This is a genomic window from Mycobacterium sp. IDUB_5, from assembly GCF_055419565.1.
In genome coordinates this window covers 262,010-317,589 of sequence record NZ_JBVAXX010000006.1, presented here as the reverse complement: position 1 = coordinate 317,589, position 55,580 = coordinate 262,010, and the positions used below count along the sequence as shown (strand labels likewise).

The 55,580-nt window shown below is 68.1% G+C and carries 57 protein-coding genes (2 of these 57 running past the window's edge); 16 read left to right on the top strand and 41 right to left on the bottom strand.

Annotated elements, in window-relative coordinates; all coding sequences use genetic code 11:
- Positions 1-1,675, top strand: the 3' portion of a protein-coding gene (gene ngg / locus ACZY1G_RS21505; RefSeq protein WP_463823657.1) for an N-acetylglutaminylglutamine synthetase. It extends 38 nt beyond the left edge of the window; the window shows 1,675 of its 1,713 coding nt (coding positions 39-1,713); the start codon falls outside the window, past its left edge; its stop codon occupies positions 1,673-1,675.
- A 46-nt stretch (positions 1,676-1,721) separates the two neighbouring features.
- Here ngg and ACZY1G_RS21500 read toward each other — a convergent pair whose 3' ends face one another.
- From ACZY1G_RS21500 to sigI, 11 genes are all read right to left on the bottom strand, one after another.
- The gene (locus ACZY1G_RS21500) at positions 1,722-2,285 is read right to left on the bottom strand and encodes an alpha/beta fold hydrolase (RefSeq protein ID WP_463823557.1); all 564 of its coding nucleotides are present in this window, start codon (positions 2,283-2,285) and stop codon (positions 1,722-1,724) included.
- Positions 2,286-2,347: 62 nt separating this feature from the next.
- A complete protein-coding gene (locus tag ACZY1G_RS21495; protein WP_463816854.1) occupies positions 2,348-3,007 on the bottom strand; it encodes a hypothetical protein in 660 nt (219 codons plus the stop codon).
- A gap of 20 nt (positions 3,008-3,027) precedes the next feature.
- Complete coding sequence (gene map, locus ACZY1G_RS21490; RefSeq protein WP_463816855.1) at positions 3,028-3,885, bottom strand: type I methionyl aminopeptidase; 858 nt, start codon at positions 3,883-3,885, stop codon at positions 3,028-3,030.
- 43 nt (positions 3,886-3,928) lie between these two features.
- Entirely contained in the window at positions 3,929-4,507 is a 579-nt protein-coding gene (locus tag ACZY1G_RS21485) for a DUF1707 SHOCT-like domain-containing protein (protein ID WP_221362673.1), read from the bottom strand.
- 31 nt (positions 4,508-4,538) lie between these two features.
- Entirely contained in the window at positions 4,539-6,362 is a 1,824-nt protein-coding gene (locus tag ACZY1G_RS21480) for a penicillin-binding transpeptidase domain-containing protein (RefSeq protein WP_463823556.1), read from the bottom strand.
- A 128-nt stretch (positions 6,363-6,490) separates the two neighbouring features.
- A complete protein-coding gene (locus tag ACZY1G_RS21475; RefSeq protein ID WP_463816857.1) occupies positions 6,491-7,153 on the bottom strand; it encodes a GNAT family N-acetyltransferase in 663 nt (220 codons plus the stop codon).
- Complete coding sequence (locus ACZY1G_RS21470; protein WP_463816858.1) at positions 7,153-8,016, bottom strand: GNAT family N-acetyltransferase; 864 nt, start codon at positions 8,014-8,016, stop codon at positions 7,153-7,155. The genes ACZY1G_RS21475 and ACZY1G_RS21470 overlap by 1 nt, the downstream gene beginning before the upstream one ends.
- 50 nt (positions 8,017-8,066) lie before the next feature.
- Positions 8,067-9,233, bottom strand: a complete 1,167-nt coding sequence (gene ispG, locus ACZY1G_RS21465; RefSeq protein ID WP_463816859.1) for a flavodoxin-dependent (E)-4-hydroxy-3-methylbut-2-enyl-diphosphate synthase — start codon at positions 9,231-9,233, stop codon at positions 8,067-8,069.
- A gap of 43 nt (positions 9,234-9,276) precedes the next feature.
- The gene (locus ACZY1G_RS21460; RefSeq protein ID WP_463816860.1) at positions 9,277-10,524 is read right to left on the bottom strand and encodes a M50 family metallopeptidase; all 1,248 of its coding nucleotides are present in this window, start codon (positions 10,522-10,524) and stop codon (positions 9,277-9,279) included.
- A gap of 29 nt (positions 10,525-10,553) precedes the next feature.
- On the bottom strand, positions 10,554-11,708 hold the full coding sequence (gene dxr, locus ACZY1G_RS21455; protein WP_463816861.1) for a 1-deoxy-D-xylulose-5-phosphate reductoisomerase: 1,155 nt from the start codon (positions 11,706-11,708) through the stop codon (positions 10,554-10,556).
- Between the two features lie 4 nt (positions 11,709-11,712).
- Complete coding sequence (sigI, locus tag ACZY1G_RS21450; protein WP_463823555.1) at positions 11,713-12,576, bottom strand: RNA polymerase sigma factor SigI; 864 nt, start codon at positions 12,574-12,576, stop codon at positions 11,713-11,715.
- Positions 12,577-12,680: 104 nt separating this feature from the next.
- Here sigI and ACZY1G_RS21445 point away from each other — a divergent pair, with 104 nt between their 5' ends.
- From ACZY1G_RS21445 to ACZY1G_RS21425, 5 genes are all read left to right on the top strand, one after another.
- Entirely contained in the window at positions 12,681-13,514 is an 834-nt protein-coding gene (locus tag ACZY1G_RS21445) for an NAD(P)H-binding protein (protein ID WP_463816863.1), read from the top strand.
- A gap of 35 nt (positions 13,515-13,549) precedes the next feature.
- Complete coding sequence (locus ACZY1G_RS21440) at positions 13,550-13,960, top strand: nitroreductase family deazaflavin-dependent oxidoreductase (RefSeq protein ID WP_463817188.1); 411 nt, start codon at positions 13,550-13,552, stop codon at positions 13,958-13,960.
- Between the two features lie 131 nt (positions 13,961-14,091).
- Positions 14,092-14,775 carry a fasciclin domain-containing protein gene (locus ACZY1G_RS21435; protein WP_463816864.1) on the top strand — a complete coding sequence of 228 codons (684 nt, stop codon included), beginning with the start codon at positions 14,092-14,094 and terminating at the stop codon, positions 14,773-14,775.
- Between the two features lie 38 nt (positions 14,776-14,813).
- Positions 14,814-15,395 carry a fasciclin domain-containing protein gene (locus ACZY1G_RS21430; protein ID WP_463816865.1) on the top strand — a complete coding sequence of 194 codons (582 nt, stop codon included), beginning with the start codon at positions 14,814-14,816 and terminating at the stop codon, positions 15,393-15,395.
- A 134-nt stretch (positions 15,396-15,529) separates the two neighbouring features.
- Complete coding sequence (locus tag ACZY1G_RS21425; RefSeq protein WP_463816866.1) at positions 15,530-16,864, top strand: cryptochrome/photolyase family protein; 1,335 nt, start codon at positions 15,530-15,532, stop codon at positions 16,862-16,864.
- Between the two features lie 7 nt (positions 16,865-16,871).
- Here the strand turns inward: ACZY1G_RS21425 and ACZY1G_RS21420 are convergent, their stop codons facing one another.
- Positions 16,872-17,732, bottom strand: a complete 861-nt coding sequence (locus tag ACZY1G_RS21420; protein WP_463823554.1) for a mycofactocin-coupled SDR family oxidoreductase — start codon at positions 17,730-17,732, stop codon at positions 16,872-16,874.
- 62 nt (positions 17,733-17,794) lie between these two features.
- Between ACZY1G_RS21420 and ACZY1G_RS21415 the strand changes: the two genes are divergently transcribed.
- Entirely contained in the window at positions 17,795-18,049 is a 255-nt protein-coding gene (locus ACZY1G_RS21415; protein ID WP_463816868.1) for a DUF2631 domain-containing protein, read from the top strand.
- A 3-nt stretch (positions 18,050-18,052) separates the two neighbouring features.
- Here ACZY1G_RS21415 and ACZY1G_RS21410 read toward each other — a convergent pair whose 3' ends face one another.
- Positions 18,053-19,477 (bottom strand): WS/DGAT/MGAT family O-acyltransferase, encoded by a 1,425-nt coding sequence (locus tag ACZY1G_RS21410; protein ID WP_463817189.1) that lies wholly within the window; start codon positions 19,475-19,477, stop codon positions 18,053-18,055.
- 109 nt (positions 19,478-19,586) lie between these two features.
- Between ACZY1G_RS21410 and ACZY1G_RS21405 the strand changes: the two genes are divergently transcribed.
- Entirely contained in the window at positions 19,587-20,384 is a 798-nt protein-coding gene (locus tag ACZY1G_RS21405) for an acyl-CoA thioesterase (RefSeq protein WP_463823553.1), read from the top strand.
- 46 nt (positions 20,385-20,430) lie between these two features.
- A complete protein-coding gene (locus ACZY1G_RS21400; protein ID WP_463823552.1) occupies positions 20,431-21,441 on the top strand; it encodes an NADP-dependent oxidoreductase in 1,011 nt (336 codons plus the stop codon).
- A gap of 15 nt (positions 21,442-21,456) precedes the next feature.
- On the opposite strand, the gene rlmN is transcribed toward ACZY1G_RS21400, so the two are convergent.
- From rlmN to ACZY1G_RS21375, 5 genes are all read right to left on the bottom strand, one after another.
- Positions 21,457-22,566: a dual-specificity RNA methyltransferase RlmN gene (gene rlmN, locus ACZY1G_RS21395; protein WP_463816871.1), complete on the bottom strand. Its 1,110-nt coding sequence runs from the start codon at positions 22,564-22,566 to the stop codon at positions 21,457-21,459.
- Between the two features lie 16 nt (positions 22,567-22,582).
- Positions 22,583-23,464 (bottom strand): phosphatidate cytidylyltransferase, encoded by an 882-nt coding sequence (locus ACZY1G_RS21390; RefSeq protein ID WP_463823551.1) that lies wholly within the window; start codon positions 23,462-23,464, stop codon positions 22,583-22,585.
- A gap of 1 nt (position 23,465) precedes the next feature.
- Positions 23,466-24,023, bottom strand: a complete 558-nt coding sequence (frr, locus tag ACZY1G_RS21385; RefSeq protein WP_463816873.1) for a ribosome recycling factor — start codon at positions 24,021-24,023, stop codon at positions 23,466-23,468.
- A gap of 43 nt (positions 24,024-24,066) precedes the next feature.
- Positions 24,067-24,819, bottom strand: coding sequence for a UMP kinase (gene pyrH / locus ACZY1G_RS21380; RefSeq protein ID WP_463816874.1), 753 nt, complete (start codon positions 24,817-24,819; stop codon positions 24,067-24,069).
- A 107-nt stretch (positions 24,820-24,926) separates the two neighbouring features.
- A complete protein-coding gene (locus tag ACZY1G_RS21375; RefSeq protein ID WP_463823550.1) occupies positions 24,927-25,613 on the bottom strand; it encodes a class I SAM-dependent methyltransferase in 687 nt (228 codons plus the stop codon).
- Positions 25,614-25,650: 37 nt separating this feature from the next.
- Here ACZY1G_RS21375 and ACZY1G_RS21370 point away from each other — a divergent pair, with 37 nt between their 5' ends.
- Positions 25,651-26,076 (top strand): MarR family winged helix-turn-helix transcriptional regulator, encoded by a 426-nt coding sequence (locus ACZY1G_RS21370; protein WP_463823549.1) that lies wholly within the window; start codon positions 25,651-25,653, stop codon positions 26,074-26,076.
- Between the two features lie 51 nt (positions 26,077-26,127).
- Here the strand turns inward: ACZY1G_RS21370 and ACZY1G_RS21365 are convergent, their stop codons facing one another.
- The 9 genes from ACZY1G_RS21365 to rpsB form a co-directional block, all read right to left on the bottom strand.
- Positions 26,128-28,140: a primary-amine oxidase gene (locus ACZY1G_RS21365; protein ID WP_463823548.1), complete on the bottom strand. Its 2,013-nt coding sequence runs from the start codon at positions 28,138-28,140 to the stop codon at positions 26,128-26,130.
- Complete coding sequence (locus ACZY1G_RS21360; protein ID WP_463816879.1) at positions 28,140-29,678, bottom strand: APC family permease; 1,539 nt, start codon at positions 29,676-29,678, stop codon at positions 28,140-28,142. The genes ACZY1G_RS21365 and ACZY1G_RS21360 overlap by 1 nt, the downstream gene beginning before the upstream one ends.
- Positions 29,679-29,693: 15 nt before the next feature.
- Entirely contained in the window at positions 29,694-30,377 is a 684-nt protein-coding gene (locus tag ACZY1G_RS21355) for an ABC transporter ATP-binding protein (RefSeq protein ID WP_335333334.1), read from the bottom strand.
- A 1-nt stretch (position 30,378) separates the two neighbouring features.
- On the bottom strand, positions 30,379-30,945 hold the full coding sequence (locus tag ACZY1G_RS21350; RefSeq protein ID WP_463816880.1) for an FtsX-like permease family protein: 567 nt from the start codon (positions 30,943-30,945) through the stop codon (positions 30,379-30,381).
- Positions 30,942-32,117, bottom strand: coding sequence for an ABC transporter permease (locus ACZY1G_RS21345; protein WP_463816881.1), 1,176 nt, complete (start codon positions 32,115-32,117; stop codon positions 30,942-30,944). The genes ACZY1G_RS21350 and ACZY1G_RS21345 overlap by 4 nt, the downstream gene beginning before the upstream one ends.
- 123 nt (positions 32,118-32,240) lie before the next feature.
- On the bottom strand, positions 32,241-33,647 hold the full coding sequence (locus ACZY1G_RS21340) for an amidase (RefSeq protein ID WP_463823547.1): 1,407 nt from the start codon (positions 33,645-33,647) through the stop codon (positions 32,241-32,243).
- A gap of 51 nt (positions 33,648-33,698) precedes the next feature.
- Complete coding sequence (locus tag ACZY1G_RS21335; RefSeq protein WP_463823546.1) at positions 33,699-35,189, bottom strand: sugar transferase; 1,491 nt, start codon at positions 35,187-35,189, stop codon at positions 33,699-33,701.
- A 431-nt stretch (positions 35,190-35,620) separates the two neighbouring features.
- Entirely contained in the window at positions 35,621-36,436 is an 816-nt protein-coding gene (gene tsf, locus ACZY1G_RS21330) for a translation elongation factor Ts (protein ID WP_463816884.1), read from the bottom strand.
- 10 nt (positions 36,437-36,446) lie between these two features.
- Positions 36,447-37,304, bottom strand: coding sequence for a 30S ribosomal protein S2 (gene rpsB / locus ACZY1G_RS21325; RefSeq protein ID WP_463823545.1), 858 nt, complete (start codon positions 37,302-37,304; stop codon positions 36,447-36,449).
- A gap of 289 nt (positions 37,305-37,593) precedes the next feature.
- Here rpsB and ACZY1G_RS21320 point away from each other — a divergent pair, with 289 nt between their 5' ends.
- Entirely contained in the window at positions 37,594-38,082 is a 489-nt protein-coding gene (locus ACZY1G_RS21320; protein WP_463823544.1) for a M23 family metallopeptidase, read from the top strand.
- 3 nt (positions 38,083-38,085) lie between these two features.
- Here ACZY1G_RS21320 and ACZY1G_RS21315 read toward each other — a convergent pair whose 3' ends face one another.
- From ACZY1G_RS21315 to ACZY1G_RS21305, 3 genes are read right to left on the bottom strand one after another with little or no spacing between them, the layout of a single operon-like run.
- Positions 38,086-38,988, bottom strand: coding sequence for a tyrosine recombinase XerC (locus ACZY1G_RS21315; protein WP_463816887.1), 903 nt, complete (start codon positions 38,986-38,988; stop codon positions 38,086-38,088).
- Between the two features lie 33 nt (positions 38,989-39,021).
- Complete coding sequence (locus ACZY1G_RS21310) at positions 39,022-40,182, bottom strand: lactate 2-monooxygenase (RefSeq protein WP_463823543.1); 1,161 nt, start codon at positions 40,180-40,182, stop codon at positions 39,022-39,024.
- 52 nt (positions 40,183-40,234) lie between these two features.
- Positions 40,235-41,080 (bottom strand): siderophore-interacting protein, encoded by an 846-nt coding sequence (locus ACZY1G_RS21305; protein WP_463823542.1) that lies wholly within the window; start codon positions 41,078-41,080, stop codon positions 40,235-40,237.
- A gap of 117 nt (positions 41,081-41,197) precedes the next feature.
- On the opposite strand from ACZY1G_RS21305, the gene ACZY1G_RS21300 reads away from it, so the two are divergent.
- Together ACZY1G_RS21300 and ACZY1G_RS21295 are read left to right on the top strand one after the other, a co-directional pair.
- Positions 41,198-41,848 (top strand): TetR family transcriptional regulator, encoded by a 651-nt coding sequence (locus ACZY1G_RS21300; protein WP_463823541.1) that lies wholly within the window; start codon positions 41,198-41,200, stop codon positions 41,846-41,848.
- Positions 41,845-42,501, top strand: coding sequence for an enoyl-CoA hydratase/isomerase family protein (locus ACZY1G_RS21295; RefSeq protein WP_463823539.1), 657 nt, complete (start codon positions 41,845-41,847; stop codon positions 42,499-42,501). The genes ACZY1G_RS21300 and ACZY1G_RS21295 overlap by 4 nt, the downstream gene beginning before the upstream one ends.
- Here the strand turns inward: ACZY1G_RS21295 and ACZY1G_RS21290 are convergent.
- Together ACZY1G_RS21290 and ACZY1G_RS21285 are read right to left on the bottom strand one after the other, a co-directional pair.
- A complete protein-coding gene (locus ACZY1G_RS21290) occupies positions 42,492-42,806 on the bottom strand; it encodes an MGMT family protein (protein WP_463816892.1) in 315 nt (104 codons plus the stop codon). The two genes, ACZY1G_RS21295 and ACZY1G_RS21290, sit on opposite strands and share 10 nt — an antisense overlap.
- 39 nt (positions 42,807-42,845) lie before the next feature.
- The gene (locus ACZY1G_RS21285; protein ID WP_463816893.1) at positions 42,846-43,235 is read right to left on the bottom strand and encodes a hypothetical protein; all 390 of its coding nucleotides are present in this window, start codon (positions 43,233-43,235) and stop codon (positions 42,846-42,848) included.
- 663 nt (positions 43,236-43,898) lie between these two features.
- Here ACZY1G_RS21285 and ACZY1G_RS21280 point away from each other — a divergent pair.
- The gene (locus tag ACZY1G_RS21280; protein WP_463816894.1) at positions 43,899-44,435 is read left to right on the top strand and encodes a glycine-rich domain-containing protein; all 537 of its coding nucleotides are present in this window, start codon (positions 43,899-43,901) and stop codon (positions 44,433-44,435) included.
- Positions 44,436-44,460: 25 nt separating this feature from the next.
- Here the strand turns inward: ACZY1G_RS21280 and dprA are convergent, their stop codons facing one another.
- From dprA to ACZY1G_RS21265, 3 genes are read right to left on the bottom strand one after another with little or no spacing between them, the layout of a single operon-like run.
- The gene (gene dprA, locus ACZY1G_RS21275; RefSeq protein WP_463816895.1) at positions 44,461-45,609 is read right to left on the bottom strand and encodes a DNA-processing protein DprA; all 1,149 of its coding nucleotides are present in this window, start codon (positions 45,607-45,609) and stop codon (positions 44,461-44,463) included.
- Complete coding sequence (locus tag ACZY1G_RS21270; RefSeq protein ID WP_463823538.1) at positions 45,606-47,117, bottom strand: YifB family Mg chelatase-like AAA ATPase; 1,512 nt, start codon at positions 47,115-47,117, stop codon at positions 45,606-45,608. Before ACZY1G_RS21270 ends, dprA begins: the two co-directional genes overlap by 4 nt.
- Entirely contained in the window at positions 47,117-47,488 is a 372-nt protein-coding gene (locus ACZY1G_RS21265; protein WP_463816897.1) for a YraN family protein, read from the bottom strand. Before ACZY1G_RS21265 ends, ACZY1G_RS21270 begins: the two co-directional genes overlap by 1 nt.
- 144 nt (positions 47,489-47,632) lie before the next feature.
- Between ACZY1G_RS21265 and ACZY1G_RS21260 the strand changes: the two genes are divergently transcribed.
- Complete coding sequence (locus ACZY1G_RS21260; protein WP_463816898.1) at positions 47,633-48,457, top strand: DUF1206 domain-containing protein; 825 nt, start codon at positions 47,633-47,635, stop codon at positions 48,455-48,457.
- A gap of 21 nt (positions 48,458-48,478) precedes the next feature.
- A complete protein-coding gene (locus tag ACZY1G_RS21255; protein WP_463823537.1) occupies positions 48,479-50,968 on the top strand; it encodes a non-ribosomal peptide synthetase in 2,490 nt (829 codons plus the stop codon).
- Here the strand turns inward: ACZY1G_RS21255 and ACZY1G_RS21250 are convergent.
- The 6 genes in view from ACZY1G_RS21250 to ACZY1G_RS21225 are tightly spaced (at most 54 nt apart) and all read right to left on the bottom strand, a layout consistent with a single transcriptional unit that may run on beyond the window.
- A complete protein-coding gene (locus ACZY1G_RS21250) occupies positions 50,928-51,746 on the bottom strand; it encodes an acyl-CoA thioesterase (RefSeq protein ID WP_463816900.1) in 819 nt (272 codons plus the stop codon). The genes ACZY1G_RS21255 and ACZY1G_RS21250 overlap by 41 nt on opposite strands.
- The gene (locus ACZY1G_RS21245) at positions 51,743-52,942 is read right to left on the bottom strand and encodes a CoA transferase (protein WP_463816901.1); all 1,200 of its coding nucleotides are present in this window, start codon (positions 52,940-52,942) and stop codon (positions 51,743-51,745) included. The genes ACZY1G_RS21250 and ACZY1G_RS21245 overlap by 4 nt, the downstream gene beginning before the upstream one ends.
- Positions 52,943-52,963: 21 nt before the next feature.
- Positions 52,964-53,737: an HAD-IIA family hydrolase gene (locus ACZY1G_RS21240; RefSeq protein WP_463816902.1), complete on the bottom strand. Its 774-nt coding sequence runs from the start codon at positions 53,735-53,737 to the stop codon at positions 52,964-52,966.
- Positions 53,738-53,791: 54 nt separating this feature from the next.
- Positions 53,792-55,066, bottom strand: a complete 1,275-nt coding sequence (locus ACZY1G_RS21235; RefSeq protein WP_463816903.1) for a lipase family protein — start codon at positions 55,064-55,066, stop codon at positions 53,792-53,794.
- Between the two features lie 14 nt (positions 55,067-55,080).
- A complete protein-coding gene (locus tag ACZY1G_RS21230) occupies positions 55,081-55,386 on the bottom strand; it encodes a DUF2469 domain-containing protein (RefSeq protein WP_043407609.1) in 306 nt (101 codons plus the stop codon).
- On the bottom strand, positions 55,383-55,580 hold the 3' portion of the coding sequence (locus tag ACZY1G_RS21225) for a ribonuclease HII (protein WP_463816904.1). 567 nt of this gene lie beyond the right edge of the window; 198 of the gene's 765 nt are visible here — the last part of the coding sequence; the start codon falls outside the window, past its right edge; the stop codon is at positions 55,383-55,385. Before ACZY1G_RS21225 ends, ACZY1G_RS21230 begins: the two co-directional genes overlap by 4 nt.

Here is a 55,580-nt window from a genome sequence, read left to right as displayed (position 1 = left end):
GGGCTGGGGCCGACTGATCTTCGGACAGACGTTCAGCGATCCGGCCCGGTTGGCCGACGTGCTGCGCGCGGAGGCGCAGGGGCGCCGCGACATCTGTATCTACGCTCGCGAGCCGCATGTGCTGGTGTCCAAGGCCCCGGCTGAGCTGTTCATCGATCCCAGCCACACCTACCGGTTGCGCTTCACCGAGGCCGACGACGACGTCCGGCCACCGAGTGGGTTCACGGTGCGTTCACTGGAGCAGCGGGAGGACGCCGACGCGATGAACCGCGTCTACGTCCGGTGCGGCATGGTGCCCGCACCGACCGACGTGCTGTGGGACAACCACCGCAACCAGCCCTCGGTCGACTATCTGGTCGCGGTCGCCGATGACGACGGCAGTGTGATCGGCACGGTCACCGGCGTCGACCACACCACCTTGTTCGCCGATCCGGAGAACGGAACCAGTCTGTGGACGCTGGCCGTCGACCCGGGGGCGACACTGCCCGGCGTCGGCGCAGCCCTGACCCGTGCGTTGGCAACGCTGTACCGCGACCGCGGGCGGTCCTACATGGACCTGTCGGTCACCCACGACAACAACGCCGCGATCGGGCTGTACGAGAAGCTCGGCTTCAGCCGCGTCCCGGTGATGGCGGTCAAGCGCAAGAACGCCATCAACGAGCCGCTTTTCACCCATCCGCCCGAAACGGTCGACGACCTCAACCCGTACGCGCGCATCATCGCCGACGAGGCGATGCGGCGTGGCATCTGGGTCGAGGTGCTCGACGCCGAGGCCGGTGAGATGCGCCTGTCCCACGGCGGACGCAGCGTGGTCACCCGAGAGTCGTTGTCGGAGTACACATCTGCCGTGGCGATGAGCCGGTGCGACGACAAGCGGCTGACCCGCCGCATCGTCTCCGAGGCCGGGATCGCCGTACCGAAGGGGCGGCTCGCGACGTTCGACGACGCCGACCACGAATTTCTGGCCGAGGTCGGCGACGTGGTGGTGAAGCCGACGCGAGGCGAGCAGGGCAAGGGCATCACCGTCGGAGTCGACAGTGACGACGAACTGGATTCCGCACTGGCTCGGGCTCGCGAACAGCACCCCGAAGTGCTGATCGAACAGCGCGCCGAGGGCGACGACCTGCGCCTGGTGGTCATCGACAAGAAGGTCGTCGCCGCGGCCCTGCGACTGCCTGCCGAGGTGACGGGCACCGGCCGTCACACCATCGGTGAGCTGATCGAGGCGCAGAGCAGACGGCGCGCCGCGGCCACCGGCGGTGAGTCCCGTATCCCCATGGACGTCGTCACCGAGAACACCGTTCGCGAGGCCGGCTACTCGTTCGACGACGTGCTCCCCGAAGGTGAGAGGCTGCGTGTGCGGCGCACCGCGAACCTGCACCAGGGCGGCACCATTCACGATGTCACCTCGACCGTCCACCCGGAGTTGTGCCGGGTCGCCGTGGCCTCGGCCGAGGCGATCGGTATCCCTGTGACGGGCATCGATCTGCTGGTGCCCGACGTCACCCGGCCGGATTATGTGTTCATCGAGGCCAACGAGCGACCCGGGCTCGCCAATCACGAACCCCAGCCCACCGCAGCCGCATTCGTCGACTTCCTGTTCCCCGGTCAGCCAGGCATCCCGCAGGCGTGGACCCCTGACGAAGCACCGAGCAGCGCCGACACCGAGGCCTGATTCACCGCGGCCTGAGTCGCCACGGCCTGATTCACCGCGGCCTGATTCACCAGGTGCTGGTGCGCATCACGATTTCGGCGGCGAGCTGCGCCGTCGAATCGGCGGCCTGCCGCCGGCCCAGCAGATCGACGATCCGGTACTCGCCGTAGACAAAGCGCTGGCTCGCCTTGGCCACCGCCCGCGCTGCGGGGGTGCTCACCAGCGCGGTGGTGTTCAGTTCGACCGGCGGGCAACCCTCGTCGCGCACCGCCCCAGCCAGGTCAGGCACCCGAGGGTGACCGCGATCGATGACGACCAGGCCGATGAAGCGATCCAGCCTCGTCGCCGCCAGCTCCCAGGCCAGCTCACCCCCGAGCCTGTCCCCCACCAGCAACGCCCACCGCACGTCGAGCCTGTCCAGGATGTCGATCACCGACTTCGCGGTGATTCGAGGATCCGGACCGATGACCACGGTTCGCAACGATGCAGTGTGCAACCGCTGGCACACGGCTTCGTAGGCGGCGGGCGCCTTCTGGGCGGCGCCGAGCAACACCACGACCGAACCGTTCTCGGGACCGGCGACCTCGACGGGCACCCCTACGCCGTCGACGGTGATCATGGGAGCGGGCATTGCGCCACGCTACCGTCCACAGCTGAGTCAGCGGGCGGATTTGCCTGCGGTTGACGCATGCGTCATGCCGACGCGACGCGCTGGGCCTGCCGGGAAATCGTGTCGAGAAACGTCTGCGGCAATGTGCCCTGCACGGGAATCGAGGGGTCCCGAGTCGGGAAGGCGATGCCGAAAACCGCTGCCGCGCCGATATTCTCGAACGAGAAATAGACCGTGCTGTCGGCGCCGGAGAGATGCATCGTCTGCTCGTAGACAAGGGCGTCGGCGCGGTCGGTCTGCAGGCGCGTGGTCGTCATCGGTATACCGGGATCGCTAGGAGCGAAAAAAGTCTCGAACGTCGCGCAGCGCTCGGCAGTCGCGGCCAACCGGCCGAGATCGAGCGGCCACGTCAGCACGGTGATCACCATGCGCGCGCCGTCGTAGGCCGCCACGTACTCCGCACCGCTACCGGGTCCGCGCTCGGCGGTGGCGGCGATGTCCCGGGTCAGACCGTCGGTGCAGCCCTCGGGTTTCGACAGCATCGGCGGCGGGCCACCCGCCCCGTCCGCGGCGCCGGGCGCCTTGTCGACCCGCTCGTAGTGCACGCCGGGCGGGAAGTCGGCCGCGGTGAGCAGCGCCCTGTCCAGCCGCGCACCCGGCCAGGTCGCCGTCCCGGTCACCGTCGGCGCGCAGGCGCCGACCGTGAGCGCGACAACGGTCGCGAGGACGGCGCGCCAATGCATGGCATCAGGCTACCGACGGCTCAGAGCTGCGTGAGGATCTCCGCGCCGGATTCAGTGACCACCAGCGTGTGCTCGAACTGTGCGGTCCACTTCTTGTCGGTGGTCGCGACGGTCCAATCGTCGTCCCAGATCTCGTAGTCGAGGCTGCCCAGGTTGATCATCGGCTCGATGGTGAACGTCATGCCCGGTTCGATCACGGTCTGCACCGATGGCTGGTCGTAGTGCAACACCACCAGGCCGTTGTGGAAGGTGGTGCCGATGCCGTGGCCGGTGAAATCGCGAACGACATTGTAGCCGAACCGATTCGCGTAGGCCTCGATGACCCGTCCGACCACCGAGAGGGCGCGGCCGGGTTTGACGGCCTTGATCGCGCGCATGGTCGCCTCGTGAGTGCGTTCGACCAGCAGGCGGTGCTCCTCGGAGACGTTGCCGGCCAGGAACGTCGCATTGGTGTCGCCGTGCACCCCGTCGATGTAGGCGGTGACGTCGATGTTGACGATGTCGCCGTCGGAGATCACGGTCGAATCCGGGATGCCGTGGCAGATGATCTCGTTCAGCGACGTGCAGCACGACTTGGGATAGCCCTTGTAGCCCAGCGTCGAGGGATAGGCGCCGTGGTCGATCATGTACTCGTGGGCGATCCGGTCCAGCGCATCGGTGGTCACCCCCGGTGCGACGGCCTCACCCGCGGCAGCCAGCGCGCCGGCGGCGATCCGGCCGGCCACCCGCATCTTCTCGATCACCTCGGGCGTCTGCACCCACGGTTCGCTGCCCTCCTGCGCGGTCGGCTTCCACACGTACTCGGGTCGGGGAATCGACGCGGGCACCGGCAGTGTCGGCGACACGGTGCCGGGTCGCAGGGCGGTCCGAACAGACATGGTCTCGATGCTAGTCGCCGCGCCGGCCTTGGTGGTCAGCCGATCAGTGGCCACGCCGCGGTAGGCCGACCCGCCAGGACTTCTGGGGGCCTCGGATGTCGACCGAACCGCATACCACCTTGCCGGTCAGCACCACATGCGGATTTCCTTCTGCGGGAGCTTCTTTGCGGTGGTCGGTGGCGCTGCCGACGTTGACTTCGACGTCGTCGATGGACGCGCTGGCGCCGTCGGGAAGCCTCAGATCCAAGCCGCCGAACTTCATGTCGAGCTCGATGATGACGATGGGGCCGGCGAACCGAGCTCTTGTGAGGTCGAGCTCCACCGAGCCCATCCGTCGGTAGAGCGCCAGTCGGGTCGGCACCACCCACTCACCCTGGCGCCTCAGCGAACCGAAGACCCCACGCAGTTCCACGCGGTCGGCGGCCGAGGCCACGATCGCCCCTGGGCCGGGCAGGTCACCGACGAGGGCGTCGAGGTCGGATGGCAGCCGCGCCCGCGACACCATCGCCGAGCGCTCCTCGAACTCCGCGATGTCGATCAGGCCGAGCGCGACGGCGTTGTGCAGGCGGCGCAGGGTGCCGTTGCGGTCGGCGTCGGAGATCCGCAGCTCGATATCGGTCATGGCCGTTCCACCGTACCGCCGGGCGCTGCGCTCAGGCCTGGTAGTCGGGCGGCAGTGAATCGAGCATGCCCTTGAGCATGCGCACCGCGTACTCCGAACTCCCGCCGCCGACGATCAGGGCTGAAAAAGCCATGTCACCTCGATAGCCGGTGAACCAGGAGTGCGAGCCGCCGGCGAACTCGGCCTCGCCGGTCTTGCCGCGTACGTCGCCCGCTCCCTGCAGGTCCTTCGCGGTGCCGTTGGTGACGACCAGGCGCATCATCGGCCGCAGGTTGTCGACCACGCTGGCCGGGATGGGCTGCCGGTCGCCGCTGACCTCGGTTTCTCGGCCGGCGATCAGCCGCGGCACCGGGGTCTGACCGGCCGCGACGGTGGCGGCAGCCAGCGCCATGCCGAACGGGCTGACGAGCACCTTGCCCTGACCGAAGCCGTCCTCGGTGCGCTCGGTGAGATTGACCGTCGGCGGCACCGAGCCGCTCACGGTCGACAGCCCCGCGATCTTGTAGTCAGGCCCGATGCCGTACTGCGAGGCGGCCTGGGTGAGCCCGCGCGGAGGCATGCGGCTGGCCAGTTCGGCGAAGGTGGTGTTGCAGGAACTGGCGAATGCCCGCGACATCGGCACCGTGCCCAGGTCGAAGCCGCCGTAGTTGGGCACCGTGCGATGCCCGATGTCGAGGTGGCCGGGGCACCCGAGCAGCGTGTTGGGGGTGGCCATGTCCCGCTCGATCGCCGCACCCGCGGTGACGATCTTGAACGTCGACCCCGGCGGGTAGAGCCCCATCGTGGCCAGCGGGCCCTCCTGGTCGGCGGAGGTGTTCTGGGCCACCGCCAGGATCTCGCCGGTCGACGGCTTGATCACCACGATCATGGCCTGCTTGCCGGTGACGTCGACGGCGTTCTGCGCCGCGTTCTGCACGGCCCGGTCCAGGCTGATGTTGATCGACGGGGCGGGGGTTCCCGGCACCTCGTTGAGCACGTCGACGTCCACGCCGTTCTGGTTGACCGTGACCACGCGCCAGCCCGGTGATCCGTCGAGTTCGTCGGAGACGGTCTTCTTCACCTCGTCGATCAGGGCCGGCGCGAAATGCTCGTCGGTGGGCACCATCTCGGGCTGCGGGGTGATGACGACCCCGGGCAGCGCCCCGATCGCGCCGGCGACGGCGTCGCGGTCGGCCTGGCGCAGGGTGACCAGGTTGAGCGGTCCGGCCGACGAGCTGGCCTGCTCGGCGAGACGCTGCGGATCCAGGGTGTTGTCGAAGCGACGCAACGCGTCGGCGACCGCCCGCGCGGTCGGCATCAACTGCTCGCCCGCGGCCTTCGCGTCGAGGGCGAAGCCGTACCGGAAGCCCGGAACCAGCACGGTGGTGCCACTGCGCTCGTTGACCGATGCCCGCGGCGGCGGATCGGCACGCAGCGCCAGCGTCTGGTTCTCGCCGAGGCGGGGATGCAGGCCGGTCGCGGTCCAGCGCACCTGCCAGCGCCCCTCCTCGCGGATCATGTTGAGCTGGCCGTCGTAGGTCCAGCTCCGGTCTTTGGGCAGATGCCAGGTGTAGCGGTAGGTGATGCTGCCGGTGTCCTCGGCGTACTTGGCGCTCAGTATCTGGGCGTCCAGCGCCTTGGCCTGCAGGCCGGCCCACGCCTCGTTGAGTGCGTCGCGGGCGGCGTCGGGTCGGTCGGACAGTGCGGCTGCGGCGCTGGTGTCACCGGTGGCCAGTGCGGTGAAGAACGCCTCGGCGGTGGGCTCGGGCCCATCGGGCCGCGGCGTGCACGCACCCAACGTCAGGGCGAGAACCACGATGCTGACGACGGCCAACAGTCGCGCGGTCGCTGATGCGGAAGAGACTCTTGTGACCATTGGGACTGATGTTAAGAAGTAACGATCCGATATCGCTGCAGGCGCACCGCGTCACAACCGCCCAAACCGACGTTTGGGCGCAGAAGTACGAGAGAGATCCACCATTTCGTCGATCTCGGCGCGGGAAATTACGCCCCGGCGGCCGGGGCCCGGACCACGAGCGGCGCGGCCGGAAAATAGGCGGCCATCTCCGAGCGCGACGTCCGCAGCGCAGCGGTGCCGTAACCCTGCTTTCGATGGTCAGGGTGAATCCAGATCCGAACGTCGACCTCGCCGCCGCACAACTCACCGAACACCATGCCCACCTTGGCGGTGCCGACCTCGGCCACCAGCCACGCCGCCTCCTCGGCCGCGACCCGGGTCACGGCGTCGCGGATTTCGTCGGCCAGCTCGCGCGGAGGCGCGTCAGTGCCGTCGCCGGCGGCGCGGACGTCGTCGGTGCGCGCGGCGAAGATGTCGTGGTCGACGTCCGCGCGGAAAGGCCTCAGCCGCAGGCGACGCGCTGACCCCGGTGCCTGCTCGACCGGGGCATTCATCGACTGCTGACTGGTCAGGCTGTTCAACTCCGCGGCGATCCGCCGCCGCGACACCCGGGTCAGCCGGTCGAACGACAACCGCAGAACTGCCTCGGCCGCCTCGGCGGTGGTGTCGAGCAGATCGGCGAGCGCTTCGATCGCGGCGTCGTAGTCCTCGGAGGCCACCACCGCGTCCAGCACGTCATGGCGGCACTCCAGCGCACGCATCATCGCGTCGGCGACGATCGTGCGCTGCGTCGCATCCTGGTCGGCCATCAGTCCAGCAGCACCGTGGCGAAGGAGGCGACCTCGGTGAACCCGATCCGCGCATAGGTTGCGCGTGCAACGGTGTTGAAGCTGTTGACGTACAGGCTGGCGATGCGTCCACTCGCGACGACGGCCGCGGCGACGGTCGCGGTTCCGCCGGTACCCATCCCCCGGCCCCGCAGGTCCGGATGTACCCACACGCCCTGGATCTGGCCGACGGCCGGTGATTGCGATCCCACCTCGGCTTTGTACACCACCTGTCCGCGGTCGAAGCGCGCCCACGCCCGGCCGGCGGCGATCAGCCCGGCGACCCGGCGCCGGTAGCCGCGGCCTCCGTCACCCGTGCGCGGATCGATGCCCACCTCGCCGATGAACATGTCGACCGCCGCGACCAGATAGGCGTCCAGCTCGTCCATGCGCACCTGCCGCACCGCGGGATCCGTCGCACAGGACGGAGCGCCACCCAGGGCCATCAACGGCTGGTGGGCGCGCACGTCGCGAGCGGGGCCCCAGACCGGCTCGAGGCGCTGCCACATCGGCAGCACGAGTTCCGCGCGCCCGACCAGCGACGAACACCGGCGCGACGTGCTCATCGCCTTGTCCGCGAACGCATTCAGGTCACTGGCCGCACCCCGCAGCGGGATCAGGTTGGCCCCGGCGTAGCAGAGGGATTCGCTGGCCCGCCGACGCGTCCACAGCTCTCCGCCGATGGCCGCCGGCTCGATGCCGTGTTCGGCAACCCGGGACGCCACCATGCAGGAGGCCACCGGATCGTCGTCGAGAACCTGCCGGACGGCGGTCATGTCACGGATGTCGCGCACCACCGACACCCTTCGCTCGTCAACGAGGCGAAAAAGCGGAGGAGCCGACATCTGGACTCTTTCTGCGACGACCCTTGTGCAGCCCTAATGAGGCCGTGCGCTCAGCTTACGGTCACAATCGGCGAACCGCTGGCATCCCCGGAACCTTGCGCCGTGTCCATGTCGGCCGCCAACCTCATGGCCTCCTCGATGAGCGTCTCGACGATCTGCGCCTCGGGCACCGTCTTGATCACCTCGCCCTTGACGAAGATCTGACCCTTGCCGTTGCCGGACGCCACACCCAGGTCGGCCTCGCGCGCTTCGCCCGGTCCGTTGACCACGCATCCCATCACCGCGACCCGCAGCGGCACGTCCATGCCCTCCAGGCCCGCGGTGACCTCGTTGGCGAGCGTGTAGACGTCCACCTGCGCGCGTCCGCACGACGGGCACGACACGATCTCCAGACCGCGGGGCCGCAGATTCAGCGACTCCAGGATCTGTGTGCCGACCTTGACCTCTTCGGCCGGCGGCGCGGACAGCGACACCCGGATGGTGTCGCCGATGCCGCGCGACAGCAGGGCGCCGAATGCGACGGCGGACTTGATGGTGCCCTGGAAGGCGGGACCTGCCTCGGTGACGCCGAGGTGCAGCGGATAGTCACACTTCGCCGCCAGCTGCTCGTACGCCTCGACCATGATGACCGGATCGTTGTGCTTGACGCTGATCTTGATGTCGCCGAAGCCGTGCTCCTCGAACAACGACGCTTCCCACAGCGCGGATTCGACCAGCGCCTCCGGAGTGGCCTTGCCGTACTTCTCGAGCATCCGCTTGTCCAGCGAGCCGGCGTTGACGCCGATCCGGATCGGGATGCCCGCGGCGCCGGCCGCCTTGGCGACCTCCTTGACCCGGCCGTCGAACTCCTTGATGTTGCCGGGGTTCACCCGGACGGCGGCGCATCCGGCATCGATCGCGGCGAAGATGTACTTGGGCTGGAAGTGAATGTCGGCGATCACCGGGATGTTGGCTTTCTTGGCGATGATCGGCAGCGCGTCGGCGTCCTCCTGGCGTGGGCAGGCGACGCGGACGATGTCACATCCGGATGCGGTCAGCTCGGCGATCTGCTGCAGCGTGGCGTTTATGTCGTGTGTCTTGGTGGTGCACATCGATTGCACCGAGATCGGCGAATCGCTGCCCACGCCGACGTCGCCGACCTTGAGCTGACGGGTCTTGCGGCGCGGGGCCAGGACGGGCGCCGGCGCGGCCGGCATTCCTAAACCGATGGAAGTCATCAGAGCTTTCCTTGTAGAACCGAGTGGCGGGAACCGAGTGGCCCTATTGGAACAACCTGATCGGGTTGACCAGGTCGGCCGTCACGGTCAGCAGCATGTAGCCGACCACCAACACCAGCACCACGTAGGTGGCCGGCATCAGCTTGAGATAGTTGACCGGCGCGGCGGCCACTTTGCCGCGCGCCGTGCGTGCCATGTTGCGCAGCTTCTCGTACAGCGCGATCGCGATGTGGCCGCCGTCAAACGGCAGCAGCGGGACGAGGTTGACCGCGCCGAGCACGAAGTTCAGCTGGGCGAGGAAGAACCAGAACGCCACCCACAGCCCGGCCTCGACGGTGTCACCGCCGATGATGCTGGCGCCCACCACACTGATCGGGGTCTCCGGGTCGCGTTCCCCGCCACCGATGGACTGCACCAGCGCCCCGACCTTGGTGGGGATCTTCGCCAGCGACTTGCCGATCTCGACGGCCAGATCGCCGGTGAAGGCGAAGGTCGCCGGGACCGCGGACAGCGGGTTGTACTGGGTGGGCCCGAAACTGGCCGCGGCCACGCCGATGGTGCCGACCTGCGTCGGCGTCGGTTCAGCACCGTCGGTGGCGCCGTCCTTGGCGACGAACCGCTGGCTCGGCGTGACGTTGACCGTGGTGACGAACTCGCGGGTCTGCCCGTTCTCCTCGCGCTGCACGGTGAGTTCGGTGGGGCCGTTGAGTTTGCGCACGGCGGTGGACATCTCGTCGAAGTTGGCTACCGGGGTGCCCCCGACCGCGACGATGACGTCGCCGGCCTGGATGCCTGCCGCCGCGGCGGGGCTGGCCGCCACGCACTCCCCTAGATTGCCTTGCGTCACTTCGTCTTTGACGCACGAGGTCTGCCCGACCATCGCGTTGGTGGGCTGGTGCAGATTGGGCAGACCCCAGATGATGGCGATCGCGTAGATCAGCACGAGGCCGATGACGAAGTTCATCCCCGGGCCTGCGGCGAGCACCGCGACGCGCTTCCACGTCTTCTGCCGGTACATCGCATACGGGCGATCTTCGGGATCGAGTTCCTCGACAGACGTCATGCCCGCGATGTCGCAGAAGCCGCCCAGCGGGACCGCCTTGACGCCGTATTCGGTGGAGCCCAGCCGGTTGGGCCGGCGGGTCGACCACAGCGTCGGCCCGAAGCCGACGAAGTAGCGACGCACCTTCATGCCCGTCGCGCGGGCCACCCACATGTGGCCGCACTCGTGCAGAGCCACCGACAGCAGGATGGCCAGTGCGAACAGCACGATGCCGATCGTGAACATCATCGTCTGAACATCCCTGTCTGCGCCTACTCCTAGCCAGTACCTGCGAGTTCGTGCTCGACGGCCCGGCGGGCACGGTCTCGGGCCCAGTCCTGGGCGTCGAGCACATCGTCCACGGTAGCTGGTTCGGCGGCCCACTGGTCGGCAGCGCGCAGCACGGCCTCGATGGTGCGCACGATCGCGGGGAATCCGATCCTGCCGTCGAGGAACGCCGCGGCTGCCTCTTCGTTGGCCGCGTTGTAGACCGCGGTCAGGCAGCCACCCCGTTTGCCTGCCTCCCGAGCCAGGCGCACGGCAGGGAACACGTCGTCGTCGAGTGGCTCGAACTCCCAGGTCGAGGCGGTGGTGAAGTCGCACGCGGCTGCGGCCCCGGCGATGCGGGACGGCCATCCCAGCGCGAGGGCGATAGGCAGCTTCATGTCCGGCGGGCTCGCCTGAGCCAGCGTCGAGCCATCGGTGAACGTGACCATCGAATGCACGATCGACTGCGGGTGGACCACCACCTGTATTCGGTCGTAGTCGATGCCGAAGAGCAGATGTGTCTCGATGAGTTCGAGCCCTTTGTTGACCAGCGAGGCAGAGTTCAGCGTGTTCATCGGACCCATGGACCAGGTGGGATGCGCCCCCGCCTGCTCGGGGGTGACTGCCTCGAGCTGCTCGGCCGACCAGCCGCGGAACGGCCCACCCGAGGCGGTGAGCACCAACGCCGCCACTTCATCGGGGGTGCCCCCGCGCAGGCACTGCGCCAGCGCCGAATGCTCGGAGTCCACCGGCACGATCTGATCCGGCGCGGCGGCCTTGACCACCAACGGACCCCCCGCCACGAGAGACTCCTTGTTGGCCAACGCCAACCGTGCACCCGATTCCAGCGCCGCCAGCGTCGGCTGCAGCCCGAGCGCGCCGACGAGCGCGTTGAGCACGACGTCGGCCTCGGTGTCGCGCACGAGACGGGTGACCGCATCCGGTCCGCTGTAGGTGACGTCACCGAGTTTCTCGGCGGCCGCCGGATCGGCGACGGCGACTGCGGTGACGCCGGTGCGCGCCCGCTGCTCGGCGAGCAGATCGACATTGCCGCCACCTGCGGCCAGCCCGACGACCTCGAATTCATCCGGGTTGGCGGCGATCACGTCGAGGGCCTGGGTGCCGATCGATCCAGTGCTGCCGAGGATCAGAACGCGTCGCGTCACCGCTTCATTGTGCCGTGCCAGGAGAAGGATCGGAAAAAGCCGCCGACACATCGACGCTCGCCTCGATCGCGCAGATCAGGCCGTCGCGCACGGTGAGGTGGATCATCGCGAACGCGCGGCGCCGCCGCGACGCGATGAGCACCGGAGGACTGGTCGCGGCGGCGACGAGGGTCGTGCCCGGACCGAGGTAGCGCAGCAGGTTGACCGAGACCTGTGCAGGACCGTGATTGATCTGCGGCGGCGGCGCGTCGGGTCCGATGATCCTGCCGACTCCCCACACCGAGGGGTCGAGGAGCGCGGACAGCGCGTCGAGGTCGCCGTGCGCGCAGGCATCGATGAACGCCTCGGTCAGCCTGTGGTGCTCGCACGAGTCGACCGCGGCGAGCCGGGCCGGGGCATCCGCGAACTTCAGCCGGGCCCGGCGGGCGAGTTGGCGGCAGGTGCCGGCGGGCCGGCCGACCGTCGCCGCGATCTGGTCGAAGGGCAGGCCGAAGACGTCATGCAGAACGAACACCACCCGCTCGCCGGGCGTCAGCCGTCGCAGCACTTCCCACAGTGCTCCGCTGACCTGGTCGTCGAGGGTGATCCTGTCGGCGGGGTCGGGCTCGCGGGAGAGCTGTTCTGCGACCCCGTCAGCGACCACCTGCTCGCGCCGCGCCCGCGCCGACCGCAGCATGTCGAGGCAGAGTCGGCCCGCGACGACGGTCAGCCAGCCCCGGGTGTCCTCGACGTCGCTCGCACGTGACAACCGCACGAAGGACTCCTGGACGACGTCCTCGGCGTCCCCGAGATCACCCAGCATCTGATAGCAGACGTTGACGAGGTAGGCGCGATGCGCGCGCCACTGGGTCGTGAAGTCGGCGGTCATACCTCTAGGACGGGACGCCTGCGCGGAAAGTTACCGGAGTCCCCGATCGCAGGGCGTCACATTCTCGGGCGTCACATTCTCGGGCACAGCCCCGTCGTGATGGCATGCCAACAACCATTCTCGTCACCGGCGCCACCGGCAACGTCGGGCGTCCCCTCGTCGATCAGCTGTCCACCCGAGGCGTTCGGGTTCGTGCGGTGACCCGCACCCCGGCCCCGCCGTTCCCTCCCGGCGTCGAGGTCGTGTCCGACGCCTACGCCGGCCTCGCCGGAGCCGACGCCGTGTTCCTGAACTCCCGCGCGCTGGGCGCCGGACTGGAGCGGGTCGTGGCTGCTGCGCAGGCCGCCGGCGTGCGTCGCCTGGTCGCTCTATCGGCGATCAACGTCGACGACGACGTCACGCATCAACCGTCGAGATTCCGCGGTGACCGCAACCGCGAGACTGAACAGCTGGCCGTCGACTCCGGACTGGAGTGGGTGAGCCTGCGGCCGAGCGTCTTCGTCACCAACTTCTTCGCGATGTGGGCACCTCAGCTCGCCTCCGGGGCCGTCGCCGGCCCGTTCGCCGACGCGTCGATGGCGCCGATCGTCGAGGTCGACATCGCCGCCGTCGCCGTGCGCGCGCTGCTCGATGACGATCTGGTGGGCCGCAGAATTCCCCTGACCGGTCCGCAGGCGCTCACCAACGCCGAGATGGTGTCGATCATCGCCGCCGTCACCGGCTGCCGACTGCGCTACCACGAAATCGCGGCACCCGCGGTACGACAACGGTTCGTCGACCAGGGATTCGCCGCCGAATTCGCCGACGCCTACCTCGCGATGCTCGCCGACGCGGTCAGTACGACCGCGACCGTCACCGACGAGGTCGAGCGCATCACCGGCCGCGCCGCGACGACGTTCGCCGCAGCAGTACGCGCCGCAGGGTTGGGGGCGCGGTGAGTGCCGACCCGCGGCCGCCCCGCTGGCTCAAACCCATGAACCGGATTCTCACTGCAGCAGTAAGGGCTGGACTTCGCCCGGGACCCGCGATGATCCTCACCGTGCCCGGTCGCCGGACGGGTCGGCCCCGCAGCACACCGATGACGCCGTTCCGCCACGAGGGCCACCTCTACGTCGTCGCCGGCTACCCCGGCAGTGACTGGGCGGCCAACGCGCGAGCAGCAGGCACCGGCACCCTCCGGCACGGCCGCCGCTCACAGCAGGTGCGCATCGTGGAACTCGACGTCGAGCAGTCGCGGCCCATCCTGCGCGCCTTTGCGGTGAAAGTCCCTGTCGGAGTGGCATTCTCACGACGCGCCGGCCTGGTGGTCGAGGGCTCGCCCCAGGAATTCGCCGCGCTCGCCGGCCGGCTCGCGGTCTTCCGCTTCGACCCAGCGGGTCGGTGAATCTGGGAACCGACTGTGTGACGCAAGTGTGACAGGAGGCGTCTCGGCCCATCCGAAATGCGAACAGCGATGAATAACCCCCGACAGCCAAGGACGGGCACCGACGCCCGCCCCACCGAAGGGATGAAGTGATGATCACCGTTCACCGCAAGACCGTCACCGCCGCGAGCCTGGCCGCCGTGGCCATCTTCGGAGCAGCAGCCTGCTCCAGCGAGCAAGCCGCCAGCACTGCCTCGTCGGCGACCAGCGCCGCCTCTTCTGCGGTCGAGTCGGCGACCGGCAGCTCGAGCTCCCCGACCAGCGCCGCCGCGGATCCGGCCGCCAACCTCATCGGGTCCGGCTGCGCCGCCTACGCCGAGCAAGTCCCGTCGGGCCCGGGCTCGGTGGCCGGCATGTCGGCCGACCCGGTCACCGTCGCCGCGTCGAACAACCCGATGCTCAAGACGCTGACCCAGGCCCTGTCGGGTCAGCTCAATCCGAACGTCAACCTCGTCGACACCCTCAACGGTGGTGAGTTCACCGTGTTCGCACCGACCGACGACGCGTTCGCCAAGATCGACCCCGCGACCCTCGAGACGCTCAAGACCGACTCGAACCTGCTGACGAGCATCCTGACCTACCACGTGGTGCCCGGCCAGGCCGGCCCAGACGCCGTCGCCGGCGAGCACAAGACCGTGCAGGGCGCGAATCTGACCGTCACCGGAGCCGGAAACGACCTGAAGGTCAACGACGCCGGACTGGTCTGCGGCGGGGTCAAGACCGCCAACGCCACGGTGTACATGATCGACACCGTCCTGATGCCCCCGGCTGCCTGACGCAGCTGAAAACCCTTCGACAACAGGAGAACACCGTCATGACAACAGCACGACACATAGCAACCCTCGGCTTCACCGCCGCCGCCGCTGCCGGCCTGATCCTCGGCACCGCCCCGTCGGCGGCCGCCCAGCCGGCCGGTCCGGGCTGCGCCGCCTATGCCGCCCAGGTGCCTGCCGGACCCGGATCGGTCCAGGGCATGTCGATGAGCCCGGTCGCCGAGGCGGCCGCCAACAACCCCATGCTCACGACGCTGACCGCGGCCGTCTCGGGCAAGCTCAACCCTGCGGTGAACCTCGTCGACACCCTCAACGGTGGTGAGTTCACCGTGTTCGCCCCGACCGACGAGGCATTCGCCAAGGTGGACCCGGCGACGATCGAGAAGCTCAAGACCGATGCACCGCTGCTGACCAGCATCCTCACCTATCACGTGGTGCCGGGCCAGGCCGATCCCGCGCAGGTCGTGGGCACCCACAAGACGGTGCAGGGCGCCGACCTGACCGTCACGGGTACGCCTGACCATCTGATGGTCAACAACGCCTCGGTGGTGTGCGGCGGCGTGAAGACCGCCAACGCGACCGTGTACCTGATCGACACGGTTCTGATGCCGCCGGCTGCCTGACCGTTTCGCGGCCCGGGCCCCTCGCCACTACGGCGGGGGGCCTGTGTCGTCTGTAGCAGGGGCCGGCGCCCTCGTCATCGATCCGTCAACGTCTTTTCCGTTTCCCCCGCCGCCGCACGGGGCAGCATCAAGGCGTGCCCGCCGTTCTCTGGTTCCGCCGCGACCTGCGGCTCGCCGACTCCCCCGCCCTCCTCGCCGCTGCGGGCGACGACGGCGACGTGCTGGCCTGCTACGTGCTGGACCCGCGACTGGAGAGGTCCGCCGGCCCGCGCCGGCTGCGCTACCTCTACGACGCCCTGCGGGATCTGCAGGAAAGCCTCGACGGCCGGCTGCTGGTCACCCGTGGCGCGCCACATTCACGAATTCCCCAGTTGGCCAAGACCGTCGGCGCGAGTGCGGTACACGTCTCCGACGACTTCACCCCGTTCGGCCAGGCCCGAGACGAGAAGGTGCGCGACGCCCTCGGCGACATCGAGCTCGTCGCCACCGGTTCGCCCTACCTGGTGTCGCCCGGTCGCGTCGCCAAAGCCGACGGCAGCCCCTACAAGGTGTTCACCCCGTTCTTCACGGCGTGGCAGAAGCACGGTTGGCGCAAGCCGGCCGACTCCGGCGCGAAGAGCGCCCAATGGATCGACCCCAGCGACGTCAAGGGCGCGAAGACCGTCTCGATCCCGAAGGGTGACGCCGAGATCGACATCCCCGCCGGGGAACGCGCCGCGCTCAGCCAGTGGAAGGACTTCCTCGCCGACGGGCTGTCCGGCTACGCCGACGACCGCAACCGGCCGGATCTGGCGGCCACCAGCAGGATGTCGGCGCACCTCAAATTCGGCGCGATCCATCCCCGCACGATGGCCGCCGACCTCGGCCGAGGCAAGGGGGCCGCGGCGTATCTGCGGGAGCTCGCCTTCCGCGACTTCTACGCGTCGGTGGTGCGGGAGTGGCCGCGCAGCACCTGGTGGAACTTCAACCCCTCCTTCGACGCGATCGAGGTCGACGAGGGCAAGGACGCACAGGCGGCATTCGAGGCGTGGAAGGCGGGCAAGACCGGCTTCCCGATCGTCGACGCCGGCATGCGGCAGCTCGCCGAGAGCGGGTTCATGCACAACAGGGTCCGGATGATCGTCGCGTCGTTCCTGGTCAAGGATCTGCACCTGCCCTGGCAGTGGGGAGCCCGGTGGTTCCTCGAGCAGCTGGTCGACGGCGACATGGCCAACAACCAGCACGGCTGGCAGTGGGCGGCAGGGTGCGGAACCGATGCGGCGCCGTACTTCCGCGTGTTCAATCCGACCACGCAGGGCGCGAAGTTCGACCCCGATGGCGACTACGTCCGGCGCTGGGTTCCCGAACTGGCCGACGTCGACAACGTCCACAAGCTCGAGGGCGACCGGCCGGACGACTATCCGGAGCCGATCGTCGACCACGGCCAGGAGCGCGAGGAAGCGCTGCGCCGCTACAAAAGCCTGGGGTGACCCCTGCCTAGCGCAGCTGCAGACCCGCGTCGACGGGCAGCGCAACGCCGGTGATGTAGCGCCCGGACGGGCCGCACAGGAACATGATGGCGTCGGTCACGCTGCCGGACTCCATCATCGGCAGCGTCATCAACGGCATCTGCGACTCGCCGAAGGCCGGGTTCTCGGTGATGAACCCGGCCATCGCCTCGTTGAGGACCATCGGCGTCGCCACCCCGCCGGGGTGCACCGAGTTGACCCGGATGTTGCGGGCTGCGAGCGACGCGGCGAAGTGCCGCATCAACCCGACCACGCCGTGCTTGGCCGCCGTGTAGCCGGCCGCGCCGTGGGTCATGGTGCCGAGGTCGGTGCTGACCGACTTCAGCCCCGCCGCCGAGCTGGTGATCACGATCGCACCGCCTTCGCTGTTGGCCAGCAGCGCCGGCAGTGCGGCGTCGACGGTGTAGTAGACGCCGTTGAGCATGATGTCGACGGCGTCGACGTAGGCGCCGATGTCGCGGCCCTGCGGCCCTGTCGCGGGCATGATTCCGGCGTTGGCGAGCACGAAATCCAGTCGCCCCAGTTCCTCGACGCCGCGGGCGACGACGGCCGTCAGCCGGTCCCGGTCTCGGACGTCACAGCGTTCCGCGACGATGCGGCGACCCGTCTTCTCGACCAGCGCCACGGTCTCGGCGAGGTCCTCCGGCGTGGCCATCGGATACGCCACGCTGTCGAGTTGCTCGCAGACATCGACCGCGATGACGTCGGCGCCCGCCTCAGCGAAGCGAACCGCGTGTTCGCGGCCCTGCCCGCGGGCGGCGCCGGTGACGAACACCACCGTGTCGACGAAGGTGTCGGCGAACGGCCGCTCGGACTGCTGGCTTGCCATGGACGGGCAGCCTACGGGCTGTGTCAGAATGGCCCCAATACCGATAGACCGGAGGAGCAGCCGTGGCAAGCACCGAGGTGGAACGACACACAGGTGTCGACGTCGAGGACGTGCCGTCCGCCGCGTGGGGCTGGTCCAAGGAGAATCCGCGTCTGCAGCAGATCGGCGGGATCGTCGCGGGACTGTTCCTGCTGGTGATGATGCACGGCAACCACCAGGGCCATGTCGAGGACTACTTCCTCATCGCCGGCGCCGCCCTGCTGTTCGGTTACGTCGCGCGCAGCTTCTACCTGCACCGCAACCGCAACACGCGCTGACAGTCAGACGGCCAGCGGCAACGCATTGGCCACCGGCGTCAACGCCTCTGGCATCCCCGCCGCCGCTCGGATCTCTGCGAATGCAGCCAGCAGCGCATCGGTGGCTTCATGCGGGTCCTCGAGTGTGCGGTCGTCGGTGAGCACCGAGATGGACAACTGGTCGACGTAGCTCCACACCGTGATGTTCATGCCGCTGCCCGCGACGATGGGACCCACCGAATAGATCTCGCTGACCGTCGCACCGTGTATCACGCCGCGCTCGCGGGGACCCGGCACGTTGGAGATCGTCAGGTTCATCACCAGCGACGACTCGAGGCGCCGGGCCTGCTGTCGGAAGATGCGCGGCGTGGTCGCCGGGGGCAGGTACGACAGCCAGGACGGCAGCAGGGTGGGCCCGAGCAACCGATGGTTGTCCTTGGCGATTGCGGTCGCGGTGGCCGTCAGCCGCACCCGTTCCAGCGGATCTGCGACATGAACCGGCAAAGACGGTGTGATGTAGGTGAATTCGTTGCCCATCACCCGCGTGGGCGACGTGTCGACACTGACCGGCACGCCTGCGATGAGCGGCGCCTCGGCGGCCCCGTCGTAGCGCAGCTGCAGCCGACGCAGCGCACCCGCTGCTGTCGCGAGCACGATGTCGTTGAGTGTCACACCGAGGTGACGTGCCGTGTCTTTGACGTCGGCCAGGGCTAGTGGGGCGGTGGCGAACCGCCGCACCGGGGAGACGACGTGGTTCATGAACGTCGGCGGCGGGGCGAAGTTCCGCGCCAGATCGGGGTGGGGTCCGCGCTCGCGGGCGCTGCGCCGCACACGCACGACGCCCGCCGCGGTGTCACGCAGCAGCCCCGGCATTCTGCGCAGCCCACGCGCATGGTCACGGGCCGCGCCGCGCAACAGGTTGAGCGGGGCCGTCGAATCGGGTCGCGCCTGCGCCAACGCGCCGCGCACGTCAGGTTCTTCGGCCCCGAGCACCATCGCCATCTGGTTCGCTGAGGCCATCCCGTCGGCGAGCACGTGATGCACTTTGTGGATCACCGCGATCTTGTTGTCCGGCAACCCTTCTGCGACATACATCTCCCACAGCGGCCGAGTGCGATCCAGTGGGGTGCTGGCGATCTCACCGATCAACTCGTCGAGCTCGCGTCGCCCTCCCGGCGCACGGACGCGGGCCTGCCGAATGTGATAGTCCACATCGATCTCTGCGTTCTGCACCCACATCGGATGGTGCAGCTTGAACGGGATGTCGACGAGCTGGCACCGCAGCGGCGCGAGCGCGTGCAGCCGGGGCAGCGCCAGCCGTCGGAAGAGCTCGAAATCGTAGCCCGGCACCTGCGACACATCGAGCACGCCGATCTTGAGCGTGTGCATGTGGATCTCCGGCGTCTCGCTGTACAGCATCATGGCGTCCACACCGTTGAGCCGCTTCACTGCCCACCTCATCTCCGAACCGCGAAGACCGGCCCTCACCCGTGATCGCGTCGCCCGACCTGGTACCCATTCCACTCGATTTCGGCACCTCACGCTAACGTCACCGTCGATGACACGTGTCGAGAAAAGTTGGATTGCCGAGCTCTTGACCTTCGAGCGCCGCGACGGCGATGTGTTCAGCGTGACGGCGCCGCCCGACGGACCCAACACCACACTGTTCGGCGGCATGATCGCCGCGCAAGCGCTGGCCGCCGCCGGCGCCACCGTGTCGCCCGAGAAACTGCCCCAGTCCCTCCACGTGTACTTCGTGCGCGGCGGACGCTACCGCGAGCCCCTCGACTTCCGCGTCGAACGCACCCGCGACGGCCGGTCGTTCGACACCCGTCGCGTCACCGCCGTCCAGGGGGGCGCGGTGATCCTCGAGATGATCGCCTCGTTCCACGTCGCCGAACCAGGGGCCGACGAGCAGCCCGTCGCGCCGGCGTCGCTCGCCTTCGATGACGCCCAGCCGAAAATCGTGGACCTCGACTTTCTCGACCCGTTCGACATCCGCACCGAGTCCGCCGACGACACGGGGTTCGCGTTGCCGCCGTTCTGGATTCGCTCGCAGAACCCGGTCGAGGACGACCCGCTGGTGCGCGCGTGCACGCTGACCTTCCTTTCCGACATCGGTCCTGTCCCCGTGGCCCGACCGTCGGGTGTCACGCTGGCCCGAGGCACCGGCTACGCCGCGAGCCTCGACCATTCGATGTGGTTCCATCGCCCGTTCGACCCGCACGAGTGGCACCGCTACGACGTGATCCAGCGCAACCACAGCGACTCCCGCGGGCTCGTGATGGGATCGCTGTACGACCGCAACGGGGCACTGGTCGCGTCGACCACACAGGAAGCGCTGTGGCGTCCCTGACGTAACCGGCTCCGGCGGGGCACTGCCTTCGGTAGGTTCTACCGTCGTGCCGACGCTGACGAACCGCCAGATTGTGCTGCGCCGCCGACCACAGGGCCTGGTGGCCGCCGACGACACGGAACTCGTCGAGACCACCGCGCCCACACCCGCCGACGGTGAGGCGCTCGTGCGCACCACCTACGTCGGTATCGATGCCGCGGCGCGCACCTGGCTCGACGACCAGCCGAGCTATCTGCCGCCGGTGGCGCTCGGCGAGGTGATCCGCGCGGCGGGCATCGGTGTCGTCGTCGAATCCCGTTGTCCCGCATACTCTGTCGGCGATATCGTGACCACACTGACCGGCTTCTCGGAGTACACGATCGTGCGCGACGACCTGTTCACCACGCCGGTGCCGGGTCCGGGCGATCAGGTCGACCAGCGCGCGGTGATGTCTCTCTACGGGCCGACGGGCGCCACCGCGTACTTCGGGATGACAGGTATCGGCAGGCCCACACCCGGCGAGACCGTCGTGGTGTCAGCCGCAGGCGGGGCGACCGGTTCGGTGGCGGGCCAGATCGCCCGCATCGCCGGGGCCCGGGTGGTGGGCATCGCCGGCGGACCCGAGAAGTGCCGTGCCGTGGTCGAGGACTTCGGGTTCGACGCCTGCATCGACTACCGCACCGACGATCTGCCCGCGGCGCTGCGCACGCACTGCCCGCGCGGCGTCGACGTGTACTTCGACAACGTCGGCGGCCCCATCCTCGACGCGGTGCTCGGCAGGCTCGCCCACAAGGCGCGCGTGGTCCTGTGCGGGGTCATCTCCAGCTATCTGACCGGTGACCATCCGGGCCCGGCCAACTACGTCAACCTGCTCGCCAAGACGGCACTGATGCAGGGCTTCAACGCCCTCGACGAGTGGGGCCGTTTCGACGAGGCGTTCGCCGCGCTGCGCCGCTGGGACGCCGACGGTCTGCTGGTGCATCGCGAGCACGTCTACGAAGGCATCGAGGCGTGTGTCGAAGCGCTCAACGGGTTGTTCACCGGCGCCAACATCGGCAAGACCCTGGTCCGCATCTGACCACGCTCGCGAGCGTCAGCCTTCCGCCGCCAGTTGACCGCAGGCCGCGGCGATCTCGCGACCCCGCGTATCGCGCACGGTGCACGAGACCCCGCGCTCACGGACGCGGCGCACGAACTCCCGCTCCGCGGGTTTCGGGCTGGCATCCCACTTGCTGCCCGGCGTCGGGTTGAGCGGGATCAGGTTCACGTGCACCAGCGGGCCCAGCGCCCCGTGCAGCTTCTTGCCGAGCAGGTCGGCACGCCACGGCTGGTCGTTGACGTCGCGTATCAGCGCGTACTCGATCGACACCCGGCGTCCGGTCGTGTCGGCGTAGTAACGCGCGGCGTCGAGAGCCTCGCTGACCTTCCACCGGTTGTTCACCGGCACCAGCGTGTCGCGCAGCTCGTCGTCAGGGGCGTGCAGTGACAGCGCCAGTGTGACGTTGAGCTTCTCGTCGGCGAGTTTGCGGATCGCCGGGGCCAGCCCGACGGTCGACACGGTCACCGACCGCGCGGAGATGCCGAAGCCCTGCGGCGGCGGGGCGGTGATCCGCCGGACCGCGGCGACGACACGGTTGTAGTTGGCCAGCGGCTCGCCCATGCCCATGAACACGATGTTGGACAACCGCGAGCCGTCCCGATCTCGCAGCTCGGCGGCTGCGGAACGCACCTGCTCGAGAATTTCGGCGGTCGACAGGTTGCGCTTGAGGCCGCCCTGGCCGGTGGCGCAGAACGGGCACGCCATTCCGCAGCCCGCCTGAGACGAGATGCACACGGTGTTGCGGTCGGGATAGCGCATCAGCACCGACTCGAACGTCGTCTGATCGACCGCCCGCCACAGCACCTTGCGGGTCTCCCCCGCATCGCATTCGATCTCCCGGGCCGCCGCGAACAGCGTCGGGAACAGCGCCTGGCCCACCTGTTCACGCACCGCGGCCGGCAGGTCGGTCATTTCCGTCGGGTCGGCGATCAACCGGCCGTAGTACTGATTGGCCAGCTGTTTTCCGCGAAACGCGGGCAGGCCCAGCTCGGCGGCCGCGGCAGCTCGTCCGTCGTCGTCGAGATCGGCGAAGTGCCGCGGCGGCATCGCGCGGCGAGGGGCATCGAAGACGAGGGGCAGCGGAGCCCCGGCAGAACCAGACATGACTGCAACCAGTATCTCAGGCCAGCAGGGTCAGGACGATCCATCCGGCCACCGCCGACGGCAGCATCGCGTCGATGCGGTCCATCAGACCGCCGTGGCCAGGCAGCAGCGTACCCATGTCCTTGATGCCGAGATCACGCTTGATCTGCGATTCCACCAGGTCACCGAGCACTCCGGTGATCACCAGCATCAACCCCAGCGGGACACCGACCCACGCGGGCTTGCCGAGCAGGAACGTGACCGAGAACACCGCCGCGGCCGTGCCGAACACGAGCGATCCGCCCAGACCCTCCCACGACTTCTTCGGGCTGATCGCGGGTGCCATCAGGTGCTTGCCGAACAGCACACCCGCGACATATCCGCCGATATCGGCGAACACCACCGTGGCGATCACCGTGAAGACGCGCACGCCGCCGTCGTCGGCGAAGATCAGCAGCGCGGTGAACGCTGCGAACATCGGCACCCAGGTGGCCAGCAGCACCGTCGCCGCCATGTCGCGCAGGTAGTTGACCGGTTGACTGTTCAGGCCCTGCCCCAGCAGGCGCCACACCATGGCGACCACGATCGTGCCGGCATAGCCGCCGAGCAGTCCCGCCATGTCGAACGGCCACGTCAGCCAGATCATTGCCTGACCGCCGACCAGCAGCGGCACGGCAGGAAGCACGTACCCGTGCTCACGGAGGCGGCGGATCACCTCGTGGGTCGCGATCGCAATGGCCACGGCCAGCAGCGGGAGCCACCATATCGGCGCGAACAGCAACGTGCCGATCGCCATCGCGCCCAACAGGACGCCCACCGCGATGGCCGCCGGCAGGTTGCGCCCGGCGCGGGACTTGTTCTGGGTCGGCGGCGGATCGACCGGCTTGTCTGCCACGGGAGTCGGTTGCTGATCGGTCACGTCAGACCTCCAGCAACTCACCTTCTTTGTGTTTGACCAGTTCGTCGATCTGACCCGTGTACTGCGCGGTGGTCTTGTCGAGGTCCTTCTCCGCGCGGGTGACGTCGTCCTCGCCGGCGTCGCCGTCCTTCTTGATACGGCTCAGCTCCTCCATCGCCTTGCGACGGATGTTGCGCACCGAGACCTTCGCGTCCTCACCCTTGGCCTTGGCCTGCTTGACCAGGTCGCGGCGGCGCTCCTCGGTCAGCTGGGGAATCGAGACGCGGATGACGTTGCCGTCGTTGGACGGGTTGACGCCCAGGTCGGAGTTTCGGATCGCGTCCTCGATGTTGCGCAGCTGGTTCGCCTCGTAGGGCTTGATGACGACCAGCCGGGGCTCGGGGACGTTGATGCTCGACAGCTGCGTGATCGGGGTGGCGGAGCCGTAGTAGTCGATGCTGATCCGGTTGAACATGCCGGGGTTGGCCCGTCCGGTGCGGATCGACGCCAGGTCGTCCCGTGCCACCGACACGGCCTTCTCCATCTTCTCCTCGGCATCGAAGAGCGTCTCGTCGATCACCTGTCACTTCTCCCGTCGCTTCGCTCGCTGATCACCTCGTTGGTCATGTGGTGGTGACCAGTGTGCCGATCTTCTCACCTGCGACGGCACGGGCGATATTCCCGTCGGTGAGCAGGTTGAACACCATGATCGGCATTCCGTTGTCCATACAGAGGCTGAACGCGGTCGCGTCGGCCACTTTGAGTCCGCGATCGATGACCTCGCGGTGCGTGATCGTCGTCAGCAGCTTGGCATCGGGATCGGTGCGCGGGTCGGCGGTGAACACCCCGTCGACGGCCTTGGCCATCAGCACCACGTCTGCCCTGATCTCCAGCGCACGCTGCGCGGCGGTGGTGTCGGTGGAGAAGTAGGGCAGCCCCATGCCGGCGCCGAAGATCACCACGCGGCCCTTCTCCAGGTGTCGCTGCGCGCGCAGCGGGATGTAGGGCTCGGCAACCTGACCCATGGTGATGGCGGTCTGCACCCGGGTCTGAATGCCTTCCTTCTCCAGGAAGTCCTGCAGCGCAAGGCTGTTCATCACGGTGCCGAGCATGCCCATGTAGTCGGAGCGGGTTCGCTCCATGCCGCGCTGCTGCAATTGGGCGCCGCGGAAGAAGTTCCCGCCGCCGATCACGACCGCGACCTGGACCCCGCTGCGCACCACTTCGGCGATCTGGCGGGCGACGAGGGCGACGACGTCGGGGTCGAGACCGACCTGGCCGCCGCCGAACATCTCACCGCCCAGTTTGAGCAGTACGCGTCTGTAGGCGGGCCTGATCAACGATGTCGGGCCCCCGTTGGCTGTACTGTCCGCCATCCGACTCCTTCTCGCTTGCGCTTGGCCGCCCCCGAGAGTGCCGCAGACGGCTCCCCCATCCTGCCTCATCGCAGGCCGCACGCTTCGTTCAGGGGCGCCCGGGTGTGTCAGCCGACGTGCGCGGTCAGTAGCCAAGCACCCACGGACTTGCGGCCGGGCGCCTCGTCCCGGACATCAGCGCCCGCGAAACCCGTGAACTGCGCGGCGAAGGACTCCGGCACGTTGGCGTGGATGCGAGCTGGGCGGATGTCGTCGATCGTCCAGTACCGTGCCACGACTTCGCGCAGCTCCGGCTCGGTGACTGCGTTGACGGGGCCGCCCTCAGGCATCGCTGCGCGGTCGAAGACGAGCACGACGTAGGTCGCCCCCGGCGCCGCCGCGCGCACGATCGACTGCTGGTAGCCGTCGCGAAGCTCCACCGGCATGGAATGGAACAGCGTCGAGTCGATGATCGTGCCGAATCGGTCGTCGTATCCGGTGAACGCACTGATGTCGGCGACCTGGAAGGTGGCATTGGTCAGCCCACGGCGGGCGGCTTCGGCGCGTGCCAGCTCGACCGCCGTCGGCGACTGGTCGAGCCCGACGACGGCGACACCTCGTTCGGCGAGGTACATCGACACTGCTGCTTCACCGCATCCGGCGTCGAGCACGTCGCCGTGACAGATGCCGGCGTCGATCAGCGCGCGGATCTCCGGTTGCGGCTCACCGATGCTCCAGGGCGGCCGCACGCCCGCCATGTCGTCGGCTTCGCCGCGGTAGGCGGCGTCGAACATCGCGTCACTGGGATTCGTCATGCCATCCTTGGTATCAACGAGATTGATATGCGTCAAGATGGTTGACATGGGCGAGCGCGACGGCACCCCGCTGGGCTATCTGCTGCACCGGTTGGCGTCCGCATTACGCGCCGATGTGACGAGCGCGGTGCTCGAGCCCTTGAATCTGAGCTTCCCGCAGTACATCTGCTTGCGCCTGCTCTCGCGCCGGCCCGGTCAGTCCAACGCCGAGCTCGCCCGCGACGTGATGGTCTCTCCGCAGGCGATGAACATCGTGGTGCGCGGCCTGCAGGAGCGGGGGCTCGTCTCGAGGCCCGCCGCGGTCGCGACGGGACGGTCACTGCCGGCCGAGCTGACCCGTGAGGGGCGCGCGCTGCTCGCGCGCACCGACGACGGGATCAGGGGCGCCGAACAGCGGGTGCTGGGCCCGCTCTCGGAACGTGACCAGCGCGAGCTGCGCCGCATCCTCTCCGCACTGACCTGACCGCCTCCCTCACGAGCGGGCGTGTCTGCACGCCCACTCGCGGGGATGGTGTCAGGACTCCATCGCGCGCTCGGCCACCGGCAGCCCGCTGTGGCTCTGGTGGCACGCCTTCGGCGGTGACGGTGGCAGGTCGAGTGCCGGATTGCCGTCGAAGAATCCGATCGGCTTGAGGTGGAAGCCCGTATACGCGCACGGCATCACCGGCCAGTCCTCGGGCCGGACCACGTGATGTGCGCCCAGGGTGTACCAGAGCACGACGTCGGTGTTCTCCAGAGGCGCGTCATCGGCGACGAACTCCGGCAGGCCCTGCGCGTCCGCCGACTGGTACATGTAGTCACCCGCGGCGAACATCTCCTTGGGGTCATAGCGCGTCACCCACAGGTTGTGCTGCACGAAACGCGCCCGGTCGTAGATGTAGGAGCCTTCCTGCACCATCACCGGCACGATGTCCTTGGGCACCAGCTTGTAGGCCACCGGACTACCGAGTTCGTTGACCTTCTCCGGATTGGTCACCTTCCAGTACCGGCCTGTCGACCAGTTCCAGTCGCGCGCACCGTCGGCCTCCGACTCCACCAGCGTGTCCTGCACGATCCACGCATTGTGGTGCGGATTGAGCTCCGGGTCCGGCTCGGGAATCGAATCCACCTCGTAGACACTGTTGTTCGGGCCGTCGACGCTCATGTCGAGCCGGAAGTTGAAGAAGTGCTGGTGATTCGGACCGTAGATGCCGGGCGCCACCATCTTGCCCCAGCGCGGCGTCTCCCCCTCCGGAACAGCTCCGGTTGTGAGCACGCCCGACAGCTTCACCTCGACCTCGATCGACGCGTCGTTGTACAGGTACCAGAAGAATCCGTACTCGTAGTTGCCCACGGTGCAGATCATCGAGATCACCAATCGGCGGGAGCGCCTGACCTCCACCTCCTCGGTGCGGAAATCGGTGTGCTTCCAGGAGATTCCGTAATCCTCCTCGTGCATGCAGATCGCGTTCGGGATCGTGACCGCGTTGCCCGCCGAATCGTTGACCGTCCCGTCGAAGTAGAAGATCTCGCCCAGGCAGTCACATCCGAGCGTCAGAGGGTTGGCGGAGAATCCCATCCCCACCTCGCCCATGTCGAAGACGTTCTTGTTCCAGTGCGTCGGCGAGGTGTCCCCGTAGGGCACAACCATTTCCGACAGCGATCCGCGGTAGAGAATCGGCCGGGTGACGCCCCGGTCGGTATAGGTCACCTGATGAAGTGTGACGCCCTCACGCGGATTGAACCCGATCCGCAGAGACCACTTCTGCCAGGTGACGTTCCAGCCGTCGACCGTGAAGCTCGGCCCCTCCGGCTGGGTGATCTCGATCGGCTTCACATCGTCACGGAACTGCGTGAACGCCGGCCTGTTGTTCTCGTCGAACATGAACTCCTCGGAGTAGTTGCCCGCCGTCGGAGGCAGTGGCACCACACCGTGGTCCTCGACGTCGAGCACCGTCATGGCGTCGAGGTCGAACGTGACGATCAGCCCCTCGACAGGGCGGGCGTACCCGTGCTCAGAAGGCGCAGCACGCATGAACGTCAACGGTCGGCAGATCAGCGCCGAGTTGTCGTAATGGTCTGCACTGCCGTAGTAGCCGGCCGGCCACGGATCGATCATGGCGAGGCTGAAGTCGGTGATGCCGCGTTTGCGCATCGCCTCCTGCCAGCGCGGGTCTTCGCGGACCTTCTCCTCCACCCCGGTCATGTGCTCGACGAGGTAGGACGGGAACCGCCCCGGCACGGGGGTCCACGACTCGATGAGGCGCGCGTCGAGGTTTACCACCGCCTCGTACACCATCTTGGCCGTCGAATCGTACATCGTGACGAACGCGCATCGCGGCACGTCGGCCTCCGCGAAGGTGAGCGTCTCGGTCTTCGCCGGTTCCGCCAGATAGATCATCACGAACTTCAGTGTCGGCGTGCCGTATTGGCTCGACCGCACGATGTCGGCGGCGGCTTCGATCTCGGCGCCGCTGAGCGGATCGAGGGGATATCGGTCAACCCCGGCAGCGTCCGTCTCCGGCGCGCGGGTGTCTTCCATCGTCATCAGACGGTACCTTCCGTTGTGTCCTTGTCGTTGAGGTCGAAGACGGCCAAGTGCGCCAACGAATCCTCCTTCGAGACCTTGTGCGCCGAACGTCGGCCGAACACGTAGACGGTCAGACCGAGTGCGAACATGCCCAGGCTGATGCCACCGACCCACGTCATCCAGGTCGACGACGGCACGTCGATCCACGGCGTGACGAACGAGTAGTAGACGCCGCCGATGGTGCCCACGGTGCCCACGACCACGGTGATCCACACACCGGCCATGCCGCCCGGAATGCGCCAGAACTGTTCATTGGCATAGCGATCCGCGTACTTGCGGCGCGCGATGATGACCGGGAACAGGAAGAAGAAGCCCGACAGCAACCACACGGTGGACAGGCCGCCCTGCAGATAGATCGTCACATTGGCCATGCTGCTCTGCGAGTACAAGCCGACCAGGATCAGCGACGAGATGACACCCTGGATCAGGATGGCGGTCACCGGATTACGGGTGCGGGGGTTGAGATGGGTGAACAGCCGCGGCAGGTGCCGCTCCAGGCCGGAGACGAAGATCAGCCGCGAGTACGCCACCTGGTAGGTCATCAGAGCGACGATGATGATGAACGCCAGCACGATCGCGCAGACCTCCATCAGGCCGGGGAAGCCGGCCACATCCAGCATGCCGATCACCCCGGTCACCGGATCGATCTCGTCGCCGGGCAGCGCCATCATGGTGCCGAGCGTGGTGAGCAGGTAGATCGCCACCAGAGCCGTCGAGCCCCACAGGATCATCTTCGGCCCGCTCTTGCGCACCGACAGGAACTCCGCACCCATGTTGTAGGGCGTCTCGACCCCGAGCAGGTACAGAAGCACTGTGCCGTAGAGGAATCCGGCGACCGCGAAGTTGGGGATGGTGGCCTCGGCCCAGCTGAACGGCGTGCCTGATCCGTTCTTGACGGCGAAGAGAAGCCCGCAGATGAAGATCGTCAACGTCAGGACGCCGTACACCACGAAGACGATGTTCATGATCTTCTGGTTGGCAGCGAGTTTCGCCAGCGCGAGCCCGATGACCGTCCACAGGATCACCAACTGCAAGATGATGCTGGTGGTCAAGCCGAGTTCGGCATGGAACGCCAGCAACAGGAACTGCAGCACCACTGCCGGCGAGGAGGCCGCGTTGAGGATCACCGGCACCCACGACAGGTATCCGCCGATGAAGCCCCAGGTTTCGCCCATCGTTCGGGTGGCCCAGATGTACACACCACCCTGTCCGGGCCACAGGTTGCCCAGTTCCACGACCGCCATACCGGCCGGGATGAGGAATGTCAGGATGCCCAGCACCCACATCGGTATCGCGGTCCAACCACCCGCGGCCATCACCGACGATCCGGTGACCCAGCAGATGATGAACACGTAGGCAGCGGTCAGACCGAACGTCGTCATGACCTTGGGCAGGATCTGTTCGGGCACCAGCTCGGTGGTCATCAGGGCGTCGCGCTCGGCGTTACCCACCGCCTTGCCGGAGCCCGCCGCAGGTGCGGGTTCGGTTTGCGTCATAGGTTGTCTCCCAACTCAGTTGACGATCTGTCCGTCTCTCATTCGGACGACACGGCTCGCTTCGTCGGCCACCGTGGGGTCATGGGTGCTCGCGACGACGGTCACGCCCATCGTCGAGCAGAGTTCGCGAAGCATCCGCACGACGGTCTCTCCGGTGCGGTGGTCGAGGTTCGCGGTCGGTTCGTCGGCGAGCACCAGGGCCGGGTTGCTGATCAGCGACCGGGCGATCGCGGTGCGCTGCTGTTCGCCGCCCGACATCTTGGTCGGCTGGTGATGGATCCGGTGCCCGAGGCCGACCAGTTCGAGCAGATCGATGGCGCGCTGGCGTAGCGCGTCGCGGTCATAGGGTTCGAACATCAGTGGCAGTTCGACGTTTTCCACCGCCGACAAGAAGGGAATCAGGTTGTAGCTCTGGAAGATGAACCCGACTTTGTCGTGCCGTAGTGCGGCGAACTGACTCTCGGTCAGCGTCGCGGTGTCCTTGCCGGCGACGGTCACGGTTCCCTTGGTCGGCCTGTCGAGCCCGCCGATGATGTTGAGCAGCGTGGATTTTCCGCTTCCGCTGGGACCCATCAGGCACACGAATTCGCCGGGCATGACGGTGAGGTCAGCGGCCATCAGCGCCTTGACGACTTCGTCGCCGAGTTTGTGCAGTTTCCAGACGTCGGAGATCTCGATGACGGGGGCAGGTGCGGTCATGTCAGCTTCCTTCGGTCAGCGATCGAATCGGGGGGCGCGAGGCCGCCTTCCAGGTGGGCACGATGCTGGTCGCCAGGGCGGCCACGATGCTGACGCCGACCGCGATCGCGGCACCGGCCGCCAGTCCCGACATCGACACACCGGTGCCGACCACATCCGCCATTGCCAGGGCCACGCCCGTCAACCCCGCCAACAGCGCACCGGCGAGGGCACCCGCCACCGCGGCGATCGCGGGCTCGACGAGAAGCGCGGCGACGACGGGTGGGCGCGGAACGCCGTTGGCGCCGAGCACGCCGAGTTCGCGGGTACGTTGCGTGACGGTCCTCGTCGTCGCCACCGCCACTTCTGCGACACCGACCAGCAGCACGGTGACCGCGATCAGTGTCACCGCGTGCCCGATCTCGTCGGCGTGCCCCAGAACCGCTGACTGGCTACGGATTCCGTCGCTCATTCCGAACACGAGCACCACCAGGTACGCCCCCGTCGCGGTGGTGACGGCCGGGAGCACCATCTCCCGCGCGCGCCGGCGGGCGGCGAGCCAACCGTAGGTCAACCCCTTGACGATCATCGCGCACTCAGCAGCTCGACGGGGCGGTGCTGGAGCAGGCGGTGCACCGGCACCAGGGCGCCGACGATGGCCATCGCGGGCAGGAACATCGCGGTCATCGCGATGCCCTGCAGCCAGGCCGTCACCGTGGCGATGCCTGGAATCACCAGCGCCACAGCGATACCCGCCGCGGCGATACCCACCACGTAGGCGGCGACGAACACCATCGCGGACTCGACGAGGAAGAAGTACAGCACTTCGTCGGCCAGTCCGATGCTGGACATGATGCCGAATTCGCGACGCCGCTCGGCGACCGAAGCCAAGAACGACGACACCGCGATGACGAAGCCCAGCGCCAGGCCGATCGTGGAGATGAGTCCCAGCGTCGATCCCGTCACCTTGCCGGAGAACAACGCCGAGAACTTCTGCTCGAAGGTCAGCGGACCAGCGCCGCCGACGGTGTCGTAGATGAGTCCCCGACCCTGCGGGTCCGGTTGCACGGACGGATCGGGCGTGGCGGGCAACCCCACCTCGGTCGAGAAGGACTGCGCCAGATCACGCCGCTTCTCCGAACCGGCCGGTGCCGAGACAACCCACCAACCACTCTGCCCGACAACGGATTCCGCTATCGCGGTTGGTACGACGACGGACTCACCGCCTCCACCGATGCGGACCTGCAGACTCTGTCCACCAATCGTGACGCGGTCGCCGTCGGCCACGCCGAGGCGCCCGGCCGCACCCGCGGCGATCTGCGCCTCTCCGGCAGCGATGTCGTCGCGGCCACGCAGAGACACGGCATGACCGGCCACCTCCGTCACCCCGGACAGGGTGCGGGTGGCAGTCCATCCGCCCGGGATGGAGATATCAGGCGCCGGCCCGTTGGCGACGAGCGCCTCGACGTCGGGGTCATAGTGCACGCCGGCTGCGGGCACGACCCACAGAGCGCCGCCGGACAGCACGTCGGTGACCGAATCCTCGCCTGTCATAGCGAAACTCGCCGATACGGTGCGCACCACGGTGACGCACGCGATCGCCAGCGCGATACCGAGCACCGAGAGGACGAAGCGCTCGGGCCTGCGCCGGATGTTGGCCAGAGCGAACCGGATCAGGCACATCACTGTGTTCTGCGAGCCGACGGGAAGCTGCTCGGAGGGCATCACCGCCGACGAATCGCCGACTTGACTCGTCTCCACGAGAGATGATGGTGGGAGCCGCACGTAACACTCAGAGCCACCTGCGGTGACGTCGGTGTTAATACGCCAGGGGCGCAGTTACGGCAGCGTGTCGGGGACGCAACGGATTTCGTTGCCCATCCGTCAGCTCGAGATCGTCGGCCACGGTTGTGCCTGCTCGAGTTCGTAGGCGAGCTCCAGCAGCCGCGCATCCTGGCCGAGCGGCGCGGCGAACATCATGCCGACCGGTAATCCCGACGCCGAGCGCGCCAACGGCAACGAAATCGCCGGCTCCCCCGTCACGTTCTGCAGCGGTGTGAATGCCACCCAGTCGATGAGCCGCTCGATCACCTGCTGGTACTCGGCCGTCGGGTCCAGGTGGCCGATGCGGGGGGTGACGTCGGCCAGCGTCGGGGTCAACAGCAGGTCGTAGGTCTTCTGTAGGCGCGAGGTGATTCTCCGCGTGCGGGCCAGCCTGACCAGCGCGGCGGGCAGTCGCGCGAGATTACGCGCCGCGTGGTGCTCCAACCCCAGCGTGAGGCTGTCCAGCCGGGTGCGGTCGAAGGTCTCACCGAAGGTGCGCCGGCCACCGCGCACCAGTGCGAACGCCAGGAACGACCAGTAGAGAAGGAAGTCGTCGATGAATCGTGGAGGTATCGGATTGTCGACCACGGTGACTCGGTGGCCGAGCTCTTCGAGCAGCGCAGCGGTCTGCAGGGTCAGTTCGGCGATCTCCGGAGCGGAGTCCCGGGCGATCGACCGCGTGCACACCGCGATGTCCAGGCGTTGGGCGCTCGGGCCGCGGACGTCGCCGACAGCGGGCAGCTTGGGGTTGGCGATGATGCGTTCCGTCTCCCGGTAGAAGGCCGCGGTGTCGCGGACCGAGCGGGTGAGGACGCCGTTGTGCACGATCTGCAGCGGCATCTGACGGACATTGCGATCCAGCGGGAGCCTCCCCCGCGAGGGCTTGAGGCCCACCAGGCCGTTGCACGCGGCAGGGATGCGGATCGACCCGCCGCCGTCGTTGGCGTGCGCGATCGGGACCACGCCGGAGGCGACGAACGCCCCCGAGCCAGACGACGAGGCACCCGCGGTGTGGTCGGTGTGCCACGGATTACGCACCGCACCCAGGCGCGGATGCTCAGCCGAGGCGCTGAAGCCGAACTCCGACAGTTGTGTCTTTCCAAGGGGAATCAGCCCCGTGGCCAGGTACGGCTTCGCGAAGTCGCCATCGCTCGACTCGATGCGCGCCTCCCAGGCGTCTGCCCCTTCCCGGGTCGGCATTCCCGCCACGGCCACGTTGTCTTTGATGAACGTGGGCACGCCGTCGAAGAAGCCCCCATAGGGATATGTCAGCCGGGCGCGCGTCCGCGCACGGTCGAACGCTTCGAAGGCCAGGCCGTTGAGAGCCGGATTGACGGACTCGGTGCGCGCGATGGCGGCATCGGTCAGTTCGGCCGCCGAGACCTCACCCGCTCGCAGCGCATTCACTGCGCCGACAGCGTCGAATGTGCCCAGGGCGTCGTCAGCGAAGGCGTCGATGCGGGTCATGGCGCGACGGTACCAGAGCGTACCGGCGGTGTCGGGCAGTCCCCGCGGTCGTCATTCGGCGCGCTGAAGCACCGCTCCCACGGTCATCGCGAGGATCTTCCAGTCCAGCCACAGCGACCAGTTCTCGATGTAGAAGTTGTCCCATTCGGCGCGGTCGGCGATCGAGGTCTGGCCGCGCAGACCGTGCACCTGAGCCCACCCGGTCATACCCGCCTTCACGCGGTGCCGGTCGCCGTACCGCGCGATCTGGGCGTTGAACAGATCGACGTACTCGGGCCGCTCCGGACGGGGACCGACAAGGCTCATCTCCCCGCGGACGACGTTGATGAGCTGTGGCAACTCGTCCAGCGAGGTGGCGCGCATGATCTTGCCGATTCGCGTGCGGCGGTCCTCCCCCTCGACGCCGCCCGGCGCGCTGTCGGCGCGGCGCTCGAATGAGGCGTCGGCGACGCTGGGAGGCCTCATGGACCGGAACTTGAGACAGTCGAAGACGCGGCCGTCGCGGCCGACCCGGGCCTGGCCGAAGAAGATCGGCCCGGGCGAGCTGAGCCGCACCGCCAGCATCAGCGACAGGAACAGCGGGGAGATGAGCACGAGCCCGATCGTTGCGAACAGACGATCCGAGAAATGCTTGACGGCGAACTGCCAGCCGCGCGGGTCCGTGCTGGGCACCGAGATCAGCGGTAGTCCGCCGATGTGGTCGATGGTGGCGTGCACGCCGATGGTGTCGAAGATCCGCGGCACGATCCACACGGCTAATCCGTGCCGGTGCGCCACCTTGACCGCCGCCGTGATGGCCTCGTCCCGGGTACGGGAGAAGGCCACGATCAGACATCGGGCATGGGTCTGGTTGATGGCGTCTTCGAGGGTGTCCAGCTTTCCCAGGTACGGGATGCTGGCCGGCTTGTCACGGTCCACCCCCATGGTCGGCAGGTCGTCGTCGATCAGGCCGATGGGCCGCAACCCGTAGTTCGGGGTGACCTCCAGGCGCTCGACCACTTTCGCGGCGATCCTGCCGTTTCCGACGATCAGCGTCGGAGCGATCATCTTGTTCCGGCGGAGCATGCGGGTCCGGACGGTGAACCAAACGAGACGGCCCAACGGGATCAGTACCGCCGCGCACACCCACACCTGTGCCACGCCGGTGCTGCGCGAGCCCTGGATGGTCGGGTTGAGGACCATGCCGCTCAGCAGCAGCATCGCCGCGACGGCGGTGAGCGCTTCGATTTTCGGCAGCTCGTCGAGGAACGAGCGGTTCAGCGACCGCTTGTAGAGGCCGCGGATGGCGAACAGCCCGACCACCGTCGGCGCGAAGAAGCACATCATCTGCCACGGGGGCAGTTGCTGATGCCTGTAGTTGGCCACAGTCATGCCGATCGCGACCGCCGCCGACCCGGTGGCCAGATCGATCGCCATGACGATCAGAGGCGACCAAGCTTTGCGGCGACGTGCGGGCACCACTTCGGTCAGCATCGGGAGGTCTAGCTGGCGCTCGACGGCATTGGTCTTTGCCGTTGGCGGAGCGTCGATGACACCGGTCATTGCTGACCTCCCCGGATCACGGTGCGCTCCACATGAAGAGGTTAACTCTACGGCAGCTGCGTCGTCGTCATTTGACGCCGACGAGAGCGGTTCGTCATATTTGACAGAGTCGCCTGAAAGTTTGCTGCGTGTCAACGGTCATCAACGGCGGCAAAAGAAGGGCACCCACACTCGCCGTCTCGGGCAACGGCTGGAGCACGCCCTTATTATCGTGACCGCAATTTTCGGTCTCATTTTTGAGATCGTGGCAAAGAACGTGCGCCGTTCGAACGATTGCCGCCGAGGATTCCATCCCACGCGCGCGGGATCCGCCGCAACGCACACGGCCCCCGGAACGCAGTGTTCCGGGGGCCGTGCGGTGGTGCTGGGGTCAGACTTCTGCTCGATTGGCCTGATTCCTCACCGGGCTCGTACCTTGCCCGGCGTCGTCGTCAGGCCTGACCGACCTCGAACCGGACGAACCGTGTCACGGTCACGCCGGCCTCGTCGAGCAGAGCCTTGACGGTCTTCTTGTTGTCGGACACCGAGGGCTGGTCGAGCAGCACGACGTCCTTGTAGTAACCGGTCACGCGACCCTCGACGATCTTGGGCAGCGCCTGCTCGGGCTTGCCCTCGGCCTTCGCGGTCTCCTCGGCGATCCGGCGCTCGTTGGCGACGATGTCCTCGGGCACGTCCTCGCGGGTGAGGTACTTCGCCTTCAGCGCAGCGATCTGGAGTGCGACCGCGTGCGCAGCAGACTTGTCGTCACCGGTGTACTCGACCAGCACGCCGACGGCCGGCGGGAGGTCGGCAGCGCGCTTGTGCAGGTAGGTCTCCACCTGACCGTCGAAGTACGCGACGCGGCGCAGCTCGAGCTTCTCGCCGATCTTCGCCGACAGATCGGCGATGACCTGCTCGACCGTGGTGTCACCGGCTTTGGCGGCCTTGAGCGCGTCGACGTCCGTCGCCTTGGCCGCGGCCGCAGCAGCCACGATCTGGTCGGCGGCGGCCTGGAACTCGGCGTTCTTGGCGACGAAGTCGGTCTCGGAGTTGAGCTCGATCAGCGCACCGTCCTTGGCGGCCACCAGACCTTCGGCGGTCGCACGCTCGGCACGCTTGCCGACGTCCTTGGCGCCCTTGATGCGCAGCAGCTCCACGGCTTTGTCGAAATCGCCCTCGGCGTCGACGAGCGCGTTCTTGCTGTCCATCATTCCGGCGCCGGTCAGCTCCCGAAGGCGCTTGACGTCGGCAGCGGTGTAGTTAGCCATAGATGTGTTCCTAGGGATTCTGTGCAGGGGTGGGTTCGGTCTGGATCTCGGCCTCGGGCGTTCCCGGTGCGGCTCCGGCCGCGGTGGGCGACGCCGTGGCACCGGCGAGCAGCTCCTGCTCCCACTCGGCGAGCGGCTCGGCAGCCACGCCGTCCTGGCCCGCATCGGTCTTGCCGGCACCCGAGCGGGCCTGCAGCCCCTCGGCCACCGCGGCCGCAACGACCTTGGTGAGCAGGGCGGCGGAGCGGATGGCGTCGTCGTTACCCGGGATCGGGTAGTCCACGACGTCGGGATCGCAGTTGGTGTCCAGGATCGCGATGATCGGGATGTTGAGCTTGCGTGCCTCCGCGACGGCGAGGTGCTCCTTGTTGGTGTCGACGACCCAGATCGCCGACGGCACCTTCTGCATGTCCCGGATACCGCCGAGCGAACGCTCGAGCTTGTTCTTCTCGCGGGTCAGCATCAAGATTTCCTTCTTGGTGCGACCCTCGAAGCCACCGGTCTGCTCCATGGCCTCGAGCTCCTTCATCCGCTGAAGGCGCTTGTGCACGGTGGAGAAGTTGGTGAGCATGCCGCCCAACCAGCGCTGGTTCACATACGGCATGCCGACGCGGGTCGCCTCCTCGGCGATGGATTCCTGCGCCTGCTTCTTGGTGCCGACGAACATGATCGACCCGCCGTGGGCGACGGTCTCCTTGACGAACTCGTAGGCCGAGTCGATGTAGGTCAGCGTCTGCTGCAGATCGATGATGTAGATGCCGTTGCGGTCGGTGAAGATGAACCGCTTCATCTTGGGATTCCAGCGTCGGGTCTGATGCCCGAAGTGAGCGCCGCTGTCAAGCAGCTGCTTCATGGTCACAACAGCCATGGGTGTCCGTACCTTTGAGTTGTCGGTTGTCGTCCGGCATCGGGTGAGCCGGACCCTGGCGACTGCTTCGATGCCGGACCCGAGTCATCGGGACCGCCCGGCATACAGGTGACGAACCCGCGAGGGTTCGTGCAGACGCGCGAAGTCAGCCCGCGCAAGCGAGCTGCGCAGAGAAGTTTACACGCTCGGAACGGGTGGTTTGACCACGCTGATCAGGACGCCGAGCGCCTATCCCCAGCCGCTGAACCGGCCCTGGAACAGCAGCTCTTCCTCAGGGTGCACTGCTGCGATGCGCATTCTGGCGGCTGTTCTGCTCTGCGCCGTGGCCTCGGTGGCTCCCGCGGGGGCGGACGGTCCCCGTCTGGAGTGGCCGTTGCGGCCGCGCCCGGCGGTGGTCCGCGCGTTCGACGCCCCCGAACGGAATTGGCAGCGAGGGCATCGCGGCGTCGACGTCGTCGGCGCAGCGGGCCAGGCCGTGTACGCCGCAGGGGCCGGCACCGTGGTCTTCGCCGGGGTGCTCGCCGGCCGGCCCGTGGTGTCGATCGCACACCCGGGTGGGCTGCGCACCAGCTACGAGCCGGTACAGGCCGCGGTGCGCGCGGGGCAGACGGTCGGCGCGGGCTTTGTGATCGGTGCGCTGCAACCGGGTCATGCCGGGTGCGCTGCGGCGGCCTGCCTGCACTGGGGTGCGATGTGGGGTCCGGCGGCTCGCGCGGACTATGTCGACCCGGTCGCGCTGGTGGCGACGACGCCGATCCGGCTCAAGCCGCTGCGCTGAGCGTCATGCCCGGGGATGCGCCTGGTCGTGCACCGCGCGCAGCCGGGCGACGCTGACGTGGGTGTAGAGCTGCGTGGTGGCCAGCGTGGAGTGACCGAGCAGTTCCTGCACGACGCGCAGGTCAGCGCCGCCCTCGAGCAGGTGGGTGGCCGCGCTGTGCCGCAACCCGTGCGGGCCGATGTCCGGGGCGCCGTGGACGGCGGCCACTGTTTGGTGCACGACGGTGCGGGCCTGCCGCGGGTCGAGCCGGCCGCCGCGCGCACCGAGCAGCAGCGCCGGGCCTGATGTGGGGGTGGCCAGCGCAGGGCGCCCGTCGCTCAGCCACGACATCAGCGCCCTGTGCGCCGGATCGCCGTAGGGAACGGTGCGCTGCTTGTTTCCCTTGCCGAGCACCCGCAGCACCCGCCGGGAGGTGTCGATGTCGTCGACGTCGAGGCCGCAGAGCTCGCTGACCCGCATCCCGGTGGCGTAGAGCATCTCGACGATCAGCCGGTCTCGTAGGGCGACTGGATCTCCCTGCTCGGCACCGGAATTCGCGGCGTCCATCGCGTCGACCGCCTGGTCCTGACGCAACACCGACGGCAGCGTCCGACGTGTCTTCGGCGCCTGCAACCGCACCGACGGGTCCTCGTCGAGCAGGCCGCGGCGGGCCGCCCACGCCGTGAACGTCTTGACCGCTGATGCACGCCGCGCCAGCGTGGTCCGCGCCGCACCCGCCGACGCCTGCGCCGCCAGCCACGAGCGCAGCACCGGCAGGGTCAGCGCACGCAGACCCGCATCGGGGTGTCGACGGTCCAGGAAGTCGAACAGCGAGCGCAGGTCGCCCAGGTAGGCGCGCCGGGTGTGATCGGAGCGGCCACGCTCCAGCGCGAGGTAGGTGTCGAATTCCCCCAGAATGGCCTCCACGCCGGTCACGGTGACATCGGACCGGCGTCGGCTCTACAGGACGCGCCGCAGCGTGTCCGGAGTGAGATCTGCCAGGCTGCGATATCCGTCGACAGCCATCGTCAGGTCGGTCTCGGCCAGCAGCGAGCGCAGTACGTGGACCACCCCGTCTTCTCCACCGATGGCCAGTCCGTAGGCGTAGGGCCGGCCGACTCCCACCGCCGTGGCACCGAGGGCGAGCGCCTTGACGATGTCGGTACCGCTGCGCACGCCCGAGTCGAACAGCACGGGCAGCCCGTCGGCGGCCTCGACGACGTCGGGCAGGCAGTCGATCGCGGGCAGTCCGCCGTTGGCCTGACGGCCGCCGTGCGTCGAGCAGTAGATGCCGTCCACGCCGCCGTCCTTGGCACGGCGCACGTCGTCGGGGTGGCAGATCCCTTTGAGCACCAGGGGAAGGTCGGTCAGCGATCGCAGCCAGGGCAGGTCGTCCCAGGTCAGCGGATTGCCGAACAGGCTGACCCACTTGAGCACGGCGGCCTGCATGTTCTCCTCGGGCGGCTGGGCCAGACCGGCGCGGAACACAGGGTCACTCATGTAGTTGGCCAGACAGCGGCCCCGCAGCTGCGGGAAGTTCGACGTGGAGAGGTCACGCGGTCGCCAGCCGGGGATCCAGGTGTCGAGGGTGATGATGATCGCCTTGTATCCCGCCTTCTCCGCACGCTGGACCAGGCTCGCGGCCAGATCCCGGTCGGTCGGGGTGTACAGCTGGAAGAAGCCGGGGGTGTCACCGAACTCGGCGGCGACGTCCTCGATGGGGTCCTCGGTGAGCGTGGACACCGCCATCGGCACGCCGGTGCGCGCGGCCGCCCGGGCGGCAGCGAGATCGCCGTGCCCATCCTGGCCGCAGATGCCGATGACGCCGACGGGCGCCATGAACAGCGGCGACGGCAGGGTCAGCCCGAAGAGGTCGACGGTGAGGTCGCGCTCGGTCGCGCCGACAAGCATGCGGGGCATGAGACCCCATCGGTCGAACGCGGTGCGGTTGGCGCGCTGGGTGTTCTCGTCACCGGCGCCGCCGGCGACGTACGACCAGATCGACGGCGGCATGGCGACTTCGGCCTTGGCCTCCCAGCCGGCGTAGTCCATGGGCAGGGTCGGCATCACGCCGGAGAGGCCCTGCAGATAGATCTCGTACTGGTAGTTGCCGAAAGTCATGGCCCCACCCTGCCATCGGTGCCGAACACGGGACCCCCGTTTCGCCGGCGGGTTATGTGGCCTCCGTGGCGGCGAGCTCGCGCTTCCATTCGCGGAAGGTCTCCTCCGTGCGGCCGCGCCGCCAGTACCCGGATATCGACGACGCCCACTTCGGCTCGATGCCGCGCTCCTTGCGGATGTAGGGCCGCAGGTTGTGCATCACGGCCTGCGCTTCGCCGTGGATGAAGACCTGGACCTGGCCCGGCAGCCAGGGGGCCTCCTTGACCGCAGTGATCAGCGGAGCGTGGTCGCCGGCGTTGTCCTCGGGCACGAGGTCAGCGCGTCCGCCGCGATACACCCACCGGATGTCGACGCCCTCGGGCGCACGCAGCTCGACGATGTCCTCCGGACCGGCTACTTCGATCACCGCCTGTCCGATCGCGTTGTCCGGCAACGTTTCCAGCGCGGCACCGATGGCGGGCAACGCTGCCTCGTCGCCGGCGAACAGATACCAGTCGGCGGCCGGATCGGGCGCGAACGCACCGCTCGGTCCCATCACGAACAACCGCTGACCCGGTTGCGCGGACGCCGCCCATGGGCCGGCGACGCCGTGCTCGCCGTGGACGACGAAGTCGATGGTGATCTCACGCCGGCCGGCATCGGCGCGGCGCACGGTGTAGGTCCGCACAGTCGGCTGGTGCTGCGACGGAAGCGCGGTGAAGCTGTCCAACGTCAGCGGATGCTCGAGCGCACCGACGTCCACCGTGTCGTCGACGAAGACCAACTTGACGTAGGCGTCGGTGTAGTCGTTCGGCGTGAACGTGTCGAAACCATTGCCGCCGAGGATGACTCGAACCATGTGGGGACTGATCTGCTCTGTCCGCACGACCCGGAAGGTGTGCACCGGACGTCCTGCCACCTGACCACCTCTCTGATGTCGCGCGCCGTGTGGCGCCACTTCGACTATACGAGCGGTGCCGGCGGCGAGGGGCTGTCCCTCTCAGTAACAGAGCGAGCGCTCTGTTATGGTGTCGCCATGCCGCGGCCACGGGTACACGACCCGGACTCCGTCCTCGACGTCGTCGAGCACCTCGCGGCCCGGTCAGGACCCCAGGCGGTCTCCATCCGGGCGGTCAGCACGGCCGTCGGTGTGTCGAATGGAGCGCTCTATCACACGTTTTCCTCGCGCAACGGCTTGATCGGGCGCGCTTGGCTGCGGGCGGGCCGACGGTTCCTCGCGTTGCAGACGACGCTCGTCGACCGCGCCCTGCACCCCGACACCGAGGCCTCTGCCGTGGATGCGGTGGTCGCTGCGGCGGACGCACCGGTCGCGTTCGCCGAGCGCCACCCCGACTCGGCCACGCTGTTGCTACAGGTGCGCCGTGACGAACTCCTGGCAGGCCCCCTTCCGGAGACGATCGGCGATGCTCTGCGTGAGCTCGACACCGAGCTGATCGCCTTGATGGTGCGCCTTGCCGACGCGATGTGGAACCGCAGGGACGCGGCCGCCGTGGACGTGATCACTGCCTGCATCGTCGACCTGCCGACGGCTCTGGTGCTGAGCCGCAATCGACGCGACATACCCACGGCGCGTGAGCATGTGCGGGCGGCCGTGCGCGCAGTCCTGACCATTCCCCCACCCGAATACCGACCACCCGATCCCCAACGACAAGGACGACGACCATGAGCGCGACCATCACTGTCGACGACAGCATCGCGATCCTTGATCTGGGAGACGGCGAAAACCGTTTCTCCCCAGAGTTTCTGGATGACATCGACGAGGCCCTCGATAGAGCGCTTTCCGACGGCGCTCAGGCACTGGTGACCACCGCGGGCGCGAAGTTCTACTCGAATGGGCTGGACCTCGACTGGCTGGGTTCCCACAGCGATCAGGGACCGTGGTACGTCGGGCGGGTTCACAGCCTGCTGTCGCGCATCCTCACCCTCGAGGTGCCCACCGCCGCGGCCGTCGTCGGTCATGCGTTCGGCGCCGGAGCGATGCTCGCGCTGGCGCACGACTTCCGGATCATGCGGGCCGATCGCGGATTCTTCTGCCTGCCGGAGGTCGACATCCGCATCCCGTTCCATCCCGGTATGGCGTCGTTGATCCAGGCCAAGCTCACGCCGGCGGCGGCCGTCGCATCGATGACGACGGGACGCCGCTTCGGCGGCGCGGACGCCCACTCCAACGGCATCGTCGACGCCATTGCAGCCGAGGCCGACGTCACCAGCGGCGCAGTGGAACTGCTCCGCCCGCTGCTGGGCAAGGACCGCGGGACGCTCGGAGCCATCAAGAACACGATGTTCGGATCGGTGGTGGACGCCCTGGCTCAGGTGTGACCGTCACCGGCCGGCCACCAGCGCGCGGCGACGACGTCGACGATGCCACGCCGCAACGGAGTGCCCTCGTGGTGCCACTGTGTCTGCGCTTCGATCATCAGATGCGGCGGCAGCGTGCCGTTGGCGCGTACGACACGCCACCAGGTGACCGCCGCCCCGTCGCGTGCCATCACACCGCCCACGCCGCGAGGTCCGCCGCGCTGCAGGTACTCGGCGATGTCGCCGTAGGTCATCACCCGCCCCGCCGGGATACGGTCGACGACCTCGAGTACGGCAGCAGCGAACTGCTCTCCAGCGTCGTTCACCGGCACAGCTTATTGCCGGTGAACGACGTCAGAGGCGGGTCACAGGCCGGGCAGGCAGTTGATCAGCGGGATGCACGGCGGCGGCGGGGGCGGGGGCGGCCCCGGAGGGTTGCCGGAAATCATCACGGGCTTGGTGTCCGGTGAGTTCGGGTCGAAGTAGAACGTGTGGCATCGGGAGAGATCCCAGCCGGCCACGGGGGTCATTCCGGATGCGGGACACCAGATCTGACCGCACTGACCGAACGCATTGCACGCCGGCATGCCCTCCGGCGGTGCGCATTCCGGAGTCGTCGCTTCGCCCGGCGAACAGTTCGAATCAGCCTGCGCCGCAGGGGCGCTGATCGCTACCGCGAAGCCGAGTGCTGCCAGGCCGAACCCGCCTGAGAGCACGGCCGCCGAAGCGACCGCGGTGATTGTTCGCCGTGCCATGGGTATTTCCTTTCGAGCTTCGCCTCGTTCTGACATGCACCGAGTGTCGACGGGGCAGGGCGCTACCGATCCCAACTTTCTTCGAGGGCTCCGACGCCGTACCCCTCATGGTCTCTACAACGCACGACGGCGTCAGGACAATCGCCCAAATCGGTGTGGCGCATGGGGAGTTGGTATGTCAGAGAAAAGCCGTCGACCCTAGTGTGCGCGGTGGGTAAGAAACAGTTGCTGCGAGGTTCTTCCGACTTGTCGCGTCCGCGTCGTCAGAACGACAAGGTATCGAATGCGCGATGCGGCAGCGGATCATCCGCCACCACAGCCACCTCCACCACAGCCACCTCCACCACCGCAGCTGCCTCCACCACTGAAGTCTCCGCTGCCGAAGTCGCTTCCGCCTCCGTAGTTGCCGGCCCCCCACAGGCCGGCCGTGCCCGCCGCTCCGGAAGCCCAGTATCGAGAGCCGCCGGCCTTCCTCGACGCCTGCCACGCCTTCAAGTCTCGAAGGCTCTGCCCACAGTCGTCCCACGGATCCGGGCCCGCTCGACGCGCTCGAATGACTGCGACATTCACACCGATCGAGGCCAGAACGACTCCGACCACCACGATCGCGGCCAACATGCGATGAGCCTACGCCGCCTCGGGCGCCGCGCATAGAGTGACGCCGTGTGGCTTAAGGGCACCAATTGGATCGAGCGAGCGAATGCTGCGGCGGAAAGCGTGGAGCTTCCCTCTGCGGTATTCAAGACATGCCCGTGGCAGCCGCGAGCCCTCGTCGAAACCGGTCTGCGGCAATGGCTCCGTTGCTGTGCAGCAGCGCTTCGAGATGGGCAAGTGATCGGCATGCCTTCGCGGGCGGTCGACGAAGCGTGGCATGGCTTCATTCTCTGTACAGCCAGGTATTCGGCGTTTTGCGTCGACGCGTACGGCCGGTATCTCCATCACCATCCTGAGGGCAGCGCACCCGCAGGCACCGCGGGTGCCAGCGATCCCATCGAGAATCAGCTCGGGAGGACGGTTGTCGCGTGGTCACTAGTGGCTCAGCCTGAAGAGCGTTGCGTGCTATGGGATCTCGACACAATCGTCGGCGTGGAAGAACCCTGGGGAATCGACCTCGAGAGAGTCGCTGCTATCCAGACCTCCATGAGAAGGCTCACCGCCAGCGGCCGACAGAGAGCTGCACCCCACAACCTGAAGCGCTGACATTGATGAGTGGCCTCGGCGCTGATCAAGAACCTGAAGATCGGTGGCGCAGAATTTTCCACTCACCATCCTGCTGCGCTACCAGGCCGCGGATGTCCAGCATGGTCAACTGCCCGATCACCTCGGTCTCGGGCATGCCTGCAGCCACGGCGATCTGGTCGACCGAGCGTGACCCGCGCCCGGGCAGCGCCTCGTACACCGCGAGCTCCTCCGGATTCAACCCGTCCACCTCGCTTCCCGGACGCGGCTGTTCGGATGCCAGCTCCCCGTAATTGCCGACCAGCTCGACGATCTCCTCGGCTCGGGTGACGAGATGAGCCCCTTCGTCGTTCTTGAGCAGTTCATGACAGCCCACCGACGCCGCCGACGTGATCGGACCTGGCACCGCGCACACGTTGCGGCCCAACGCTTTCGCCCACGCCGCGGTATTGGCCGCGCCGCTGCGGATACCTGCCTCGACCACGACAGTAGCCCCCGACAGCGCCGCGACCAATCGATTGCGGGCCAGGAAATGACGCCGGCACGGTCGGCTTCCCGGCGGATACTCCGTCACCACCAACCCGTGCCGAGCCACCCGATGCAACAGCGCGGAATGCCCCGACGGATACGGCACATCGATCCCCGAGGCCAACACCGCCACCGTCACTCCGTCGCACGACAACACCGCCCGGTGCGCAGCACCGTCGATCCCGTACGCCCCACCCGACACCACAGCCACGTCACGCTCCACCAGGCCGGCCGCCAGATCAGCGGCGGCGAACTCGCCGTAGGCACTGGCCGCTCGGGTGCCGACCAGCGCCGCCGCCCGGGCAGCGACGTCGACGACCGATGACGGGCCCACCACCCACAGCACCATCGGCGCATACCCCTGCGGCCGCCTGGCCTTGTCCACCCCGTCGAAGCTACCGAACGCCGTGGCCGGCCACTCCTCGTCCGTCGAGGTCAGCAAGCGTCCACCGAGCCGATCGAGGATGTCCAGATCATCGCGGGCACAATCGATCTCGTGCCGCGCTGCAGTAGAAGACAGCAGCTTCGCATCGGTGAGGTCGCGCCGACGGATGCGCTGCTCTGCCTCCACCGGCCCCACCGTCTCAGCCAGCACAGCGATCCGCGGGTTCGGCACCTCCGCCACCCGCGACAGATACGCCCACGCCCGCCTCTCCTCCTCGGTCATGTCCGCTCTCCCACCTGCCGGTACGACAACGCCGAGACCACATGCTCACGAGTCGGCGTCACCCCACCCGCCAGATCACACAACGTCCACGCGACCCGCAATGTGCGATCCATGCCCCGGATGCTCAGCAACCCGCGGTCGACAGCGGTCTTGACCGGTTTCATCGCGTCTGCGCTCAGACGGAACCGCTTCCGCAGCAGCGCGCCGCTCACCTCCGCGTTGGTGCTGACACCGTGCGGACGCCACCGCTCGTGCGCGGCCTCGCGTGCCGCCCAGACCCTTTCTCGCACAGCTGCGGTCGACTCCCCGACCTCGTCGGCGAACGTCCCCGCCCGCGACGCGTGCATCTCGACTCGCAGATCCACGCGGTCCAACAACGGCCCCGACAACCTGCTGCGGTAGCGGCGTCGGTCGACCGAGGCGCACACGCAGTCGCGGGGGTCGGGCGGCGCGCACGGGCACAGGTTGGCGGCCAGGACGAGCTGGAACCGACACGGGTAGCTCGCCACGCCCTCGCGACGGGCCAGGCGAATGACGCCGTCTTCCAACGGTGTTCGCAACGCCTCGAGGGCGGAGCTGTTGATCTCGGCGAACTCGTCGAGGAACAGCACGCCGCGGTGGGCCCGGCTGACCGCACCCGGCCGGGCCATCCCCGAACCTCCCCCGACCAGCGCGGCCACGCTCGATGTGTGGTGCGGCGCGACGAACGGGGGTCGGGTGATCAGCGGTGCGTCACCGGTCAACAGGCCGGCAACCGAGTGGATCGCGGTGACCTCCAGCGCCTCGGGTTGCGACAGCGGCGGCAGCAGCCCGGGCAACCGTTGCGCGAGCATGGTCTTGCCCACCCCGGGCGGGCCCGTCATCACCAAGTTGTGCCCGCCCGCGGCGGCCACCTCGACCGCCCGGCGCGCCTGCGGCTGACCCACGACATCGGCCAGGTCGATCGACACCTCGGGCGCCTGCTCGGGGTGGTCGATGCGGGCGTGCAGATCGCCTTTGCCAGCCAGCCACGCGTGCAGCTGCCCCAGCGTCGCCACGCCCCACACGTCGACGCCGTCGATCAGGCTTGCCTCGGCCAGGTTCTCGACCGGCACCACCACCGTCGGCCAGCCGTAACGCTGCGCCGCCAGCACGGCCGGTAGCACTCCTTTGACCGGTCGTACGCGACCGTCGAGCGCCAACTCCCCCAGTAGGACGGTCTTCTCGAGCCTCGGCCACGCCTTCTTACCGTTGGCCGCCAGCACTGCCGTTGCCAGCGCCACGTCGTAGACCGACCCCATCTTCGGCAGCGTCGCCGGTGACAGCGCCAGCGTCAGCCGGGTCTGCGGCCAGCTGAACCCGCAGTTGTTGATCGCGGCCCGCACCCGGTCCCGGGACTCCTGCAGCGCGGCATCGGCCAACCCGACGAGATGGACCCCCGGCAGACCGTTGGAGATGTCGGCCTCGATCTCGACGATGTGCCCCTCGACCCCGCGCACGGCCACCGAGAACGCCCGCCCGAGCGTCATCACCCCACCCCCTGCAGATGGGTGACTTCGGGCGTGCGGGTGCGGCCTATCGTGACGGCGATGACGTCGATCCGCAGCTGCGGCCAGCTGCCGCCGCGCGCAGCCAGCCACAGACCGGCAAGCCGGCGCAGGCGCCGCAGCTTCGTCGGCGTCACCGCGGCGAGCGGACCGCCGAACTGATCGCCGGTACGCGTCTTCACCTCCACGAACACCAGCGCCCGCGCGCCCTCGTCGGCGGCCACGACATCGAGCTCCCCGTATCTGCACCGCCAATTGCGGTCGAGAATCACCCAACCGAGCCCGCGCAGATGGTCAACCGCAAGCTGTTCTCCCAGCGCCCCGATCTCGGCGCGACTGTGTGTCTTCGTCATGCCGTCACCCTGGCGCGGCCCCCCGACACAGCCACCCGTCTGCGAGCTGTTCATCCCCAGAGCCGATTCCATCCACAGACGCCGCGGTTTCGCCGGCGTCAGAACCGGGGAACCGGGGAACCAACGCCCCACCTGGAGGACACCATGGCCACACGACCTGCGAACCTGCACGGCGTCGCCCACCGCGCGACCGGCAGCAACGCTTTCGAATACGCCGCGCGCGCCGGATTTGCCGCCAGCGGCGTGCTGCACCTGCTGGTTGCCGTGATCATCGCGCAGCTGGCCTTCACCGGGGCGAGCGGCAACGCCGACCAGTCCGGTGCGCTGGCCACGCTGGCGGCCCAGCCTTTCGGCAAGATCGTCCTGTGGGTCGCGGCAGTGGGCCTCGTCGCGCTCGGCCTATGGCGCGTGGCAGAAGCCATCATGGGCGCCAAACCTCGCGAAGGGTCGGGGCACAAGGGTGACAACCCCGGGTGGAAGCGGGCCAAGTCCCTCGCGCTCGCGGTGGTCAACTTCGCGATCGCATTCTCAGCCGCGAAGTTCGCGATGGGCAGCGGCCAGTCGAGCAGTCAGCAGAACTCCGGCATGTCAGCCCAGCTCATGCAGTCGGGCGGGGGCAAGCTGCTGCTCATCGCGATCGGCATCGGCGTGATCGCCGTCGGCGGTTACCACGTGTACAAGGGCGCCTCCGAGAAGTTCCTCGAGGAGCTGACAGTCTCGGGCGGGCGCCTGGTCACCGCAACCGGCGTCGCCGGCTACGTCGCCAAGGGCCTGGTGCTCGGCGGTGCCGGCGTCCTGGTCATCATCGCAACACTGCAGGCCGACCCCGCCAAGGCCAGCGGACTCGACGCCGCGGTCAAGACACTGGGCCAGGCCCCGTTCGGCAAGTTCCTTCTGATCCTGGCCGCCCTCGGAATCGCTGCGTTCGGCGCCTACAGCTTCATCAGGAGCAAGTACAACCGGATGTGAGACCCAGGTAAGGTCGCCCTTATGCGGCCGCTGATCGACCACCTGCGCCGGTTCGCAGCCAACACGGCCGTCCTCACCGAGACAGAAGAACTGACCTACGGTCAGCTTGCGGATCGCGTCGAAGCCCGCGCAGTCACGTTGTCACGCACCCGCGCGCTCGTGCTGCTCGAGGTCAGCAACGACATCGACACCTTGACGCACTACCTGGCGGCACTGGCCGCGGGGCATGTGGTGCTGCCCGTTCCCGCCGGCGGTGACACCGCCGCGCTGACGACTACCTACCGGCCAGACGTCGTCATCGATCGCACCGGCGTCCACCACCTCGACTCGAGCGGCCACGATCTGCATCCGGATCTGATGCTGCTGATGTCGACGTCCGGCAGTACCGGATCCCCGAAGCTCGTGCGGCTCTCCCGGACCAACGTCGGAGCCAACGCCCGGGCGATCGCCGACTATCTCGGCATCCTCGAAACAGATCGAGCCGCAACGACTCTGCCGATGTCCTACTGTTACGGCCTGTCGGTGGTGCACAGCCATCTGCTCGTCGGGGCGGCGTTGATCCTCACCGATCGCTCGGTGTCCGATCAGCAGTTCTGGGAGCTTTTCGTCCGGCACCGCGGCACCACGTTCGCCGGTGTCCCCTACACGTTCGAACTCCTCGAGCGCGTCGGCTTTCCCCACATGGCGATGCCACACCTTCGCTATGTCACCCAGGCCGGCGGACCGATGCCGCCCGACCGCGTGAGACGCTACGCCGCGCTCGGGGAGCGCCGCGGGTGGGACCTGTTCGTCATGTACGGCGCGACCGAAGCGACCGCTCGAATGGCTTATCTGCCACCACATCTCGCGCAGGAATACCCGCAGGCGATCGGTGTTCCGATTCCCGGCGCCACCCTGACTCTCGAACCGCTCGACGGCTGGTCCGACGACGAGGTCGGCGAACTGGCCTTCCGCGGGCCCAACGTCATGATGGGATACGCCGAGCGCATCGAGGACCTGGCGCTGGGCCCCACTCTCGACGAACTGCGCACCGGGGACGTCGCTCGTCGATGCGGTCCCGGGCTCTTCGAGATCATCGGCCGGACAAGCAGATTCGCGAAGATATTCGGACTGCGCATCGATCTGCAGCGGATCGAGCGCACCCTGGCCGAGCACGGCGTGACCGGCCTGTGCACCGAGACCGATGAGCGGCTGGTGGTCGTCGCCGAAGGCGCCCACGATCCGGCCGACGTGCGCAGACTGGTCGCCGACGCCACCACCCTGCCCGTGAGCGCGGTCGACGCCGTCGCCGTGCCCCAGTTGCCCCTGCTGCCCTCGGGCAAGCCCGACTACCCCCGAGCCCGGACCCTCGTCGCACCGCGCGCGGAGTGGGGCGACGACCTGGCAGGCGTGTTCGCCGACGTGCTGCACCTCGACCCTTCCGAAGTCAACGATGACGCCACGTTCGTCGACCTCGGCGGCAACTCCCTGACCTACGTGACGATGTCGGTGCGCTTGGAGCGCCTACTCGGCCACCTGCCTGCGGACTGGCCGCGCCTGCCCATCCGCGAGCTCCGGCGCCGGCCCACGCCGCAGCCACGCTGGTGGCGCTCCTGGGGCAGCACGGTGGAAACGAGTGTGGCGCTGCGCGCGCTGGCGATCGTCCTAGTCGTCGCGTCCCATGCCGAACTGTTCGAGATGTGGGGCGGGGCGCACATCCTGCTCGGCATCGCCGGCTACAACTTCGCGCGCTTCTGCCTGACCCCGCTCCCCCGTTCAGTGCGCGTCCGCCACCTCGGTGCCACCATCGGTTGGATCGCCGGGCCCGCCGTGGCGTGGATCGCCCTCGCGCTCGTGGTCACCGAGGACTACCATCTGTCGAACCTGTTGCTGGCCAACAAGTTCCTCGGTCCCCACGACAGCATGACCGCGGGCCGGTTGTGGTTCGTCGAAGTGCTGGTGTGGACGTTGGCGGCGCTGGCCGTGCTGTTGTGGCTCCCGTCGGTCGACCGGGTGGAGCGCCGGTATCCGTTCGCGTTCGCGGCCGCGTTCCTCGCCGTTGGTATGGCACTGCGCTACGACGTGCTGGGCTTCGGGCTGGGGCGAGACGCGTGGTTCACGATGCTCGCGTTCTGGTTCTTCGCCGCCGGCTGGGCAGCAGCGAAGGCGAGCACGAACCTGCAGCGTCTCGCGGTGACGGCGGTACTGATCGTCGGCGTGCACGGCTATTTCGGCTCTACCGTGCGTGAAGTCCTGGTGACCGCGGGGTTGGTGCTGCTGATCTGGCTGCCCGCCGTGCGGTGTCCCGCCGCGGTGGCCGTCGCCGCGGGGGCGGTCGCCGAGGCGTCGCTCTACATCTATCTCACGCACTTCCAGGTGTATCCGATGTTCGGCACCCACAAGCTCTACGGCGTGATCGCCTCGATCGTCATCGGTATCGCGTTGACCGCGGTGATCACCCAGATCCGGCATCGGATGCGGGATCGCCGGGTCACGAAGAAGAATCCGGGTCGGGCTCCCGCTCTGCGATGAGCCCCTCCTGCGTCAGCGTGGCGGCGATCGCACCGTCACGTCGGATCAGCGATGCGGTGACGACTCCCCGGCCGCGGGCGGCGGCCGGGGAACGACATTCGAGCAGATTCCACTCGTCCGCCCGCAGCTCGCGGTGAAACCACATCGACGAATCCGTGGTCCCGCTGCGGTGCGTGCGCGACCGCATCGAGTAGCCGTGGACTTGCAGTGCCGGGTCGATCAGATACACGTCGGTGACGTAGGCGGCGACCAGCGTGTGCAGCAGCGGGTCGTCACCGAGATCGACGTCGGCGCGCCACCACAACCGTCGGACGAACTTTTCGCCGGCGCCCGCGTCGACGAGCCTGAGGTCGAGTTCGTCGAGCGGCATGGACGGTGCCGGACCGGCAGGTCCGGTGCGCGGCAACGTCTCCGGGTCCGCACCCACGTCACTCCCGCCGTGCTCGGGACCCGTCAGCGCCGCGGCGAACGACACCGTCGCCGTCGTCAGCAGCCGCCCGTCCTGAGTGGCGTCGACCCGCCGCGATGCAGCGGTACGGCCGTCGAACACGCGGTGCACCGCGTAGTCCACCGTGGCTCCCGCATCCCCACCGCGCAGGAACTGCAGATGCAGCGCAGTCGGCGCCTTGACGGTCTCGACGGTGCGCGCGGCAGCGGCCAGACTCTGCGCGACCAGTTGGCCGCCGTAGGCGCGCTTGCCGTCCGGGCCGCTCGCCCGGCCGCGCCAGTGGTCGTCGTCGACGGCGGTGACGTCGAGCAGGTCCACCAGCCGGCTCATGCGACGGCTCCCGCCGCGCGCAGTGCGTCGACCCGGTCCGCATCGAGGCCCAACCACTCGCCCAGTACGGTCGCGGTGTCATCGCCGAGGGCCGGGGCGACGTCCGGCGGCGGATACGTCCCGTCGATCGCCATGGGCACTCCCGTCGCCGCGTACCGCCCGATGCGCGGCTGCTCGAGAACGGTGAACAGCGGGTTGGCCGTGACGAGTTCGGAGGCGGCGGTCTCGGCGAACGTGCGGTACCGCTCCCACAGCACCGAGGTGCCGGCCAGCGCGGCAGCGATCTGCTCGCCCGTGTGGCGGGCGAACCAACCGGCGAACAGAGCACCCAACGCGTCCCGGTGCACATAGCGCTCACCTTCGTCGGCGAAGTCGGCACCCAGCGAATCAGCAAGCGCGGCAACGTCATCGGCAGTCTCGGTCATGTCCGTGAGGTCGCGGAAGTGTCGGTTGGTCAGCGCAACGACCATGAAGACCGAGCCGTCGCTGCCGCTGAAGTCCCGCCCGTAGGTACCGTAGACCGCATTCCCGATCCGGCCCCGCGACGTCCCGCTGACCATGGCTTCGGTGAGCAGGCTGAGGTTACTGGCCGTGGCCAGCGCGACGTTCTCCAGCGGGATCGTGACGTGCTGTCCCTCGCCGGTGGCGTCGCGGTGGCGCAGAGCGGTGACCACGGCCAGCGCTGCGTAGAGCCCGCAGGTGACGTCCCAGGCGGGCAGCACGTGGTTGACCGGAGCCGCGGAATCGGGTGCGCCCGTGACCAGCGGGAAGCCGATCCCGGCGTTGACCGTGTAGTCGACACCGGTGCCACCGTCGGCCCGCCCCGACACCTCGACCTGGATCAGATCGGTTCGCCGTTCACGCAACGTCGGATAGGCGTGCCACGGCCGGCCGGTGACGTTGGTGAGGAACACACCGCTGTCGGCGATCAGCCGGGTCACGACGTCGTGCCCGGCGTCGGAACGCATGTCGACGGCCAGTGAGCGCTTGCCCTTGTTGAGCCCGGCCCAGTAGATACTCTCGCCCGCGTCGGTCAGCGGCCAGCGGTGGTAGTCGGCGGCACCTCCGATCGGGTCGATCCGGACCACCTCCGCGCCGAGCTGCGCGAGCGTCATTCCCGCCAGCGGTACCGCGACGAAGCTGGAGATCTCGACGATCCGCACCCCGGCCAGCGGCCTATCAACAGTGACAGTCACGGCGCCAAGTGTAGGGAGGGCTCAGATCAGCTCGATCGCCTCGGCGATCGACGGCAGCACCCTGCTGGGACGGAAGGGGTAGCGGTTGACGTCCTCGATCGTCGTCGAGCCGGTGAGCACCAAGATGGTCTCGAGTCCCGCCTCGATGCCGGCGACGACGTCGGTGTCCATCCGATCCCCGACCATCACGGTGTTCTCCGAGTGCGCCTCGATCTGGTTGAGGGCGCTGCGGAACATCATCGGGTTGGGTTTGCCCACAAAGTAGGGTTCCCGGCCGGTGGCCTTGGTGATCATCGCCGCGACTGACCCCGTTGCCGGCAGCGGGCCCTCGGCCGACGGGCCGCTGACGTCGGGGTTGGTGGCGATGAATCGGGCGCCACCGAGTATGAGCCGCACCGCCTTGGTGATCGCCTCGAAGGAGTAGGTGCGGGTCTCGCCGAGCACCACGAAGTCGGGCTCGACATCGGTCATCGTGTACCCGGCTTCGTGCAGCGCCGTGGTCAGGCCGGCCTCGCCGATGACGTAGGCCGAGCCGCCGGGCAGTTGGTCGGCCAGGAACGTGGCGGTCGCCAGCGCGGATGTCCAGATCGCAGACTCCGGCACGATCAGACCGGAGCGGGCCAGCCGGGCCGCGAGGTCGCGCGGGGTGAAGATCGAGTTGTTGGTGAGGACCAGAAATGGTCGCTCGCGGTCGGCGAGGGTCTGGAGGAACTCGGCGGCCCCGGGGAGCGCGTGTTCCTCACGGACCAGCACGCCGTCCATGTCGGTCAGCCAGCACTGCGGTGTGGAGCGCATGCCCCCAGTCTGTCAGGCGAGGCAAGGCCGAAGACGGCGTGACCGGACGATCGCTCAGCGGCGGGTTCGACGCCGCAGTCGCGGCAGCGCGCCGACTATGTCGCGGTAGGTGCCGGTATCGAGGACCGCCGGCCAGGTACTGCGACCGCCACGATGTTCCCGCTGCAGCCGATTACCCAGCCACCGCAAGCTCATCGGCACCGCGAAGGCGTACAGCAGCAGGTGCTCGGCCAGCGGATCGCGGTGGTAGCGCACCGTTGTGCCGCCGTCGGTGTAGCGGTTCACCAGATCGTCGACGTCGCCGACGTCGACGATTCGGTCGTGCACACCCTGGATCATCAGGACCGGCATGCTCGGGATCGCCTGGCCGAGCCGCGTCATGTCGAAGATGTGCCGCAATTCGGGTAGGGCGAACAGTTCATCGAAGGTCAGGTCGACGTAGTCGGCGATGTCCTTGTTGCGCAAGCGGCGGATCGCCGAGCCCGTCGACATCTCTTCGATCTCGCGCAGCAGCGCCTTGCCCTCGTCGGTCGCGTGCCTGTCGACCACTGCGCGCGCCTCCGGGAACACGTGCACCAGGGAGGCGATCATCAGGGCGGCCAGACCTGCCCAGGGGGTCGAGTTCAACCGTCGCGCAACGTTTTCGGGGTCCACGACGGGCGAACCCATCACGGCGCCGGCCAGGTCGAGTTCGGGGGCGTAATCCGACGCCGCTTCGGCGGCCCATCCGGTGGCCAGCCCTCCGCCCGAGTATCCCCACATCGCCATCCGGGCGTCCGGCGACAATCCGAGCGCCTCGTGTGAGACAGCGGCCCGCAGCCCGTCGAGCACGCGGAAACCCGCTTCGTAGGGGGCGCCCCACATGCCCTGCAGCCCCTCGTGATCGGGGATGGAGACCGCCCACCCGCGTGCGAGCGCCGCAGCGACCACGAGGAACTCGGCCTGCACCGACGCTCCGACCAGCTGCGACCCGAGGCGCAGCGCATAGGACGGGAAGCAGCGTGCGGCGACGGCGTCGATGGCGCACTGATAGGACAACACCGGACAGGTTCGAGGGTCCCGGCCTCTAGGGACCACGACCGTGGTCACCGCGACCTCGGGCCGGCCGTGCGCATCGGTGCTGCGGTACATCAGCTGAGTCGCTGCACCCCGACGGATCCGTCCGAAGAAGGCCAGCTGCACGCGTCGCGACCGCACGACGGTGCCCGGCCGCAGTTCGTCGATGCCGGGCGGCGGATCGTAGAAGGGGTCATCGCCCGGTTGGAGCACCGGCGACGACGAGGCCGTTCGGCCTGCCGCGCCCTGTCCGACGTCCTGCCCGACTTCCACGCTTCGATCCATCCCTACTCCGGCAGCCGCAGCTCCGGCTTGTCGACCTCTTCGATGTTGACGTCCTTGAACGTGATGACGCGGACCTGTTTGACGAACCGGGCGGGCCGGTACATGTCCCACACCCACGCGTCGCCGAGTCGCAGCTCGAAGTACACCTCGCCGTCGGCGTTACGGGGCACCATCTCGACGCTGTTGGCCAGATAGAACCGCCGCTCGGTCTCCACGACGTAGCTGAATTGCCCGACGATGTCCTTGTACTCACGGTAGAGCGAGAGCTCCATCTCGGTCTCGTACTTCTCGAGATCTTCGGCACTCATCGGCTCAGCTGTCCTTCGCGTAGGTCATACATCTCTGAGTCCACCGAACCCAGTGGACTCATCCTGTCAAAATCGTCTCGGCCATCATTGTCGTCCTGCCCATTGGGTTCCCCCGTCACGAGCCGTCGAACGTTGATGAACGAGTAGCGGTGTTGGGCCGACGGCCCCAGCCGGGCGAGCGCCGCACCGTGGGC

Bases quoted from the DNA above. Each gene is read 5' to 3' on its own strand.
- ACZY1G_RS21435 (WP_463816864.1), top strand. From the start codon at position 14,092: ATGATCACCGTTCACCGCAAGACCGTCACCGCCGCGAGCCTGGCCGCC.
- ACZY1G_RS21360 (WP_463816879.1), bottom strand. From the start codon at position 29,678: ATGACGCAAACCGAACCCGCACCTGCGGCGGGCTCCGGCAAGGCGGTG.
- ACZY1G_RS21350 (WP_463816880.1), bottom strand. From the start codon at position 30,945: ATGATCGTCAAGGGGTTGACCTACGGTTGGCTCGCCGCCCGCCGGCGC.
- ACZY1G_RS21420 (WP_463823554.1), bottom strand. From the start codon at position 17,732: ATGGCAAGCCAGCAGTCCGAGCGGCCGTTCGCCGACACCTTCGTCGAC.
- ACZY1G_RS21485 (WP_221362673.1), bottom strand. From the start codon at position 4,507: ATGACCGATATCGAGCTGCGGATCTCCGACGCCGACCGCAACGGCACC.
- ACZY1G_RS21405 (WP_463823553.1), top strand. From the start codon at position 19,587: ATGACACGTGTCGAGAAAAGTTGGATTGCCGAGCTCTTGACCTTCGAG.
- ACZY1G_RS21495 (WP_463816854.1), bottom strand. From the start codon at position 3,007: ATGCATTGGCGCGCCGTCCTCGCGACCGTTGTCGCGCTCACGGTCGGC.
- ACZY1G_RS21460 (WP_463816860.1), bottom strand. From the start codon at position 10,524: ATGATGTTCACGATCGGCATCGTGCTGTTCGCACTGGCCATCCTGCTG.
- ACZY1G_RS21480 (WP_463823556.1), bottom strand. From the start codon at position 6,362: ATGGTCACAAGAGTCTCTTCCGCATCAGCGACCGCGCGACTGTTGGCC.
- ACZY1G_RS21475 (WP_463816857.1), bottom strand. From the start codon at position 7,153: ATGGCCGACCAGGATGCGACGCAGCGCACGATCGTCGCCGACGCGATG.
- ACZY1G_RS21355 (WP_335333334.1), bottom strand. From the start codon at position 30,377: ATGACCGCACCTGCCCCCGTCATCGAGATCTCCGACGTCTGGAAACTG.
- ACZY1G_RS21375 (WP_463823550.1), bottom strand. From the start codon at position 25,613: ATGACGAATCCCAGTGACGCGATGTTCGACGCCGCCTACCGCGGCGAA.
- ACZY1G_RS21340 (WP_463823547.1), bottom strand. From the start codon at position 33,647: ATGACCCGCATCGACGCCTTCGCTGACGACGCCCTGGGCACATTCGAC.
- ACZY1G_RS21365 (WP_463823548.1), bottom strand. From the start codon at position 28,140: ATGACGATGGAAGACACCCGCGCGCCGGAGACGGACGCTGCCGGGGTT.
- sigI (WP_463823555.1), bottom strand. From the start codon at position 12,576: ATGACCGCCGACTTCACGACCCAGTGGCGCGCGCATCGCGCCTACCTC.
- ACZY1G_RS21300 (WP_463823541.1), top strand. From the start codon at position 41,198: ATGCCGCGGCCACGGGTACACGACCCGGACTCCGTCCTCGACGTCGTC.
- ACZY1G_RS21285 (WP_463816893.1), bottom strand. From the start codon at position 43,235: ATGGCACGGCGAACAATCACCGCGGTCGCTTCGGCGGCCGTGCTCTCA.
- rlmN (WP_463816871.1), bottom strand. From the start codon at position 22,566: ATGTCTGGTTCTGCCGGGGCTCCGCTGCCCCTCGTCTTCGATGCCCCT.
- pyrH (WP_463816874.1), bottom strand. From the start codon at position 24,819: ATGGCGGACAGTACAGCCAACGGGGGCCCGACATCGTTGATCAGGCCC.
- ACZY1G_RS21370 (WP_463823549.1), top strand. From the start codon at position 25,651: ATGGTTGACATGGGCGAGCGCGACGGCACCCCGCTGGGCTATCTGCTG.
- ispG (WP_463816859.1), bottom strand. From the start codon at position 9,233: ATGACTTCCATCGGTTTAGGAATGCCGGCCGCGCCGGCGCCCGTCCTG.
- map (WP_463816855.1), bottom strand. From the start codon at position 3,885: ATGTCTGTTCGGACCGCCCTGCGACCCGGCACCGTGTCGCCGACACTG.
- ACZY1G_RS21230 (WP_043407609.1), bottom strand. From the start codon at position 55,386: ATGAGTGCCGAAGATCTCGAGAAGTACGAGACCGAGATGGAGCTCTCG.
- tsf (WP_463816884.1), bottom strand. From the start codon at position 36,436: ATGGCTAACTACACCGCTGCCGACGTCAAGCGCCTTCGGGAGCTGACC.
- ACZY1G_RS21240 (WP_463816902.1), bottom strand. From the start codon at position 53,737: ATGCGCTCCACACCGCAGTGCTGGCTGACCGACATGGACGGCGTGCTG.
- ACZY1G_RS21265 (WP_463816897.1), bottom strand. From the start codon at position 47,488: ATGACGAAGACACACAGTCGCGCCGAGATCGGGGCGCTGGGAGAACAG.
- dprA (WP_463816895.1), bottom strand. From the start codon at position 45,609: ATGACCGAGGAGGAGAGGCGGGCGTGGGCGTATCTGTCGCGGGTGGCG.
- ACZY1G_RS21255 (WP_463823537.1), top strand. From the start codon at position 48,479: ATGCGGCCGCTGATCGACCACCTGCGCCGGTTCGCAGCCAACACGGCC.
- ACZY1G_RS21250 (WP_463816900.1), bottom strand. From the start codon at position 51,746: ATGAGCCGGCTGGTGGACCTGCTCGACGTCACCGCCGTCGACGACGAC.
- ACZY1G_RS21310 (WP_463823543.1), bottom strand. From the start codon at position 40,182: ATGACTTTCGGCAACTACCAGTACGAGATCTATCTGCAGGGCCTCTCC.
- ACZY1G_RS21295 (WP_463823539.1), top strand. From the start codon at position 41,845: ATGAGCGCGACCATCACTGTCGACGACAGCATCGCGATCCTTGATCTG.
- ACZY1G_RS21470 (WP_463816858.1), bottom strand. From the start codon at position 8,016: ATGTCGGCTCCTCCGCTTTTTCGCCTCGTTGACGAGCGAAGGGTGTCG.
- ACZY1G_RS21335 (WP_463823546.1), bottom strand. From the start codon at position 35,189: ATGACCGGTGTCATCGACGCTCCGCCAACGGCAAAGACCAATGCCGTC.
- ACZY1G_RS21320 (WP_463823544.1), top strand. From the start codon at position 37,594: ATGCGCATTCTGGCGGCTGTTCTGCTCTGCGCCGTGGCCTCGGTGGCT.
- ACZY1G_RS21500 (WP_463823557.1), bottom strand. From the start codon at position 2,285: ATGCCCGCTCCCATGATCACCGTCGACGGCGTAGGGGTGCCCGTCGAG.
- ACZY1G_RS21270 (WP_463823538.1), bottom strand. From the start codon at position 47,117: ATGACGCTCGGGCGGGCGTTCTCGGTGGCCGTGCGCGGGGTCGAGGGG.
- ACZY1G_RS21430 (WP_463816865.1), top strand. From the start codon at position 14,814: ATGACAACAGCACGACACATAGCAACCCTCGGCTTCACCGCCGCCGCC.
- ACZY1G_RS21445 (WP_463816863.1), top strand. From the start codon at position 12,681: ATGCCAACAACCATTCTCGTCACCGGCGCCACCGGCAACGTCGGGCGT.
- rpsB (WP_463823545.1), bottom strand. From the start codon at position 37,304: ATGGCTGTTGTGACCATGAAGCAGCTGCTTGACAGCGGCGCTCACTTC.
- ACZY1G_RS21260 (WP_463816898.1), top strand. From the start codon at position 47,633: ATGGCCACACGACCTGCGAACCTGCACGGCGTCGCCCACCGCGCGACC.
- ACZY1G_RS21440 (WP_463817188.1), top strand. From the start codon at position 13,550: ATGAACCGGATTCTCACTGCAGCAGTAAGGGCTGGACTTCGCCCGGGA.